Origin of the sequence: Wukongibacter baidiensis (assembly GCF_050888315.1) — a bacterium.
GTDB lineage: Bacteria > Bacillota > Clostridia > Peptostreptococcales > Caminicellaceae > Wukongibacter > Wukongibacter baidiensis.
In genome coordinates, this window is sequence record NZ_CP138202.1 from 288358 (window position 1) to 346028 (window position 57671).

General features: G+C 33.1%; 56 protein-coding genes and 1 riboswitch. Of the genes, 46 read left to right on the forward strand and 10 right to left on the reverse strand.

Annotated elements, in window-relative coordinates; translation table 11 throughout:
- Window positions 1-136 precede the first annotated feature (136 nt).
- The 3 genes from R9X47_RS01365 to R9X47_RS01375 all read right to left on the reverse strand — a co-directional run bounded on the left by R9X47_RS01365 (window position 137) and on the right by R9X47_RS01375 (window position 1420).
- Entirely contained in the window at window positions 137-484 is a 348-nt protein-coding gene (locus tag R9X47_RS01365) for a DUF805 domain-containing protein (RefSeq protein WP_432664893.1), read from the reverse strand.
- A gap of 119 nt (window positions 485-603) precedes the next feature.
- Window positions 604-963 (reverse strand): hypothetical protein, encoded by a 360-nt coding sequence (locus tag R9X47_RS01370; RefSeq protein ID WP_432664894.1) that lies wholly within the window; start codon window positions 961-963, stop codon window positions 604-606.
- Between the two features lie 142 nt (window positions 964-1105).
- The gene (locus R9X47_RS01375; RefSeq protein ID WP_432664895.1) at window positions 1106-1420 is read right to left on the reverse strand and encodes a hypothetical protein; all 315 of its coding nucleotides are present in this window, start codon (window positions 1418-1420) and stop codon (window positions 1106-1108) included.
- Between the two features lie 670 nt (window positions 1421-2090).
- Here R9X47_RS01375 and R9X47_RS01380 point away from each other — a divergent pair.
- From R9X47_RS01380 to R9X47_RS01450, 15 genes are all read left to right on the forward strand, one after another.
- A complete protein-coding gene (locus tag R9X47_RS01380; protein WP_432664896.1) occupies window positions 2091-3326 on the forward strand; it encodes an SPRY domain-containing protein in 1236 nt (411 codons plus the stop codon).
- A gap of 210 nt (window positions 3327-3536) precedes the next feature.
- Window positions 3537-4550, forward strand: coding sequence for a hypothetical protein (locus R9X47_RS01385; protein WP_432664897.1), 1014 nt, complete (start codon window positions 3537-3539; stop codon window positions 4548-4550).
- Window positions 4551-4786: 236 nt separating this feature from the next.
- On the forward strand, window positions 4787-6019 hold the full coding sequence (locus R9X47_RS01390) for an SPRY domain-containing protein (protein WP_432664898.1): 1233 nt from the start codon (window positions 4787-4789) through the stop codon (window positions 6017-6019).
- 200 nt (window positions 6020-6219) lie between these two features.
- Window positions 6220-6399, forward strand: coding sequence for a ribbon-helix-helix domain-containing protein (locus R9X47_RS01395; protein ID WP_432664899.1), 180 nt, complete (start codon window positions 6220-6222; stop codon window positions 6397-6399).
- 118 nt (window positions 6400-6517) lie between these two features.
- Window positions 6518-6808, forward strand: a complete 291-nt coding sequence (locus R9X47_RS01400) for a hypothetical protein (protein ID WP_432664900.1) — start codon at window positions 6518-6520, stop codon at window positions 6806-6808.
- A 657-nt stretch (window positions 6809-7465) separates the two neighbouring features.
- On the forward strand, window positions 7466-8479 hold the full coding sequence (locus R9X47_RS01405; RefSeq protein ID WP_432664901.1) for a fibronectin type III domain-containing protein: 1014 nt from the start codon (window positions 7466-7468) through the stop codon (window positions 8477-8479).
- A gap of 239 nt (window positions 8480-8718) precedes the next feature.
- The gene (locus R9X47_RS01410) at window positions 8719-9846 is read left to right on the forward strand and encodes a cohesin domain-containing protein (protein ID WP_432664902.1); all 1128 of its coding nucleotides are present in this window, start codon (window positions 8719-8721) and stop codon (window positions 9844-9846) included.
- Between the two features lie 227 nt (window positions 9847-10073).
- Entirely contained in the window at window positions 10074-11381 is a 1308-nt protein-coding gene (locus R9X47_RS01415) for a transglutaminase domain-containing protein (protein WP_432664903.1), read from the forward strand.
- Window positions 11382-11695: 314 nt separating this feature from the next.
- On the forward strand, window positions 11696-12982 hold the full coding sequence (gene miaB, locus R9X47_RS01420) for a tRNA (N6-isopentenyl adenosine(37)-C2)-methylthiotransferase MiaB (protein ID WP_432667568.1): 1287 nt from the start codon (window positions 11696-11698) through the stop codon (window positions 12980-12982).
- Window positions 12983-12991: 9 nt separating this feature from the next.
- On the forward strand, window positions 12992-13393 hold the full coding sequence (locus R9X47_RS01425) for a YlbF family regulator (RefSeq protein WP_432664904.1): 402 nt from the start codon (window positions 12992-12994) through the stop codon (window positions 13391-13393).
- 203 nt (window positions 13394-13596) lie between these two features.
- A complete protein-coding gene (gene mutS, locus R9X47_RS01430; RefSeq protein WP_432664905.1) occupies window positions 13597-16263 on the forward strand; it encodes a DNA mismatch repair protein MutS in 2667 nt (888 codons plus the stop codon).
- A 10-nt stretch (window positions 16264-16273) separates the two neighbouring features.
- Complete coding sequence (gene mutL / locus R9X47_RS01435) at window positions 16274-18226, forward strand: DNA mismatch repair endonuclease MutL (protein ID WP_432664906.1); 1953 nt, start codon at window positions 16274-16276, stop codon at window positions 18224-18226.
- 13 nt (window positions 18227-18239) lie between these two features.
- Window positions 18240-19175 (forward strand): tRNA (adenosine(37)-N6)-dimethylallyltransferase MiaA, encoded by a 936-nt coding sequence (miaA, locus tag R9X47_RS01440; protein ID WP_432664907.1) that lies wholly within the window; start codon window positions 18240-18242, stop codon window positions 19173-19175.
- Between the two features lie 56 nt (window positions 19176-19231).
- Window positions 19232-19483 (forward strand): RNA chaperone Hfq, encoded by a 252-nt coding sequence (hfq, locus tag R9X47_RS01445; RefSeq protein WP_432664908.1) that lies wholly within the window; start codon window positions 19232-19234, stop codon window positions 19481-19483.
- A 165-nt stretch (window positions 19484-19648) separates the two neighbouring features.
- Window positions 19649-20944: an aminotransferase class I/II-fold pyridoxal phosphate-dependent enzyme gene (locus tag R9X47_RS01450; protein ID WP_432664909.1), complete on the forward strand. Its 1296-nt coding sequence runs from the start codon at window positions 19649-19651 to the stop codon at window positions 20942-20944.
- A 95-nt stretch (window positions 20945-21039) separates the two neighbouring features.
- Here the strand turns inward: R9X47_RS01450 and lexA are convergent, their stop codons facing one another.
- On the reverse strand, window positions 21040-21660 hold the full coding sequence (gene lexA / locus R9X47_RS01455) for a transcriptional repressor LexA (protein WP_432664910.1): 621 nt from the start codon (window positions 21658-21660) through the stop codon (window positions 21040-21042).
- Between the two features lie 152 nt (window positions 21661-21812).
- Here lexA and R9X47_RS01460 point away from each other — a divergent pair, with 152 nt between their 5' ends.
- Window positions 21813-22112 (forward strand): LysM peptidoglycan-binding domain-containing protein, encoded by a 300-nt coding sequence (locus tag R9X47_RS01460; RefSeq protein WP_432664911.1) that lies wholly within the window; start codon window positions 21813-21815, stop codon window positions 22110-22112.
- Window positions 22113-22338: 226 nt separating this feature from the next.
- Here R9X47_RS01460 and R9X47_RS01465 read toward each other — a convergent pair whose 3' ends face one another.
- Window positions 22339-23466, reverse strand: a complete 1128-nt coding sequence (locus R9X47_RS01465) for a tyrosine-type recombinase/integrase (protein ID WP_432664912.1) — start codon at window positions 23464-23466, stop codon at window positions 22339-22341.
- A gap of 199 nt (window positions 23467-23665) precedes the next feature.
- On the opposite strand from R9X47_RS01465, the gene R9X47_RS01470 reads away from it, so the two are divergent.
- The 10 genes from R9X47_RS01470 (at window position 23666) to R9X47_RS01515 (ending at window position 32327) form a co-directional block, all read left to right on the forward strand.
- Window positions 23666-24205, forward strand: coding sequence for a hypothetical protein (locus R9X47_RS01470; RefSeq protein WP_432664913.1), 540 nt, complete (start codon window positions 23666-23668; stop codon window positions 24203-24205).
- Window positions 24206-24259: 54 nt separating this feature from the next.
- Window positions 24260-24964: an MBL fold metallo-hydrolase gene (locus R9X47_RS01475; protein WP_432664914.1), complete on the forward strand. Its 705-nt coding sequence runs from the start codon at window positions 24260-24262 to the stop codon at window positions 24962-24964.
- 26 nt (window positions 24965-24990) lie between these two features.
- Window positions 24991-25821 carry a PhzF family phenazine biosynthesis protein gene (locus tag R9X47_RS01480; RefSeq protein ID WP_432664915.1) on the forward strand — a complete coding sequence of 277 codons (831 nt, stop codon included), beginning with the start codon at window positions 24991-24993 and terminating at the stop codon, window positions 25819-25821.
- Between the two features lie 186 nt (window positions 25822-26007).
- Window positions 26008-26214: a hypothetical protein gene (locus R9X47_RS01485; RefSeq protein WP_432664916.1), complete on the forward strand. Its 207-nt coding sequence runs from the start codon at window positions 26008-26010 to the stop codon at window positions 26212-26214.
- 251 nt (window positions 26215-26465) lie between these two features.
- On the forward strand, window positions 26466-27503 hold the full coding sequence (locus R9X47_RS01490) for a LacI family DNA-binding transcriptional regulator (RefSeq protein WP_432664917.1): 1038 nt from the start codon (window positions 26466-26468) through the stop codon (window positions 27501-27503).
- A gap of 212 nt (window positions 27504-27715) precedes the next feature.
- Entirely contained in the window at window positions 27716-28696 is a 981-nt protein-coding gene (locus tag R9X47_RS01495) for a sugar ABC transporter substrate-binding protein (protein ID WP_432664918.1), read from the forward strand.
- A 231-nt stretch (window positions 28697-28927) separates the two neighbouring features.
- The gene (gene iolG, locus R9X47_RS01500) at window positions 28928-29953 is read left to right on the forward strand and encodes an inositol 2-dehydrogenase (protein WP_432664919.1); all 1026 of its coding nucleotides are present in this window, start codon (window positions 28928-28930) and stop codon (window positions 29951-29953) included.
- Between the two features lie 18 nt (window positions 29954-29971).
- Window positions 29972-30832: a sugar phosphate isomerase/epimerase family protein gene (locus R9X47_RS01505; protein ID WP_432664920.1), complete on the forward strand. Its 861-nt coding sequence runs from the start codon at window positions 29972-29974 to the stop codon at window positions 30830-30832.
- Window positions 30833-30951: 119 nt separating this feature from the next.
- Window positions 30952-31012, forward strand: a riboswitch (Fluoride riboswitch).
- A 221-nt stretch (window positions 31013-31233) separates the two neighbouring features.
- Window positions 31234-31449, forward strand: coding sequence for an ArsR/SmtB family transcription factor (locus R9X47_RS01510; protein WP_432664922.1), 216 nt, complete (start codon window positions 31234-31236; stop codon window positions 31447-31449).
- 146 nt (window positions 31450-31595) lie between these two features.
- Complete coding sequence (locus R9X47_RS01515) at window positions 31596-32327, forward strand: DUF5714 domain-containing protein (RefSeq protein WP_432667569.1); 732 nt, start codon at window positions 31596-31598, stop codon at window positions 32325-32327.
- A gap of 143 nt (window positions 32328-32470) precedes the next feature.
- On the opposite strand, the gene R9X47_RS01520 is transcribed toward R9X47_RS01515, so the two are convergent.
- Window positions 32471-33334, reverse strand: coding sequence for a damage-control phosphatase ARMT1 family protein (locus tag R9X47_RS01520; protein WP_432664924.1), 864 nt, complete (start codon window positions 33332-33334; stop codon window positions 32471-32473).
- Window positions 33335-33594: 260 nt separating this feature from the next.
- Here R9X47_RS01520 and R9X47_RS01525 point away from each other — a divergent pair, with 260 nt between their 5' ends.
- The 9 genes from R9X47_RS01525 (at window position 33595) to R9X47_RS01565 (ending at window position 40646) form a co-directional block, all read left to right on the forward strand.
- On the forward strand, window positions 33595-34467 hold the full coding sequence (locus tag R9X47_RS01525; protein ID WP_432664925.1) for a LysR family transcriptional regulator: 873 nt from the start codon (window positions 33595-33597) through the stop codon (window positions 34465-34467).
- 35 nt (window positions 34468-34502) lie between these two features.
- Entirely contained in the window at window positions 34503-35009 is a 507-nt protein-coding gene (locus tag R9X47_RS01530; protein ID WP_432664926.1) for a GNAT family N-acetyltransferase, read from the forward strand.
- A gap of 192 nt (window positions 35010-35201) precedes the next feature.
- Window positions 35202-35468, forward strand: coding sequence for a YciI family protein (locus R9X47_RS01535; RefSeq protein ID WP_432664927.1), 267 nt, complete (start codon window positions 35202-35204; stop codon window positions 35466-35468).
- A 220-nt stretch (window positions 35469-35688) separates the two neighbouring features.
- Window positions 35689-36096 (forward strand): GNAT family N-acetyltransferase, encoded by a 408-nt coding sequence (locus R9X47_RS01540; protein WP_432664928.1) that lies wholly within the window; start codon window positions 35689-35691, stop codon window positions 36094-36096.
- A gap of 165 nt (window positions 36097-36261) precedes the next feature.
- Entirely contained in the window at window positions 36262-37398 is a 1137-nt protein-coding gene (locus R9X47_RS01545; protein WP_432664929.1) for an iron-containing alcohol dehydrogenase, read from the forward strand.
- 48 nt (window positions 37399-37446) lie between these two features.
- The gene (locus R9X47_RS01550) at window positions 37447-37920 is read left to right on the forward strand and encodes an ASCH domain-containing protein (RefSeq protein WP_432664930.1); all 474 of its coding nucleotides are present in this window, start codon (window positions 37447-37449) and stop codon (window positions 37918-37920) included.
- Between the two features lie 144 nt (window positions 37921-38064).
- On the forward strand, window positions 38065-38400 hold the full coding sequence (locus R9X47_RS01555; protein ID WP_432664931.1) for a DUF3795 domain-containing protein: 336 nt from the start codon (window positions 38065-38067) through the stop codon (window positions 38398-38400).
- A 294-nt stretch (window positions 38401-38694) separates the two neighbouring features.
- Window positions 38695-39663, forward strand: a complete 969-nt coding sequence (locus R9X47_RS01560; protein ID WP_432664932.1) for a tyrosine-type recombinase/integrase — start codon at window positions 38695-38697, stop codon at window positions 39661-39663.
- Window positions 39664-39740: 77 nt separating this feature from the next.
- Complete coding sequence (locus tag R9X47_RS01565; protein ID WP_432664933.1) at window positions 39741-40646, forward strand: AraC family transcriptional regulator; 906 nt, start codon at window positions 39741-39743, stop codon at window positions 40644-40646.
- 150 nt (window positions 40647-40796) lie between these two features.
- Here the strand turns inward: R9X47_RS01565 and R9X47_RS01570 are convergent, their stop codons facing one another.
- On the reverse strand, window positions 40797-42368 hold the full coding sequence (locus tag R9X47_RS01570; RefSeq protein ID WP_432664934.1) for a GMC family oxidoreductase: 1572 nt from the start codon (window positions 42366-42368) through the stop codon (window positions 40797-40799).
- Between the two features lie 225 nt (window positions 42369-42593).
- On the opposite strand from R9X47_RS01570, the gene R9X47_RS01575 reads away from it, so the two are divergent.
- The 3 genes from R9X47_RS01575 to R9X47_RS01585 all read left to right on the forward strand — a co-directional run bounded on the left by R9X47_RS01575 (window position 42594) and on the right by R9X47_RS01585 (window position 44817).
- The gene (locus R9X47_RS01575) at window positions 42594-43220 is read left to right on the forward strand and encodes a histidine phosphatase family protein (RefSeq protein ID WP_432664935.1); all 627 of its coding nucleotides are present in this window, start codon (window positions 42594-42596) and stop codon (window positions 43218-43220) included.
- Between the two features lie 128 nt (window positions 43221-43348).
- Window positions 43349-43912: a TetR/AcrR family transcriptional regulator gene (locus R9X47_RS01580; RefSeq protein WP_432664936.1), complete on the forward strand. Its 564-nt coding sequence runs from the start codon at window positions 43349-43351 to the stop codon at window positions 43910-43912.
- 146 nt (window positions 43913-44058) lie between these two features.
- Window positions 44059-44817 (forward strand): EFR1 family ferrodoxin, encoded by a 759-nt coding sequence (locus R9X47_RS01585; protein ID WP_432664937.1) that lies wholly within the window; start codon window positions 44059-44061, stop codon window positions 44815-44817.
- Between the two features lie 166 nt (window positions 44818-44983).
- Here the strand turns inward: R9X47_RS01585 and R9X47_RS01590 are convergent, their stop codons facing one another.
- Together R9X47_RS01590 and R9X47_RS01595 are read right to left on the reverse strand one after the other, a co-directional pair.
- Window positions 44984-45226: a hypothetical protein gene (locus tag R9X47_RS01590; protein ID WP_432664938.1), complete on the reverse strand. Its 243-nt coding sequence runs from the start codon at window positions 45224-45226 to the stop codon at window positions 44984-44986.
- Window positions 45227-45240: 14 nt separating this feature from the next.
- Window positions 45241-45609 carry a hypothetical protein gene (locus R9X47_RS01595; protein ID WP_432664939.1) on the reverse strand — a complete coding sequence of 123 codons (369 nt, stop codon included), beginning with the start codon at window positions 45607-45609 and terminating at the stop codon, window positions 45241-45243.
- 383 nt (window positions 45610-45992) lie between these two features.
- Between R9X47_RS01595 and R9X47_RS01600 the strand changes: the two genes are divergently transcribed.
- From R9X47_RS01600 to R9X47_RS01620, 5 genes are all read left to right on the forward strand, one after another.
- On the forward strand, window positions 45993-47372 hold the full coding sequence (locus R9X47_RS01600) for a sensor histidine kinase (RefSeq protein ID WP_432664940.1): 1380 nt from the start codon (window positions 45993-45995) through the stop codon (window positions 47370-47372).
- Window positions 47347-48741: a sigma-54-dependent transcriptional regulator gene (locus R9X47_RS01605; RefSeq protein ID WP_432664941.1), complete on the forward strand. Its 1395-nt coding sequence runs from the start codon at window positions 47347-47349 to the stop codon at window positions 48739-48741. Before R9X47_RS01600 ends, R9X47_RS01605 begins: the two co-directional genes overlap by 26 nt.
- Window positions 48738-50252 (forward strand): sodium:solute symporter family transporter, encoded by a 1515-nt coding sequence (locus tag R9X47_RS01610; protein WP_432664942.1) that lies wholly within the window; start codon window positions 48738-48740, stop codon window positions 50250-50252. The genes R9X47_RS01605 and R9X47_RS01610 overlap by 4 nt, the downstream gene beginning before the upstream one ends.
- Window positions 50253-50573: 321 nt before the next feature.
- Entirely contained in the window at window positions 50574-51386 is an 813-nt protein-coding gene (locus tag R9X47_RS01615) for a nitrilase-related carbon-nitrogen hydrolase (protein WP_432664943.1), read from the forward strand.
- Window positions 51387-51468: 82 nt separating this feature from the next.
- Complete coding sequence (locus R9X47_RS01620; protein ID WP_432664944.1) at window positions 51469-52836, forward strand: alanine/glycine:cation symporter family protein; 1368 nt, start codon at window positions 51469-51471, stop codon at window positions 52834-52836.
- Between the two features lie 178 nt (window positions 52837-53014).
- On the opposite strand, the gene R9X47_RS01625 is transcribed toward R9X47_RS01620, so the two are convergent.
- A complete protein-coding gene (locus R9X47_RS01625) occupies window positions 53015-53968 on the reverse strand; it encodes a helix-turn-helix transcriptional regulator (protein ID WP_432664945.1) in 954 nt (317 codons plus the stop codon).
- A 101-nt stretch (window positions 53969-54069) separates the two neighbouring features.
- Here R9X47_RS01625 and R9X47_RS01630 point away from each other — a divergent pair, with 101 nt between their 5' ends.
- The 3 genes from R9X47_RS01630 (at window position 54070) to R9X47_RS01640 (ending at window position 57397) form a co-directional block, all read left to right on the forward strand.
- Window positions 54070-54594 carry a dihydrofolate reductase family protein gene (locus R9X47_RS01630; RefSeq protein ID WP_432664947.1) on the forward strand — a complete coding sequence of 175 codons (525 nt, stop codon included), beginning with the start codon at window positions 54070-54072 and terminating at the stop codon, window positions 54592-54594.
- Window positions 54595-54921: 327 nt separating this feature from the next.
- A complete protein-coding gene (locus R9X47_RS01635; protein ID WP_432664948.1) occupies window positions 54922-56457 on the forward strand; it encodes a DUF4489 domain-containing protein in 1536 nt (511 codons plus the stop codon).
- A 370-nt stretch (window positions 56458-56827) separates the two neighbouring features.
- On the forward strand, window positions 56828-57397 hold the full coding sequence (locus R9X47_RS01640) for a class I SAM-dependent methyltransferase (RefSeq protein WP_432664949.1): 570 nt from the start codon (window positions 56828-56830) through the stop codon (window positions 57395-57397).
- The last annotated feature ends 274 nt before the right edge of the window (window positions 57398-57671 follow it).

A 57671-nucleotide genomic window follows, 5' to 3' on the forward strand; every position in this document is an offset into this window, starting at 1 on the left:
AGTTTGCTCAATCATCATTGACTATACATCCTTTCAATAGAATTGCAATTCCATTATATTGGAAAAAGATTGAAAAGTATACATTAATCAAGACTTTAGCGGAGAAATAAAAAAGAAACTGCCTATAGACAATTTCTTACTCAACTTCTTCAGAATGGGTTTGTAGAGGATCATCACCATATTTATTTGGACCATTAGTCCCTTGTATGAATAATAATAATATACCAAGATAGATATTGTAAATTGGTATATAAAGTAAAAAATAATGGAAACCTGGGCGCTCAATATCATGAAGGCGTTGAACTATAATACATACTTTATTGTAACAAACCAAGGCAATAAGTAAAATGAGTAAAATATTACTTTCTATATATCCAGCCACAAGGGAAAAAAGGATGAGCAAGATTCCCAAAAATAAAAGAGTAAAAAAATATTTTGCACGGTTTATACGGCCTTCAAAAGTAAAATACTTGTTTAAATTCATAGCGATATCACACCTTTCTATCAATAAAATATTATACCATAATGTGGTTATTTGAGATATAGAAATTAAGGGAATGTTAAGATTCGCTAAAATAAGACTATTATAGGTGGGAGAAATATTTAATCCCTTGGTATTTTAAAGATTAATAGTACTAAGGCGATAGATATAGTGACAATAATTCTTCCAAGTGTATTCCTTATTATCCAAGATTCACTTTCAACGAATTTTTTTATAAGGGGAAGTCTCTCGATATATGTTCCTAAAAAGATGAGTAGCCAAATTAGAGAAGTTAATAGAACTCCCCATATTGGCTTTACCTTTCCATGGAAAAGCACGAAATAGAATATTGCTGTAATACACAACAGTAATAAGATTACTCCAAAGGTGAAAAAAGATGGAAAGAACCACATCAAAGCTAAAGATCCAAACATCATTGTGAATCCTATAATTGCTAGTAAAGTGTCATTATTCTTATACATGAAAACTCCAATTGTTAGACTTAAAGTATATTTTAACCTTTAATGCAGTTTTTTATAAGCCTATGTGCTAACTGAGGGGTTAATGAAGTTAATATGAGTCATAAAAGAATAAAAGGCCATAAAAGCGACCTTTTTCAAGAAACTATTTTGGTTGGCCAGCAGCCCATTCAAGAATTTTGCCCGTTTTATCCCATGTCATAAATAAGTAGGAAGACTGTAATAAAATGTTGGGTACTGCATCAATAAGTGGATCAGCAACAATATGATGTATCAAATACAATCTATCGTCGTGAGATTTCGCAGTAGCTAAGAAATATATGTCGCCTTGGGATATATCACCAATAAAATAACTTGATATTATAGTACCTGCTCCTGGTTTATTTGGAAATGAGGCATATGGATTAAGTCTTTTAGCTAAAACTAAAAGGTTTTGCGGAATTGATTGTGCTGTTTTCAAAATATTCTCCTCCTTGAATTAAATATAGATAGTTTATAATATGCACTAAAATTCACAATTATTAAAAAGTATATATTTAATCTAGACAAAATTGAGGGTTACCGCAAGTCAATAAAATAGAGAGCTATTTGCTCTCTATGAAAGTGTTACTAGATTCAAACTATGCTACAAAATTCAAATAAAAATCTTGCAAATTGATAACTAATCAGTTTGTGCTTTTTCAAGTTTTATATACTTAGTATATGGGTGTCACTGCCTCCGTCCCTTTTTATCATTCAAGAAGGGATGCTGAAAATGGAATTATATATTATTATGTTGTAAGCCCAAATTCAAACGAAGCATCGGCAACATCAGAAGGAAGTAGCAGTGGTAGTTGGGATAAAATTTTACAGTTTGAAGTAATGGAATATGAAGATTAAGATTAATAGGGTAAGGCTTCGGCCTTATCTTTTTTTGTTTTTTGACGATAAAGTATCACTTAGCATTGGCTAGGGAAGCCTAGTCTTTTTTTATTAGGCATATAATTAGAAAATGTGATGGCAAATACGTAGACATCATTATTTAAACTGAATAAGTCGAAAAATGTCGGAAATAAATTCTTCAAATGTAACATTTTGTAGATTATAATAGAATTTGTATATAAAATAATTGACAATAAGGAGGACGAAAAATGAATGTTAGAAAGCAAGGAGTATACTTTACTGTAGCGTTACTGATGATAGCACTTGTTTTTGCTAGTTCTGGGTCACAGATCTTTGCTGCGTCACTAGTAACTTGGGACGATAGTGACAAAGGATCTGATGTTACCCTAGAGAATAACAATCTTACTGTAACTATTCCAAATATGAGAAATGGTTCCAAAGCAAATGTTTCAAAAGAGTCAGGTAAATGGTATTGGGAGATAGAAATAAATCAAACTGGTTATTCAATGATTGGTATTGCGAATTCAGATCTTTCAATGAATAGTCCAACCTACAATACTCCTAATTCAAGATTATATTATAGTTCTGGGAGAACTTATCCCGGTGGAAATACCTATGGAGATGCATATAGTACAAATGATGTCATAGGTGTAGCTTTAGACCTTGATATTGGGGCAATTGAGTTTTATAAAAATGGTATATCACAAGGGGTTGCATTTTCGGATATCTCATCCTTAGGAGAAGTTTTCCCTTATGTAACATCTGGTAGCAGTTCTGGAGGAGCAAAGATGACAGCGAACTTTGGATCTACACCATTTCAATATGATATTCCAGAAGGGTTTAGTCCTTACAATGGTGAAGGTAGTGGGCAAAATAGCACAAGTGTATTAGATATAGAACCGGAAAAAGAAAAAATAAAAGTAAATGAAAAAGTATTTGCTGATCTAGTAATAGACAACATAAGTGAAATAGCAGCAGAAGACATAAAAATAGAATATGATGAAGAAAAACTAGAATTCTTAGGTTTCGAAGAAGTAGATGGGATGAAATTAGTAAAATCAATCGAAGAAACAGACAATGGAGAACTAAGGGTTATAATAGCAAGTGAAGGTGAAGACAATATTGTAGATAATAAAGAAATACTGCTGAAACTAGAATTTAAGGGTATTAAAACAGGAGAAGCACTTGTAGACGTAACAAAGGGTAGAGTAACAGATGGTATAGAAATGGAAAAGGATTTAACGGATGAAGAATGCGGAGAAGGTACGATAATAATAGAGGCTATGGCAGACGTTAACAATAGTGGAGAATTTACATTGCTTGATTTAGGTATTGACGCTAGACACTTCTCTAAAGATCCGGAATCTACAGAGCTAGAAGATTACAACACCGATGTAGTAGTAAATGGTGAAATAGATGAAGATGACTTGTTAGAGATAGCTAAATATATGTTAGAAAATCCAAATTATGATCCAAATAACTAAACTTTATTAAGTAAGATTTACTTTAGCCGGGGAAACCCGGTTTTTTTTATTAGGCAGAGAATTAGAAGATATGATGACAAATGCTTAGATATCATCATTTAAGATGAATGGGTCGAAAAATGTCGGAATAAATTACTTTAAATGTAATAAATTGTTGATTATAATAGAATTTGCACACAGAAAATGTGAATTATATAAGGAGGATGAAAGATGAGAGCTAAAAAATTAGGAATATTGTTATTGATGGTATGTTTCATTTTCTCAAGTACAGGAATTCAAGTATATGCAGCAGAAATAGGTGAAATATTATTAGAACCTGAAAGTGGATGGAAAAGATATGATGATACTGTTCCTCAAATATTTTATGGTGGAGGAGGATGGAGTGTTGGAAGTTATAGCGGTAACTACAAGTCAACTGTCCATTTAGTGCTTACTACTTCTAAGCCGTACTACGTATTCAAATTTTACGGGTCCAAATTTAGAATTATAACGGATTTTAATTACAATCATGCTGAAAATATACAAGTTACTATTGATGATAATCTACCAGTTTCTTATAGTGAATATGCTGAATCTGTATCTAGAAGTGTACTAGGTTTTGAAAAAGTTGATTTGGATTATGGATATCATACAGTAAAAGTAGAAAAACAAAATACAGATGGAAATGCTTATTTTACATTAGATGCAATAGACATAGATGAAGATGGTGAATTGCTGCATCCTTACACTCCAACAAATCTAAAAGCAGCAGCAGGAGACGAAGAAGTAGGCCTTTCATGGGATGAAGTTGAAGGTGCAGATTCTTACATTATAAAAAGATCAGAAACAGAAGGTGGATCATATGCAATTATAGAAGAAGATATTACAGGAACAAGCTATACAGATAGGACAGTTGACAATGGAACTACATATTATTATGTTGTGTCTGCTGTTATAGATGGTGATGAAAGTGATGATTCAAACGAAGCTTCAGCAACACCGGAAGGAAGTAGCAGTGGTAGTGGAGACAAGGCATTATTAAGAATAACAATGCAAAATGGAAAGATAAACGAGTACGATTTGTCAATGGATGAAGTAGAAGATTTTATCGATTGGTTTGAAGACGGAGATGATCCTTATTACATAATAGAAAAAGATTATAACATAGGGCCATTTGAAAGTAGAAAAGACTATATAGTAGCTGATAAGATTTTACAGTTTGAAGTAATGGAATATGAAGACTAAGATTATGGGGATAGGGCTTTGGCCTTATCCTTTTTTGACACTAAAGTATTACTTAGAATAGACTGGGGAAGCCCAGTCTTTTTTTATTAGGCTGAGATGTGATGACAAATGCTTAGATATCGTTATTTAGACTAAATAAGTCGAAAACTGTCGGAAACAAATTCTTTAAATGTAACATTTTGTAGATTATAATAGAATTTGTATAAAAAAATTTACTATCATAAGGAGGACGAAAGATGAGAATTAGAAAGTTAGGAATTTTGCTATTAATGGTTTGTGTTATTTTTTCTAGTGTAGGAATGCAGGTATATGCAGCAACTGAAGAAGTGACATGGGATTCAAATGATAAAGGAAAAGATGTTATATTGTCAGAGAATGATCTAACAGCCATTGTTCCATATAATCTCAATGGAGTAAAAGCAACAGTTCCAAGAAGTTCAGGGAAATGGTATTGGGAGATGGAAATAGGGTACATGATAAACATGTTGATTGGTATAGCCAATAATGATGCGTCAATGCAAAGCGCACAATATGATACAGATAATATAAGAGCATACTACAGTTATGACGGTAATATTTTTCCGGGGAGAACAAAATATGGAGAAAGATATACTTCAAATACTGTCATAGGTGTGGCCTTAGACCTTGATAATGGCACCATAGAGTTCTTTAAAAATGGTGTATCACAAGGAGTAGCGTTTACAGATATATCATCAATGGGTGAAGTCTATCCATATGTATCGTCCGGTAGTGGTTCATATAATGAAAATACAGTTACAGCTAATTTTGGTGCAAGTCCATTCAAATATGATATACCAGAAGGTTTTAGCCCATACAATGGTGGAAGTAATAATCAGAATAACTCTAAGATTCTATACATAGAACCAGAAAAAGAAAAAATAAAAGTAAATGAAAAAGTATTTGCTGACCTTGTTATAGACAACATAAGTGAAATAGCTGCAGAGGATATAAAGATTGAGTACGATGAAGAAAAACTAGAATTCTTAGGTTTTGAAGAAGTAGATGGAATGAAATTAGTAAAATCAATCGAAGAAACAGACAATGGAGAACTAAGGGTTATAATAGCAAGTGAAGGTGAAGACAATATTGTAGATAATAAAGAAATACTACTGAAACTAGAATTTAAGGGTATTGAAACTGGGGAAGCACTTGTAGACGTAACCAAGGGTAGAGTAACAGATGGTATAGAAATGGAAAAGGATTTAACAGATGAGGAATGTGGTGAAGGAACGATAATAATAGAAGCTATGGCAGACGTTAATAATAGTGGAGAATTTACATTGCTTGACTTAGGTATTGACGCTAGACACTTCTCTAAGGATCCGGAATCTACAGAGTTAGAAGATTACAATACAGATGTAGTAGTAAATGGTGAGATAGATGAAGATGACCTATTGGAGATAGCTAAATATATGTTAGAAAATCCAAACTATGAACCAAACAACTAAAATGAACTAAAGTATAGGAAATTAGATCAAATTTAAAGGTAGAGTAAAAATCTCTACCTTTAATATTTGGCAATAAAAAAAGCATTAGTCATTCTCTATTATTCTAGGCTTCACGAGTCTACACGTATCTTTTCATTATAATTGACTTTTGTATCTCCATAAGTTATAATTGTTTTGGAGATACAAAAGGAGGTGAATATTTGTCACAGAAAAAAATAGGTCGTCCTACGGATAATCCTAAGAATATTTCAGTGCGAATTAGGATGGATGAAACTACGGTAAAGAAACTTGATAGATGCTGTGAAGTTGAGAAATTAAACCGTTCGGAAATGATTCGTAAAAGTATTCACAAGTATCATGATGGCCTAAAGGATAAATAAAAAAGCGGTGGTCGCCGACAAGCTAACACACCACTTTTTATCCACCACTATCAAGAATAGCGGTAAATCTATTATATCCTGTTTGAGATAGTAATTCAAGAATGGGAGGTATGATTATATGACAGATGTAAAGGAACATTTTAGTAACTTTGCAGCGCAAATGCTAAAAACAGCATATAGGGATTTTAGAAATACTGATCTGGAATATCAGGAAATAGAGTGCTATTTAAGTAAACATAGCGAGAGACTCGATGAAATACTTAGTTCATTAAATGAAAAGGATAAAGAGTTTGTAGAGAAATATATAAGTAAGAAATTCTATGGAGGCACTTGTGCTAATGAAAATTTATATATTGCTGGATATAAGGATTGTGTAAAATTATTAAGAGAACTGGGAGTAGTAATATAAAATCAAATTTCAGAAGTCATTAAAATATGAGAAAAGGAGAATCTCAACACGATTCTCCTTTTTTCTATTTATTTGCCATGTTTTTTATGCTATGGTTGCCGGAAGGTGTGAGTAGGTATGATTTCTCCCAGTTGTTGATACGACTGAGTTTAAGCATGGTCAAAAAGCGATATTTTTGAGTAAAATAAAAGCCCTAGGAGGACTATTTTAATCTATATATATAAATTTATGGGTTAGTCTATTCTTAAAGCAAATAGCTGTAACTCTACCATTATCAGCAATAACCTTTTCTAGGGTGTCACCGCCTCCGTCCCTTTTTATCCTGGCAGAAAAGAAGTTTGCTAGTGGGGAAGAGAAGTTTGAATGGATAGCTGAGAAATTACACATAGCTATGCCTAATTCAGCAAAGGTCATCTTTAGTCAGGAAGATATTGAGGACCTAATACAAGAAATATACGAGAACTTAGGTAACTTCCTAGATGATTGCAAGTTAAATGATTCCTTTATATAAGCACTAATGGTTATACCTTCCTTTAGAGAAAAGTTTTGTAACCTTTTAGTATATTATGTCGAAAAAAGAAATAATAGACTGTTTTTTTCTAATATTTGCCTGTAGAATATATATAAATATTAGAACTTACTGAAGGAGGAAAAAAGATGAAGTTAAAAAAATTAGGAGCCTACTTTATAGTAGCTATGTTAATGGTATCGTTTGTGTTTACGAGTACAGGAATACAGGCTTATGCTGCTGAGGTTGGTGATAAATTATTAGAACCAGAAAGCGGATGGAAAAGATATGATAATACAAATACATCGTTCGTAAAAGAAGGAACTTGGCATGGTACTACAAAGAGTTCATCATATAGTGGTGGTCATATTTATACTACAGATTCAACTTCAAAAATAAAATTTAGATTTTATGGAACCAAATTAAGATATATTTCTTATGTATCAACAACTTCAGGTTCAGGAGATTTTAGGATATTAATTGATGATGTTGATGTTTCAGGAGTTTTAAGTAATAGAGCATCATTAGATTTTCAAATTTTATTATTTGAAATAACTGACTTGTCATTAGGTATACATAATGTTGTTATTGAAAGTTTAAATACAGGATGTGGTTTTGATGCTATAGATATAGATAAAGATGGATATTTGATAAATTCAGACACTCCAACTAATCTAAAAGCAGCAGCAGGAGACGAAGAAGTAGGCCTTTCATGGGATGAAGTAGAAGGTGCTGATAGCTATATTGTAAAAAGATCAGAAACAGAAGGTGGACCATATACAATTATAGAAGAAGATATTACAGGAACAAGTTATACAGACAGGGATGTTGAAAATGGGACAACATACTATTATGTTGTATCTGCTGTTATAGATGGCGATGAAAGTGATGATTCAAACGAAGCCTCAGCAACACCAGAAGGAAGTAGTAGTGGTGGTAGCGGAGACAAGGCAATATTAAGAATAACAATGCAAAATGGAAAGATAAACGAATACGATCTATCAATAGATGATGTAGAAGATTTTATCGATTGGTTTGAGGATAGAGATGACCCATACTATGTAATAGAAAAAGATTATAATATTGGGCCATTTGAGAGCAGAAAGGATTATATAGTAGCTGATAAGATTTTACAGTTTGAAGTAATGGAATATGAAGATTAAGATTATTAAGGGTAAGGCTTTGGCCTTATCCTTAATTGTTTTTTGACTTTAAAGCATTACTTAAAATAGATTGGGTAAGCCCAGTCTTTTTTATTAGGCTGAGAATTAGAAAATGCTTAGATATCATTATTTAAGCTGAACAGGTCGAAAAGTGTCGGAAATAATTTCTTTGAATGTAACATTTTGTAGATTATAATAGAATTTGCATATAAAATAATTTACTATAAGGAGGATGAAAAATGAAAATTAAAAAACTAGGAATATTGTTATTTTTGGTATGCTTTGCTTTTTCAAGTTTAGGAATTCAAGTTTATGCTGCTAGTGTGGGAGAGCAATTATTGCAACCCGAGAGTGGTTGGAAAAGGATAGATGATAAAGATTCAAGATTCAGTTATTCAGAAGGAATTATTAATTATTCAAGCAATAATTTTTACAATGGAGGATGCATATATTTTGATACAGAAGGTGAAGAAATCAAGTTTAATTTTACTGGTGATAAATTGAGAATCATTGCTAATAACTGGAATAGTTACTCTGATAATATTTCAGTAATTATTGATAACCAAAACTATATTATGGACCAATCAACTGCTGAATCTGGTGGAAATGTTGCTTGCTCTATCAATTTTGAAAAAACTGATTTAAGTGATAGTGAGCATAGTGTCATTATTAGAACAAATGATAAATTTTATTGTGCATTTGATGCAGTAGACATAGACGAAAATGGGGAACTGAAGCCATATAATGAAATTACTGTAGAATCCGTAGTGCTAGACATAGAACCAGAAAAAGAAAAAATAAAAGTAAATGAAAAAGTAACAGCTGACCTAGTTATAGACAATATAAGTGAAATAGCAGCAGAAGACATAAAAATAGAATATGATGAAGAAAAACTAGAATTCTCAGGTTTCGAAGAAGTAGATGGAATGAAATTAGTAAAATCAATCGAAGAAACAGACAATGGAGAACTAAGGGTTATAATAGCAAGTGAGGGTGAAGACAACATTGTAGATAATAAAGAAATACTGCTTAAACTAGAATTTAAGGGTATTGAAACAGGAGAAGCTCTTGTAGACGTAATCAAGGGTAGAGTAACAGATGGTATAGAAATGGAAAAGGATTTAACAGATGAAGAATGCGGTGAAGGAACGATAATAATAGAGGCAATGGCGGATGTTAATAACAGTGGAGAATTTACATTGCTTGATTTAGGTATCGATGCTAGACATTTCTCTAAGGATCCAGAGTCTTCAGAACTAGAAGATTACAATACTGATGTAGTAGCAAATGGAGAAATTGATGAAGATGACTTACTAGAGATAGCTAAATATATGTTAGAAAATCCAAATTATGAACCAAATAATTAAGGAGTTATAAATTAAATTGATTTTGTACCGAGTTAAAGAACGGTTTAACGGAGAATCCAAGAAGGATTTTCCGTTTCTTTTTTTACAAAATTTAAGCTACTGAAAGTAGAAGCAAAAAAGCTTTTTCAAGGAATAGAGAATATTTTGATGAATTACTACAAATTACTACAAATTGCGACATGGGGTATTATGTATAATTGAGAAAGTATTTAGAGGAGGGATTTTTCATGAAGAAACGTTATTCAATCATATTAACAGCTATATTAGTTATAATTACTACAATATCATCATATGCAGAAGTAGAATTTCCAGCTAAAACAGATGTACCAATAGATAAAGAGTGGGAAATAAAGTTTAATATGGAACTAGATTGGTCGAATATTGATAATAGCAATATATATATTACAAATGAAAATGGAGAAAGAATAGATAATACACTAGTGATTATGGGTGATAAACATAGCGTAAGATTAAAAGCACCAGTAGGTGGATATGATTCTGATAGTAAATACAAAATCCATGTTCTGCAAAGTGTAAGATCTGTTAGTCATAAAACGCTAAAAGAAAAAACTGAAATGGAGTTTCATACAACTACAGTAAATGATATTGATGTGGATGAAAGTAGTTTAATGAGTGAGTATACATATGGGCTATCTAATGTTAAAAATGAATATTTAGAAATCGGTACGGATTCAGAGAATGTGTTGGAAATAAGTGGGGCCATTGAGAAGTGCGAAGAGCTGTGGATTAGAATAGAAGATAAGGTCTCTGAAACTAGGATTTTTCAAGAGGTGTTTCAGATAGATGAAGATTCTTTTTCAAAATCCTTAACACTAGATATTAAGCCTAGTGTATATTATAATATAACTATTTATATAAGAACTGAAGAAAATGGTCGTTTTGATAATCATGATCTTCCTATTTTATTAATAAATCATAATGGAAGGTTATATCTAAAATTATCTGAAGATTATCTAGATATTTATCTAGATAATGTAGAGAAGTACAATTCTTATAGTGATTTACATAAAGATATCTATTTGAAAGCTAGTCAGAATGTTCAAAGTGACAGTGAAGAAATTATAGCTTTAGCTAATGAAATTATAGGTGATGAGAATGATGATTATGAAAAACTTAGAAAAATTCATGATTGGGTAGCTTCTAATATTGATTATGATAGAGATGGATATCATTCTGGAGACTATTTGCCTACCGATGCGTTAAGTGTATTAAAAAACAAAAAAGCTGTGTGTTCTGGATATTCGAGATTAACTGCAGCTTTATTGAGGGCAATAGGTATAGAAACTCGCATTATTCACGGTGCAGCCTTAGGCGTTGGAACATCAGGAGATTGGGATAGTACAGACAAAACTAATATTAATCATGCCTGGAATGAGGCGTTTATAAATGGAAGATGGGTTATTATTGACACTACATGGGATTCCAGTATTAATAGGATAAAGGACAAGTATTTCGATCCAACTTTAGAGAAATTTTCAAGTGATCATCTTATACTAGAAATTTGTGATTATTAGATGCAAATTGACGGTTTGGCGAAAATCTTATAAATGGTCTTACTTTTACAGTGTCATTTGCATGAAAACTACTGATATAGAATGAGCTAAAGAATGGTTTAGCGGAGAATTTCAACACGATTCTCCGTTTTTCTATTTATTTGCCTTGTTTTTTGTGATATCATTTTAACATCACTTTCTATAACGAGAGTTTCTGATATAATTAGTAAATATGAGAAATAATATTGTTAGAATATTTTAAGGAGGAAAAGTAGTTGAATACTGAAAATACATTGAAACAAAAAAGATACTTTATAGCTACCTATGGTTGTCAAATGAACGAGCACGATTCTGAAAAACTAGCAGGAATGCTATCAAATATGAGTTACTTAGAGTGCGATAATAAAGAAGAGGCTGATCTAATTATATTTAACACTTGTTGTGTTAGAGAAAATGCTGAGTTAAAGGTTTACGGAAATCTAGGTCAGCTAAAGGCATTGAAAAAGAAGAAGCCGGATATGATAATTGCGGTTTGTGGTTGCATGATGCAGCAACCTCATGTTGTTGAAGCAATTAAGAAAAAGTATCCTTTTGTGGACTTAATATTCGGAACCCATAATCTTCATAATTTCCCTGTACTATTATCTAACTGTAAGCAGTCAGAGAGTATGCTTGTTGAGGTATGGGATGAAGAAGGAGAGATCATAGAAGGTCTGCCTAGTATTAGAAAGTATGGATTAAAGGCATTTGTAACTATCATGTATGGCTGTAATAACTTTTGTACATATTGCATAGTTCCATATACCCGTGGTAGAGAAAGAAGTAGAGATGCAGAAGACATTTTAAAGGAAATTAAGGAATTAGTTGAAAATGGAACAAAGGAAGTTACTCTTCTTGGACAAAATGTTAATTCATACGGTAAATCCTTAGATGAAGATATTGATTTTGGAGGACTTCTTAGAAGAATAAATGAAATAGATGGTTTAGAGAGAATTAGATTTATGACATCACATCCTAAGGATGTTTCAGAAAGCCTTATTTTTGCTATAAGAGACTGCGAAAAGGTATGTGAGCATATGCATTTACCCGTTCAGGCTGGAAGCGATAACATCTTAAAGGCTATGAATAGGAAATATACAAGGGAGCAGTATCTAAAACTTGTAAATGATGCCAAGGCGGCTGTACCAGGTATAAGTGTTACTACTGATATCATTGTAGGCTTCCCAGGAGAAACCGAAGAGGACTTTGAAGATACTCTAGATTTAGTTAAGGAAGTTAAATACGATAATTCATTTACCTTTATATATTCTATAAGAAAGGGTACGCCAGCAGCTGAGATGGAAGAGCAGGTACCAGATGATGTTAAACATAAGAGATTTAATAGACTTCTTGAGGTATTGAATAAAGGTGTAGCCGATAGAAATTCTGAGTTACAAGATAAAGTTGTTGAAGTACTGGTTGAGGGTGTAAGTAAGAACGACGAAAGTGTATTGACCGGTAGAACTAGAACTAGTAAAGTGGTGAACTTCGTGGGATCTAAGGACTTAATAGGTAAGCTTTGCAATATAAAAATTACTCAGCCTAGAACATTCTCCTTATTTGGCGAATTAGCTGATAAGTAGGTGATTGAAATGAAGCTTATAGATATGGCAGAGGCTTTAGCCGAAGAAATGTCTAACTCAAAGGAGTATACTAGATACTTAAGTGCTCAAAGTAAGTATATGGCAGATGAAAATGCTAATGCCCTAGTAAGTACATTTAAGAGAAAGCAAAAAGTATTGGAATTTACTGAAAGTAATAATGATGCAGCTGATGCTGATAGGATTAAAAAAGAGATTAATGACCTTTTTTATGAGATAGAGAAGAATGAAGTTATACAGGAACTAAGTGCCTCGTTAGATGCGTTTTTAATACTAAAGCATAGTGTACACGAGAAGATTGACGCTACGACTCATATTGATGATGAAATTCTTACACTTAATAAGAAGTGTGGTGGATGTAAAAGTAAAGGAAATTGTGGCGGATGTAAATGATATATAAATAGCTTTTTCAACAATCTTAGACCCATGAGATTCTCATGGGTCTATTTATGGTATTTTATGTTATAATATTATAGATAAGCAAATGAAAAATATTATCAATTTTTATAATACATAGGAGATTATAATTTTTCAAAGCTAAATTTTAACATTTTATATGCAAACTTACAGATAACAATACTTTAGGAGGATGTCAAATGGCTAAACTGACTCCAATGATGAAACAATATATGGAGATAAAAGAGAATTACAAAGATTATATTCTTTTCTTTAGATTGGGAGATTTCTACGAAATGTTTTTCGACGATGCAATCATTGCATCTAGAGAACTTGAAATTGCCCTTACCGGAAAAAATTGCGGACTTGAAGAAAGAGCGCCTATGTGTGGGATACCCTTTCATTCTTCCGATACATATGTAGCAAAGCTTGTTGATAAGGGGATTAAGGTCGCTATTTGCGAACAAGTAGAGGATGCTTCTCAAGCTAAAGGCCTTGTAAAGAGAGAGGTAGTAAGGATAATTACACCAGGGACAATTATTGATCCATCAATGCTAAATGAAGAAGCAAATAACTATATAATGACCTTCTATGAAGATGAGGATGGAATCGGAATAGCCTATGCCGATATAACCACTGGAGTTCTTAAGACAACTGAGTTTAAGGATTTCAATAGACAAAAGAACATGTTAGACGAGATTTTGAAAGTAAACCCAAGGGAAATTGTAATCAGCCAGAGCTATGAATATAAAGAACGTGAGATAGAGAAATTAGAGAGTGTATACGATGTTATATTCACTCCCCATTATAGTAGAGCGTTTAAATTCAAAAATGCAGAGGATATGATTAAGAGGCATTTTAACATTTACTCTACCGATAGTTTCGGCCTACAGGACAAAAAATACAGCATACTTGCTGTAGGTGCACTTCTTGACTATATCTATGAGACCCAGAAGGTGCCTTTAATACACATCGATAAGATAGACGTGTACAACCATAATAATTTTATGATTCTAGATAAGTTTACTAGAAGAAATCTTGAGTTAACTGAAACCTTAAGAGGTAAGGAAAAGAAGGGTTCATTACTTTGGGTTATAGATAAAACATGCACTTCCATGGGGACGAGAACTTTAAAGCAATGGATTGAAGAGCCATTAATAGATATCCAGAAGATTAATGATAGGTTAGACTCTGTAGAATTGCTATATGATGATTTATTACTTAGAGATGAATTAAGGGAACTGCTAAAGAAGATGTACGATTTAGAGAGGTTATCTTCCAAAATCGTCTATGGAAATGTTAATGCAAGGGACATGATTGCATTAAAAAGCTCGATTCAAGTAATCCCTCTAATTAAGGACAAGCTAAGTAAGAAATTAAAGGGTGAGCTTGAAAACATCTACGATGAAATCGATGAACTTAAGGATATATTTACATTGATAGATGAAGCAATAGAAGAGGATCCTCCATTTTCAATAAAAGAAGGAGGCATTATAAAGACTACTTTTAATGATGAATTAGCTGAACTTCGTAGTGCCATGACCGACGGGAAGAAATGGTTAATGAATCTAGAAAGTAGAGAAAGAGAAAGTACCGGTATAAAGTCATTAAAGGTTGGCTTTAATAAGGTCTTTGGGTACTATATAGAAGTAACAAAATCCAATATAAAGAATGTACCAGATACCTATAATAGAAAACAGACTTTAGCTAATGCAGAAAGATATATTATGCCTGAGCTAAAGGAAATAGAGGACAAGATACTTGGAGCAGAAGAAAAAATCGTCAAATTGGAATATCATCTTTTTGGTGAGATAAGAAATAAAGTGCTAGAAGGTATAAGTAGAATACTAAATACTGCTAAGGCTATCGCAAGATTAGATGTATTAGTAGGCTTTGCAGAGGTTGCTTTTACTTATAGATTTAATAAGCCAGAGATAAACGATACTAAGAATGTTGAGCTTGTAAATGCAAGACATCCAGTAGTTGAAAGGGTAGCAGGTGATGAAAGCTTTGTACCGAATGATACTCTATTAGATTGTGATGAAAATAGATTCTACATTATTACTGGACCTAATATGGCCGGTAAGTCTACTTATTTAAGACAGGTAGCTTTAAATGTACTACTTGCTCAGATAGGTTGCTTTGTTCCAGCAGATAGGGCTGTTATAGGAGTAGTTGATAGAATATTTACCAGGGTAGGAGCCTCCGATGACCTATTCCAAGGACAAAGTACCTTCATGGTTGAAATGAGTGAGCTTTCAAATATCTTAAACAATGCTTCAGGAAACAGTTTAATAATATTAGACGAAATCGGTAGAGGAACTAGTACCTATGATGGTTTGAGTATAGCATGGTCTGTAGTTGAGTACATTAGCAATGCTTCGATTTTAGGAGCAAAAACACTATTTGCTACCCACTACCATGAGTTAACTGAACTTGAGGGTAAGCTTAGAGGAGTAAAGAATTACTGTATATCTGTCAAGGAAGTAGGCGACGATATTGTCTTTTTAAGAAAGATTATCCGTGGCGGTGCCGATCAGAGCTATGGTATACAGGTAGCTAAACTGGCAGGATTGCCGGCTGAAGTTATTGATAGAGCTAAGAAGATTCTACATGAATTAGAAGAGAGCGATATAAACCGTAACTATGACGATGTCATGCAAGAAATATCAATGACTGTTGAAAAGCCAGCTGTTGCTGAAAAACCATCTACTGAGGAAGTGAAAATGGAGAAGCAAATTAATTTCTTTGATTTAGAATCAAATGAGATTATTGATGAATTAAAGAAACTCAATATTATTAACATGACGCCAATGGATGCAATGACCAAATTGTATGAATTGGTAGAAAAGGTTAAACCTATGTAGGGTGATAATTATGATGAAAAGAATAAAAAAACTTGATAAATCAGTTTCAAATAAGATTGCTGCCGGTGAAGTTGTTGAGAGGCCTGCTTCAGTGGTAAAGGAGCTACTGGAAAACTCCATAGATGCAAACGCCACTTCGATAGTAATAGAGATTAAAGATGCTGGAAAATCATATATAAGGGTTTCCGATAATGGAAATGGTATTTATAGGGATGATATAAATCTAGCCTTTGAAAGGCATGCAACTAGTAAGATACATACCGATGAAGAAATATATGACATTAAAAGTCTAGGCTTCAGGGGTGAGGCCCTTGCAAGTATTGCATCGGTTTCTAATGTCGAAGTTATAACCAGGACTGTAGATGATGAGTATGGGATAAAGGTAGAGCTTATGGGTGGAGAAATTATAAATGAGAGTTCATTAGGGTGTCCTAATGGAACAACGATTGTCATTAAGGATCTCTTTTATAATACTCCTGCAAGGCATAAGTTTCTTAAATCAAACTCTACTGAGACAAACTATATAAGCTCCATCGTAAACAACATAGCTTTATCTCATCCCGAGATATCCTTTAGATATATTGTAAACAATAAAAATATATTTACCACCCAGGGGAAAAATGACCTATTTAGTACAATCTATACTATATACGGCAAGGATAATGCCCAGAACCTAATAGAAATTGGTGGAGAAGAAGATGCAATAAAGCTAAGGGGTTTCATATCAAATACAACTTATACAAGGGGTAATAGGCAGCTCCAAATATGCTTTGTCAATGGGAGATATGTGAAATCTAGGGTGATTTCTAAGTCTATAGACTCCGCATATAACACACTCATACCTCATAATAGATTTGCAATATGTTTCTTGTATATAGAGGTTCCATCAAGTAAGGTTGATGTGAATATTCATCCAGCTAAGACTGAGATAAGGTTTAGGGATGAAAAACAGGTATCTAATTTTATCTATAAGTGTCTTAGGGATAAGCTATTAAAGACAAACCTTATTCCTGATGTCAATATAGGTAAAGCTAATACTAAAAAAGTTGAAAATGAATTTAAGTATATAAACTTTGATAAGGAAAAAGAGCTTGAATCTTCTGAGCAATTAAGTCTTTCTGTTAAGGACAAGGGAACTACTTTTTTGAAAGACTATAAAAAAGTAGAAATTAAACCCATTGCAAGAGAGAAATATTCTCCTAAAGAGGAACATAATCGAAATCAAAATGAGAATAATATAGTAGATGATGTAAAAAAGATAGATTCTAATGTGGAAACCAAGGAAGAGGCTGAAATCGGTAAGATTTTTGAAGAAATATTTATCCCTGACAAGCCTAGAGAAATTGTTAAACCGAAAATTGAAGAACCAATAGAGCCAGAGGAACATCTATTAGATAACATAGATATTGTAGGGCAATTGTTTGCAACATACATAGTGTGTCAAAAGGATGATAAAATGTTTTTAATAGATCAGCACGCGGCACATGAGAGAGTGCTCTATGAAAAGTTTATGAATAATTATCTTAAAAGTGAGATAATATCTCAGATATTACTGGATCCTATAATTGTTGAACTAAATTATCTAGATAAAAATGTTATCATAGGAAACAAAAATATTTTTATGAGATTAGGGTACAAAATAGAAGAATTTGGTTATAATACAATTATATTGAGGGAAGTTCCTATTATGTTTGGTGGTCCTGTTGCCAAAAAATTCTTCCTAGAAATAGCTGAAAATTTGAATAATGATTCTAAAAACAGCTATGAGTATAAGATAGAAAGAATCATACAGATGTCATGTAAAAAGGCTATAAAGGCTGCAGATAACCTCTATGATATTGAGATAGAAAATCTTATTGAGGATCTTAAGGCTTTAGAGAATCCATTTACATGCCCCCATGGAAGACCAGTGATTGTTTCCATATCTAAATCTGAAATTGAAAGAAAATTCTTAAGGACTTAAGTAGGTGTGTAGTATGAAGAAACCAGTAGTTATTATTGCAGGACCGACGGCAGTTGGCAAGACCGATATATCCATTGAGATTGCTAAAAGGTTGGAAGGAGAAATAATCTCAGCAGATTCAATGCAGATATATAAGTATTTGAATATCGGTAGTGCTAAACCCACCGAAGAAGAAATGCAGAAAATACCTCATTATTTAATTGATGAAATCGACCCACGTACAGAGTTTTCTGTATCAGAGTATAAGAATCTAGCAAAGGAATACATTGATAAGGTTATATCTAGAAATAAGCTTCCCATAATTGCTGGAGGAACAGGCTTATATGTAAATTCTTTGCTTTATGATATGGACTTTTCAAATACTAGCTCTGACAAGGAAATCCGAGATAGGCTTACCAGTGAGTATGAGAAATATGGTGGCGAGTATCTACACAATAAGTTAAAAGAGGTGGATAGCGAAGCAGCCGAAAGAATACATACTAATAATGTAAAGAGAGTTATTAGAGCATTAGAGATATTTTACTCAACCGGTGAGACAACAAAGGATTTTAGTAAGGATCTCATAGAAAATCAAGATTACAATTATATACTAATAGGACTTAGGAGAGATAGACAGCTTTTATATGAAAGAATAAATATGCGTGTTGATATAATGTTTGATCAGGGACTGTTAGAGGAAGTACAAGATCTTGTGAATATGGGACTAAAGGTAGAAGATATTTCTATGAAGGGAATAGGATACAAGGAAGTAATAGGTTACATAGATGGTGAATATGACTTAAGCTATGCTAAGGAGCTTATTAAGAAAAACACCAGAAGATATGCTAAAAGGCAATTAACATGGTTTAAACGATATGATAAGATGAAATGGTTTGATCTAGATAATGATAAAGAAAAAATTATTTTTAATATTATTGAGTTTATAGAAGGGAATATTAAGTTTTTATAGAATAGTTAAACTTAAGATTAAGATATTATTTCTAATTAGGAGGGTAAATACAAAATATGAAATCTTCATTAAATTTACAGGACATTTTTTTAAATCAAGTTAGAAAAGAACGTGTACCGATTACTATATACTTAATAAATGGCTTTCAACTTAAAGGATTAGTAAAAGGATTTGATAGCTACATAATAGTAATTGAGACAGATGGCAAGCAGCAGATGATTTACAAGCATGCAATCTCTACTATATTGCCACTAAAGGCTGTAAACTTTTTATCAAATAATAATTTAAAGAAGAATGAAGATAACTAATTAGAAGACTAAAATTGTTTATTTAGTATGAGGTTAGTTATGGGGGATACAAAGTGCGGACAAGGTAAAGGTCGTACTTTCGTTAAGAATGTTAGCAGATAAAATACGGCTATTAGGCCGTATTTTTATGTGTTTATTTAATATTTGAGTGAAGGGTGCAATGAAATGAAAACAACGAAGGATTTACTATTAAATACATTTAATATTGAAGAAGGAATTGTTAAGCTTGTTGAATCGGTAGAAGATGAGATCATGAGTGAGTTTAAAAAGCTAGATGGAGTAAAGTCTTACAATCAATTTAAGGTTTTAAAGGCAATGCAGGATTGTAGACTAAGTGATACCCATTTTAATTGGAACACTGGTTATGGATATAATGATGCTGGAAGAGAGACATTAGAAGAGGTCTATAGCATGGTATTTAATGCTGAGGATGCAATAGTACGTCCTATAATTGTTAATGGAACCCATGCACTAACTCTTTGTCTTACAGGAGTACTTAGACCTGGAGATGAAATCATATCAGCCACTGGTAAGCCATATGATACTTTAGATGAAGTAATAGGAATTAGAAATGAAAATGGATCTTCACTTAAGGACTTTGGAGTTCAGTATAAGCAGATAGATTTTTTAGATAATGGACAGGTTGACTTAGAAGAGTTAGTAAATAGCATAAATGAGAAAACTAAGATGGTATATATCCAGCGTTCAACTGGCTATGGATGGAGAAAGGCGCTAACTATAAAAGGAATAAAGGAAATAATAGATAGCGTAAAATCAATTGATAGTAATATTGTTATAATGGTTGATAATTGCTATGGAGAGTTTTTAGAATCTGAAGAGCCAACGGATGTAGGTGCAGATATAATGGCAGGCTCCTTAATTAAAAACCCTGGTGGTGGACTTGCTCTAACTGGCGGATATATCGTTGGTAAAAGAGAACTGATTGATCTGATTTCCTATAGAATGACTTCACCTGGAATAGGTAAGGAGTGTGGACTGACCTTTGGACTTACTAGGAATATGTTCCAAGGGTTATTTATAGCGCCGCAAGTGGTGACAGAGGCATTAAAGGGGGCATTACTTTGTGCTAAGGTTTTTGAAAATCTGGGATATGAAGTATGTCCAAAATATGATGACGAGAGAAGTGACATAATACAGGCCATAAAGCTGAACTCTCCAGAAAAGGTTATTGCTTTTTGTGAAGGAATCCAGAGTGCAGCACCAGTGGACTCTTATGTTACACCGGTACCTTGGGACATGCCGGGGTATGATAGCCCAGTGATTATGGCCGCTGGAGCCTTTGTACAGGGGTCTTCAATAGAACTAAGTGCCGATGCGCCTATAAAAGAACCCTATATAGCATACTTTCAGGGAGGCCTAACCTATGAACATGCTAAGTTTGGTGTTTTAAAGGGCCTTCAAAGTATGTATGATAAAGGACTATTGGAGATTAATATGTAAATAATAAATTACTGCATAACAAAAGAAGAGTTAGGAGCTAACTCTTCTTTTGTGTGTTGAAAACCCTAAAGAGTGGAAAAATAACTTAGATCTTGTTAGTGTAATTTTCTAAATACACCCTTAACTATTCCAAGTACCTTTGCATCATCTACAATAATAGGTTCCATAAATTTATTCTCAGGTTGCAACCTTATATAGTCATCTTCTTTGAAAAATCTTTTTACAGTTGCTGAATCGTCTATTAGAGCAACTACGATCTCTCCATTGCTTGCAATAGGCTGCTGTTTTACTAGAACGAAATCGCTGTCTAATATACCAGCATCAATCATACTTTCTCCCTGGATCTTTAACATGAAATATGTACCGGATTCAAGGAAGTCTACAGACACGGGAAAAGTTTCTTCAACATTTTCAACTGCCAAAATAGGTTCGCCAGCAGTAACCTTTCCGATTACAGGTATATGAGCAATTTCCTTTTTATCTGGGAATATATCACTACTTGAATCCAAGACTTCAATTGCTCTTGGTTTAGTAGAGTCACGTCTAATATATCCTTTTTTCTCAAGTCTTCTTAAATGTCCATGAACAGTAGATGTAGATTTTAAGCCAACTGCTTCGCAGATTTCTCTAACTGAAGGGGGATAACCCTTTGAATTAACTTCACTTCTTATAAACTCTAATATCTTGCTTTGTTGTTTAGTCAAATCTAAACTCATATTAGCACCTCACAATATTGCTATTTGCTATATTATAACATATTAATAAAAACTATTCAAACATAAGTTCGATAAAACTCTTTACTTGGAACGTACGTTCGTGTATAATGAAATCAATAAGAAAAGCGAACGAGTGTTTGGAGGTATGGAAAATGAAGAAACTTAGAATTGTTAACCGAAAAAGATTTATGTTAAGTATGACTGTGATAATGATTACTTTATTTTTTCTAGTATCTAATGTTTTTGCGATTGTAAACAGGGCAGAAGGTTATGAAGAGCCAAAGTATAAGGAAGTTGTTGTTAAGAACGGAGATACTATATGGGAGCTAGCAAGGGAGCACGGACCAAAGAAAGTTGACGTTAGAAAAACAGTACATGAAATGGGTAGAATAAATAACTTACATAATTATGATGTTTTTCCTGGGCAGATAGTAAAAATCCCTGTTAAGTGAGCAAATTGCATAATTACCATCTAAAAAAACTTTTTACTATATATAATCTTAAAAAAACTAGAGCTATACCATATTTATTATGTAATTCTGCCAAGTTAGAATTATGCAGTTGTTTTAAATAAAAAGAATAATCCGAGTATAATTTGAATTTGTAATTAAAAAAGGGCTGACTCATAAATGTATATCATGAGTTCAGCCCTAGGTTGTTTCAGTATGTTGAGTTACTTTATTTATCCTCTTCTTCTAGCCACTCAAAATTCTTAACAATCTCTCTTTTGACATTTTTCTTATGGGCAGCATACAACTGAGTTGTTGTGACATTGTCGTGATCCAGTAGGTTTTGTACGTCATAAATTGAAAACCCATACTGAATGAGTGAAGATGCTGCTGTAGCTCTTAGTTTATGAGGGCTATAACCGTTTTCTCTTGTTGTATCTAGAGCTATTGAAGTGTATTTCTTAACAAGCTTTCTTACGGAGAGCTTTGTCATCCTCTTCTTTTGAAGAGATAAGAAAAGGGCATCTTTATATTCCTCAGATAAACTATCGGGAGAAGGTCTTTCCTCGTTAATATATTCCTTTAAAGCACTTTCAACGGACTTATTTAGGGGCATATTAACTTCCTTTCCTCTTTTTCTATAAATCTTGAATTCACCACGATTAAAATTGAAGGAAGAAATGTTTAGTTGCTGCAATTCATTTAATCGTAAACCATATGTAGTAAATAAAACGAGTATAGCTTTATCCCTTAGCTTTGTTTTAGACCAATACTGCTTTTCCTTTTCTGTCAGGCCAACTCCATTTTCAACGGCATCAAGCATTATGGCAACTTCATCAACTTCAAGTTTTTTAATTGCATCGGGCTGTGGCTTAGGTAATTTTATAGGGTTAAAACCGTCGGTTATGTTATTTGCTAAAATTTCATCCCTGTACAAGAACTTAAAAAGTGAAACAAGGGAAGATTTTTTACGAGCTAAAGCCCTGTTACGATTCTCCATAACAACAGTAGACTCATTATTTCTAATAAGATATCTAGCACAATAATCTCCAATATATCTATTAACATCACGAGCTCTAATTTTATTAAACTCTTCAGACTTAATGTCTTTTACTATGGTAGCCTGTGTAAGGTTAGTTTCCTTAACAAGGTACTTACAAAAGAAAAGAACATCATTTAAATAGGCATGTCTTGATGTTAGAGAGATACTATTTTTTAAAAATATAAAATAATCTATCATAAATATAGGAAGCTCGGCCTCAATAGCTAAACAGGCTTCAATAACTTCGTTTTCGGACTTAACAATATTATTGGGTTTTGATGACTTATTATGAACGATAAAATCTTTATGGGCCATTGTATTACCTCCTTAGGACTTATAATAATTATATAAAGCTAGTAATTTGATATTTTTATTTTATACAAAATAGAAAGAGATTTCAATTCATTAAAGAACAAAGAATAGCGTAATTATCCCTTCAATTGTAATATATGGTATAATATTTACTGGTTATATTTAAAAACGTTATAAAAAAATTACTCGGAGTTGAGGAAAATTGAGATATAAATTACATTCAAGTTTAGATATAGATACCTGTAAAGACAAATTAGATGATACACTAATCAGTGATTGGGTCTACAGATTAACGGGTTTAGGTTATGTTGGATGCTTAGATAGGATATTTAATAGCTTTTGGGTTTATAATAGGGCAAGCATCTTTATGACAAATAGAGGAGGATATAGGTTTTATTCTACTAGGAAATTCTGTGGAGAATTAGAAAGAAATAAAGATGAGACAATTATTACTGGTGAATTCAAAATAATAAACATATATAAGTTTGGATGGGGACTTTGGTTTACAGTATTATCTATATTCATTATTTTCGTTACTTTTCTTTCGATAAGGGATATGCTTATAACAAATAAGTTTGATATATCTTACCTAACGCCGATATTATTAATGATTTTATTTGGAGTAGTTGGTATTTTAATAGTAAGATATAACATCAATAGAGGAGAAGAGGCTGAAGAAGATACACTTGAGTTTATAAAAGGGGTACTGGATGTTTATAAAGTAGAATCGGAAGAGTGGTAGTGATAAACAAGTGAATTATAAAAATCAAAGAGATTTATTAGGGGGAATAGAAGAATGAATAAAGGGAATTCAAAGGTGATTCCAATAACCTTTGGGATGGTTTCAGCTTTTATTATCAAGGGTGAAAAGACCATATTGATTGACACAGGACAACGTGGTAGCGGGAAAAAAATCCTAACAAGGATGGAGGAAGAAGGAATCGATCCTAGCCAGCTTAGTTTAATAGTTATTACCCACGGTCATAACGACCACTTTGGAAGTGCAAGTTTTCTCAAGGAAAGAACCGGGGCACCCATTGCCATACATAAGAATGATGCTGATAATCTGAGAAAAGGAATTAATGGTAGGTTACAACCAACTAGAAGATCAGCTAAGTTTCTATCTATATTAATGGGAAGTGGAGAAAAGCCAAAGGTTAAAGGCCTTGAACCGGATATTCTTATTGAAGACAAATTTGACTTAAGGGACTATGGTGTAGATGGTGAAATAATATGGACTCCTGGACACACAAAGGGATCAGTGTCGGTAGTATTGGGAAGCGGTGAAGCCTTTATTGGTGATCTATTAATGACATTTCGGTCAAATAGAATTCCCAAATACCCACTTTGGGCATATGATCTATCACAGATTAAAAAGAGCATTAAGGAAATTATTAATATGTCACCTAGAATATTATATGCTGGCCATGGAGGACCTTTTACACCTGAGTCAGTAATCGATAGATTTAAAGCCGATATAGCTTTTAACAATAAGATATAGAATATGTAATGGGAGGGCTGATGATAATGCCTATACAGATATATCAAGTAGACGCCTTTACAAATATAGCTTTTAAAGGGAATCCGGCAGCGGTTTGTATACTAGAAAAAGAGCTTGAAGAAGAAATGATGCAAGCAATTGCCTATGAAATGAATTTATCGGAAACTGCCTTTGTAATACAAGAAAATAATGGTGAAGAAAAAACAAATGAATTTAAAATAAGATGGTTTACCCCAAACCGAGAAGTACCTTTATGTGGGCATGCAACTCTTGCAGCATCAGAAGTATTATTTAATCAACTAAATATCCCCTTTGATGAGATAATATATAGATCAAAGAGTGGGATACTAAAGGCTCAGAAGGATGTATATGGAATTAGCTTAGATTTCCCTATTGATGAAGCTATAGATGTACCATTAGAACAGTTTGACGATCTTTTAAAGGCTATAGGTATTTCAAAGTACAGGAATATATTTCTTGGGAAGAAAACAAAAAAGCTAGTGATACACCTAGAAAGTGTAGAAGAAATCCTACAGGTAAATCCTAACTATGAATTGATGACTCGACTTGATATAGATAATATAAAGGGTGTGGGAGTCACTACCTATAGTGGTGAAGAGAATGATATTATATCAAGATATTTTAATCCTTGGGCTGGAGTTAATGAGGACTCGGTGACAGGCTCGGTCCATACTTTACTTGCATCATACTGGTCTGAAATCCTTGGGAAAAATGAATTGAAAGCATATCAAGCGTCTAAAAGGGGCGGTTCGATGGTACTTAGAATCAAAGAGAATAAGAGGCTAGACATGATAGGAGAGGCAAAGACAATTCTTAGGGGTGTGTTAGATCTTTAAAATCTTGGATTTTTATTTTTAATCTTTAAAGACGCATTTGGTAATAATGCCACAGGTATTAGTATAAAATAAATAGAGAAGACTTATAATTATAAATGACCTATTGGAATAATATACGGTAAATATATTATGTTGACTTTCTAGTGGTACTTTATCTTTTTAGGAAGTATAGGAGAGATTTTAATTATGAAAAGTAATAGAATAAAATACTATATTCAAACGATAGGAATAATATTAATTGTAATAAATTCATCAATGAAGTTGATTTTTAATTACCAGATGCCAAGGGTATTATCCTATTCAATTGTGGTAATAGCCGGTATTTACTTCTATCTAACATTTAGGAATGGTTTCACAAGTTTTTATTATCAACTTAAGAATAGAAGTAGATAGTTTTTTATGAAGGTAAATCAAAATTTCTAAGTCCTCCATTTCTATAAGTGGAGGTATTGTTTTGTCATTAAATTGAGTAAAACTTTTAATTGAAACCCTTGAGTTTATAAGACTTCGATAAAGTATACTTTTAATGTGTAATTTTTAACGAAGTGTAATTTTCTGAAAATTTCATAAAAACACTTTACAAAACAAGCTGTAGATTGTATAATTACTTTAATAAAATACAAACGTTTGCAAGAGGTGACAACATGGCCATTACTATTAAGGATATTGCAAAAATTGCAGGAGTCAGTTATTCTACAGTATCTCGTAGTTTAAATGACAGTCCACTTGTTGCACAGTCAACTAAGGACCAGATAAAAAAAATAGCTGAGGATTTAGGATTTGAGTTTAATGCCAATGCCAGAAGCTTGACAACAAGCAAAACTGGGACAATAGGGATTATTTATCCTGAGAACTTTGATGAATTCGGCATACATCTATACTATGGATCACTTCACTATCAACTCAGAAAGAGTCTTGAGGCGGTAGACTTAGACCTTATTGTAGCCTTTCCTAAGAATAGAGCTACAAAGGAAAACAATATAAAGAAACTAATAACCAGGCAGAAGGTAGATGGACTTATTATTGCTCAATTTGACTTAGATCAAGATACAATGCGATTTATTGATAATGCTAAAATACCATTTGTATTCTTCCATCATCCAGTTGATCCAAAATTAGAGGATGTAGATGCAGTTTGCACAGACCATTTTAAAGGAGGATATTTAGCCACCCAGCACTTAATTAAGACTGGGCGTAGAAATATAATGTGTATACCTGCTGGAAGTGATAGGGAATTTAATCTGAGAACAGAGGGCTATAAAGCAGCATTGAAGGATAATGGAATAAAATTTGATAGTAACTTAATAATTGAAGGAAAGCCTGACTTTGAATTAGCAAAGGAGATAATAAAGAAAAACATTCAGCTTGTAAAATCAATAGATGGTATCTTTGCACAGACAGACTTAATGGCTTGGGGAGTTATAGAGGCACTAAAGGAAATGAACATAGCAGTACCCGATGATATTGCCGTAGTAGGGTACGATGATATTGAGCTTAGTACTTATATTACCCCTAAACTAACTACAATACATCAACCTAGGGAAGAGATAGCTATACTAACATGTGAGAGACTACATGAATTATTAAATAGTAAGAACACTAAAAGGAAAAGAAAAAAGAAAACTGAATTAGTACCTACATTAGTTATTAGAGAATCATGTGGTTATAAGGATCAAAAATAGAAATACAATTTTTTTTACAAATCACAACAAACGTTTGCAAAGGATATAAAATCATACCTTGTTGGAATATCATGGTTGTATTATTTTTAACAATTAATGCAAACGTTTGAAAAATGTCGAATAAAGTTTTATATTGCTATGACTATCGAAGTTTAGATTTAGCTATATGAAATTTTATAAATAATAACTATTTAATAAAGGGGAGATCTTTTGTGAAGAAAAGAAGTAAAAGGCTAGTGGCATTTATGTTGGTTATTTTAATGAGTGTAGTTGTTTTTGCGGGCTGCGCTTCCAAATCTACTGGGAATTCATCAGAGAACACGGAAAAGGAATCAAAGAAAGTAATAGGTGTTGCTATAGCTGACTTTAGTGACCAGTTCCAAGTGTATATGATGGATGGAATGAAGGAAGAGGCTGAAAAACACAGTGACGTAGAAGTAATGCTTATGGATGGAAAATATGATGCCAATACACAGCTAGCTCAAGTTGAGAACTTTGTAACGCAGGGCGTAGACGCTATAGTTGTTATGGCAGTTGATAGAGAAGCTGCAGGTCCAATGGTTAAGGCAGCAGTAGATGCTAAAATACCCGTTATTAGTGTTAACAGGAGACTTATCAACCAAGATATAGCTACTTCTTATGTAGGATCTGATGACCTTAATGCGGGTGAGCTTGAAATGAAAGCAGTAGCTGAAGCTATGGGCGGAAAGGGTAATGTAGCAGTTTTATCGGGAACCTATGGACATGAACCTCAAATAAGAAGAACCGAGGGATATAAAAATATACTAAAGGATTATCCCGATATAAAAATCGTTGTTGAAAATACAGGGGACTGGTTTAGAGATAAAGGGCTTGCTGTAACAGAAAACTGGCTTCAATCAGAAATGAAGATAGATGCAATTGTTGCAAATAACGATGAAATGGCTTTAGGAGCTATAAGAGCTGTTGAAGAGGCTGGTCTTTTAGATGAAATAATAGTTGCAGGAGTAGACGCTACACCAGATGCTTTAGTTTACTTACAGAAGGGCCAATTAGACTTTACTGTATTTCAAGATGCAAAGGGGCAGGGAAGAACATCAATAAAGGTTGCTGTTGATGTAATTAATGGGGAGCAAGTTGAAAAGGAATATGATATACCTTTTGAGCTAGTAGAAGAATCAAAGGTTGATTATTACCTTAAAAAATATGAGTAAAGCAGTATCAACTTAAAGTACTATTTAAAAATCATAAATTACAGAATCAGTTTCCAAAGTAAATATTAATAAATATTTTTCAATTATAAAATATATAAGTTACGAAAAATCTATTACATTCCGAAGATTTGTCATCCTTAGAAACATTGGATGTCAAATCTCTAGAATGTGAGATCTTTATCGTATTATATACAGACTAAAAAAAAGAAAGCATAAGGAAGGGATGTGAACATGAGCAAAATCAAAGTAGGAATAATAGGGGCTGGGCGTATAGGAAAGCTTCATGGTGAAAATATTGCTTACCATATTCCACAGGCTGAAATCATTGCAATAGCAGATCCATTCATAAATGAAGAAACAGTGACCTGGGCAGAAAATTTGGGAATAGAGAAAATAACAAAGGATTATAAGGTATTACTTAATGATAATGAGATAGAAGCCGTTCTAATATGTTCATCAACGGATACCCATGCTCAGATAACAATAGAGGCAGCTGAAGCTGGAAAACACATATTCTGCGAAAAACCTGTCGACTTAACAGTGGAGAAGGTTAAAAAGGCCTTAAAGGCAGTAGAAGAAGCAGGAGTAAAGCTCCAAGTAGGGTTTAATAGAAGGTTCGATCACAACTTCAAAAAGGTAAGGGATACAGTTCAGAAGGGAAAAATTGGAGATCCCCATATTATAAAAATAACATCGAGAGACCCTGCACCACCACCAGCTGAGTATGTAAAGGTATCGGGAGGTATATTCCTTGATATGACAATCCATGACTTTGATATGGCTAGGTATTTATCTGATAGTGAGGTAGAGGAAGTATATACAAGTGCAGCGGTCTTAGTAGATCCTAAAATTGGAGAAGCCGGTGATGTAGATACGGCCATAGTGACTTTGAAGTTTAAAAATGGAGCACTAGGTGTAATCGATAACAGTAGACAGGCGGTTTATGGCTATGATCAAAGAGTAGAAGTATTTGGATCAAAGGGAGCTGTATCTGCCGATAACGACCGTCCAACAACAACAGTTTTAAGCACAACCGAAGGAGTAGCAAGTGACAAACCATTATGGTTTTTCTTAGAAAGATATACTGGATCATTCGTTGATGAGATGAAAGAATTCTTTAACGCTATTATAAATAATACTGAGCCTCCTGTAAGAGGAATAGATGGACTAAAACCAATATATATAGGATTAGCAGCAAAAAAATCCTTAGTTGAAGGAAGACCTGTAAAAATAAATGAAATAGAAAATGAATTTTAATTTGGGAGGTTGTGTGAAATGAAAATTTGTTTTAATCAAGCTACTACAATGAAGTATTCTACATTAGAAAAGGATTTAGAGTTTTGTGAGAAGAATGGATACGATTTAATCGAGATTCGCTTAGATAAATTAAAGGATTATTTAAAGAGTCATACAGTTGACAATCTAGTTGAGTTTTTCAATAATAGTAAGCTAAAGCCCTTCGCATTCAATGCTTTAGAGTTCATAACCTTTAGAGATGAAGACGGCTACAATCAAATTAAAGAAGATTTAGCTTTTCTATGTGATATAGGTGAAAAAATTAACTGCAAAAAAATCGTTGTTGTTCCAACCTTTGATATAGGTGGATATACAAAGCAAGAGATTAAGGAAGAATCTATTAGAGTATTAAATGAATTGGCTGATATGGCTGAGCCATACGGTGTTAAGTTAGCATACGAATTTGTGGGGTATCCAAACTGTTCTGTCAACACTTTTGGTCAAACCTACGATATCGTTCAGGCAGTAGATAGGGAAAATGTAGGAATGGTATTAGACTGTTTCCATTTTCATGCCATGGGTTCAAGAATTGAAGATTTACAAAAAGCCGATCCTAGCAAGATATTTATTTTCCATATAGATGATTCAGAAGATTTGCCTGTAGGAGCCTTAAGAGACGATAAAAGATTATGGCCTGGAGATGGTGCAATAGATTTAGATGCGATTTTATCTACACTAAAGGAAATAGGATATGACCACATGGTTTCAGTTGAACTATTTAGACCTGAGTACTGGGAATGGGATATTGATAAGACAATAAGAGTTGGAAAAGAAAAGACCGAAGCTGTAGTAGGGAAGTATTTTGAAATAGGAGAAGTAAAGGCCCAAACAGCTATTTAAGAACATGCTCAAATAGGCAAGTGAAGTATTATAAAAGCTTATAAATTTTTTCATATAAACCCATATAAATCCCCCTAATGATAAAATAAACTTGATTATCATTAGGGGGATTCCTCTTTAGTACGGGATTAAATGGAGTTCATCGGTAACTGCAGAAATGCTAATGACTCCTACTAAGAAGTTACAAAGCAATATATCCTTAACTATATCCCTACCATCCAGTGTCTCTTACTTTTCTGTACTTTGATTTGATGAGTAAGCAGACTTAGTTGCAGACTAAAATATCTATATATAAATACTCATTGATATAAACAATGATTTATATTATAATAAATAGCAAATAGAATAGTTGGTTTAAGAAGTGCCTAGCTTCACCAAGATATAAAGATTGGAGGTATTGGATGGAGAGTTACAATGATATAAAAGAAATCTTTAAGGTGCTTGCCGATATAAACCGCATACGTATTATTGAAGTATTGACTAAGGAATGTCAAAGCGTCAATGAAATAGCTAAAAAAGCTGATATATCGCAACCATTAGCATCCCATCACTTAAAGGTACTAAAGGATGCAGGAATAACACGTGTAGAAAGACAGGGGACCTTTAACTATTACTGAATCACAGATGAGATAGTCTGGAAGATTATCCAAATGTGTAAGGAGTTTAATTCATCTAACGAAACAGTAAAGGAGTGTGAGTAATGAATAATAAGTCGATTGAGGAAAACATACATAAGAATACTTCTTCAAGTTGTTGAGGGCCAATTGATGAGGGTATTGGTCAATACCTTGATGAGAGTAAAGAGAACTGTCTAATTTGCAACGGAAAACTTGAGTATTTAGAAATAGGTAAGGAGTTCACATGCATTAGGTGTGGTGAGAAGGAAAATGGGTATGTACACTGCCCCAATGGTCATTATATCTGTAATGATTGTCATGGTAAATCAGCCTTCGATATCATCCTAAATCTAGCGAAATCCTCAAAGAAAACGAACCCATTAATTATTGCTGAAGAAATGCTTGAAATCTCTAGTATACCAATGCTAGGCTGTGAGCATGCATTAATTACTGTTGGAGCCCTGCTCGCTGCTACAAGGAATCATGGTAAGATAAATATTAGCGATGAGCAGATAGTAGATGCCTTTAACAGAACTAAAAAACAAGCAATAGCAGCCTATTGTGGCCTAACGGGTGTATGTGGTATAGCACCGGCTGTAGGTGCCTATTTTAGCGTTATCCTAGGAGCAGCCTGTCCAAAGGATAGAGAAACTGCGACAACGATGCATGCTGTATCCAAGGTGATCGAAGTGATTGCTAATGAGACGGGACCGTGTTGCTGTAAGAATTTTATGCGAAAGTCTCTAGACTTAAGTTGTAAGCTAGCTGAGGAGTATCTAGATATAGAATTACCCCATAGTTTAGAAATCGAATGCTCAGATAGCCACCGTCATCCACATGGCTGTCGAGAAGCTAAATGCTCTTATTTTGCTGAGTAATAAAATCTATATGAGTACAATAGATCTCAAAAAAGTTAAGAGAAGGGGCTGACTTATAAAGGTATCTTATGAGTTCAGCCCCCGAGTGTTTCAGAGTGAATGAATTTTAAATAACGCAGAAATTCGTCATTCTGAGACACCCCTTATGAAATCCTCTTTAAAACTAAATCCCCCTGTGAACATCCTAAATTATCAGCTATGGATTTACATTTAGCCTTTAATAAGAAAAATATCTCTTTATCCTTAACTTCACTTAAAGTTTCATAATTAGCTTGGCCCTTCGAAATAATTAGATCCGCATTTTCAAACTCTTCTTTAAATCTGTCTGAACATAGTTCAAGAATTGTCCCTTGGGCATCGGAGCCGTTATCTATAACCCTAACTAGTTCAACCATTCCAACCTTAACTGCATCATCCATTGTGGCATCATTAACAATAGGCTCCCCCTTTACTACATAAGTAATCTTTTCCTTTGGAAGTTCCTCGATTAATAATTTGTCAAAGACAATTTCACCAGAATTATCGGCTAGAAATAGTATTTTCTTTGACTTTGATACAGACTCAGAAAGTACCTTGGTCATACTATCCTTAATTTCTGCTTCGAGACAATGGTCAATAGTTTCTCTAATTTTCTTTTCATCAATAAATCTTGATGCACTAAAATCTATAATGTTACCGGCTATAGCTAATCTACATGCAGTATCTATCGGTGAATTACTAGACTTTATTAAATCTGTAAGAGCTAAATCCTTAGAGATTTGATCAGCAAGTTGATTAAATTCGATCTTTAGTTCCTTGTATGGGTCTGGATTATTTGAAACTTCTTTTACATGCTTATGTATTAGTCTACCTAAATAGGGTGCCGTTTCTGAAAAACTCATTTTACTTAAATCTTCCATACTTTTAGTAATAATTTTTTGTTGTAATGCAACATCATCTGTAACCATTTTTGCCGCCTCTGCTGACTGTCTTACTAGACAGGGAATGCATTCATAAACTATCTTCATATATCATTACCTCCATCAAAATATATTAAATAATACGGATTTAGGTATAAATTACTTCAGTGATTCCTTTGAAAACGTAAGCATACAATGATTAATTTTGTGATAAAATCAGTATATACTCTTAGTATCATGAGAGAACAACTCAATCTAAGTATAATAGAGATAGTGAGATTTTAAAAACAAATATTTTTAATGACTGCGATCAAAAATTTTTATTGAGACCTAGTTTCCATTATCTATACAATAAATGGGGGATATCTATGAATATTGATGCGCTAAAATCCTTTGTATTGCTTGCGGAGAATAAAAGCTTCACAAAAACTGCTGAGTTACAATATGTAGTTCAAGCCACCATTTCAAACAGAATTAATGAGCTTGAAAAGTTGGTAGGTAAGGAACTATTTATTAGAGACAATAAGAACGTCACGTTGACCAATGCCGGAAAAACCTTTTTGCCCTATGCTAAGAGAATACTAATGTTGAGAAAGGAAGGGATTGTTAAGGCACGGTCTACAGAACTTTATGATGATAGATTATCAATAGGAACAGTAGACTCTATATATGATGGAATAATATCACCAATGATAAAGGACTACTTCTCAAAGTTTCCGAATATTGCTGTAAAACTTAAGCTAAATCACTCTGAGGATATAGTAAGACATCTAGCCGATGAAATATTAGATGTAGGGTTTGTTGATTTTAAACCAAAATTGTTCAAAGTTAAGTCAAAATATATAGCTGATGATGAAATTGTTCTGGTGGCAAGTAACAAAAATAGATTCTATACAAAGGAAGAAATTCTAAGCAGAGATTTAGTTGAGCTTCCTCTTTTATATGCAAACCTTGGAGAAGAATTTTTTAGCTGGTTGTCGGAGCAGCTTGGTGACAGTCCTTTATTGAGACTATCGGTAGATCAAGTTTCCTGTGTTTTAGACTATGTTAGGGAAGGTTATGGCTGTGCCTTTGTACCTAAATCAAAGGTGTCTAAAGAGCTCGGAGAAAAGGAACTAATAAGAATTAAAATCAAGGATTCTACACCACCATCAAAGAAGATATATATGTTAATTAATAAAAATAGAAAGGATTCTCTTGCTGTACAACATTGGATGGATTTATTTAAGAAGAGAATATAGATTTTAGTTAATCAATGAAGTTGGAGGTTAAAAGAATGTCAAAAATATCAGAGACAGAGAGATTGATTCTAAGAACCTTAGAGCCTGATGACTTAGACTCAGTTATGAATTTCTGGGGAGACAATGAAGTCATGAAATATTGTGGTGGTTCTTTAGAGGATAAAGAGATAATAGCTAAAGCAATAAATAACTACATGAATAGTCAAAGAGAGAGAGGCTTTTCTGCATATGCAGTTATTTTAAAGAAAACTGACGAGGTAATAGGTGCATGTGGTTATAATTATACAAAAAATGATAGCGAGATAGAGCTGATATACCACTTTGCTAAAAAGCACTGGGGAAAGGGATACGCGACAGAAGCGGGGAGAGCCTGTATTGAATATGCAAGGAAAAACCTTCACATTGACAAAATAATAGCCTCAGTAGACCCAAACCATAACTCATCTAGAAGGATTCTCGAAAAGCTAGGGTTTAAATATATAGGGATGAAATGGTTTGAGGATACAAAGCAAGATGAACCATATTTTGAATTGGATATGTAACTTATAATTTTGTAGAAATTATCTAATAGAAATTGTCTGAAATTTATGTTAAAGTATTCCTTATAGATTTGTTCTAGCTTAAGCTATCTAGCATCGTCTATTTATTTTGCTGATTAATGACTGGATAGAAGGAAGATAAGAGCATAGAAAATACTCTACAACTAAAGGAAAAGATATGAGGGGGAAAATAGGGTGCCGTATTTTGTAGCATACTTAGATAAGGTTGATCCGGTAAAGGATAAAGAACTATTAGAAATTCATATTGCATATCTAAATAAACATATAGAGCTTGGAAACATCTTTGCAAAGGGTCCTTTCATGGATCACTCTGGAGGATTAATTATTTATAAGGCATCGGACTACGATACAGCCTATAAATTAGCATCGGAAGATCCTGCTGTAAAAGAGGGTTCAAGAAAAATGATTTTTAAAGAGTGGAAAAGTACTCTTACGGAATAATTTTCTTAATGAAGTATTACTGTAAGTAATTATGAATAGAATAGTCGTGTACATATAAGAGGAACGGTTCAAAACCCGATAAGGTATATTTGCTTTATCGGGTTTTTACTTTATAGCCTTAATAATTTATGATTTTATGTATTGTATCCAATCTTATGATGATATAATCTTCATAAAAGACTTTTAATAAGAATCCTTAAAGGTTCAAAGGAGTGTCGGAATGAATATAGTAAGAATAAATGCCGAGGATACATGGGAAATACGGCATAAGGTCATGTGGCCTAATGAGGATATTGACTTTGTTAAGATGGAAAATGATGATAGGGGAATTCACTACGGTATCATAGAAGATAAAACCATTGTTTCCGTTATTAGTTTATTTATTAATGAAGGTAAAGCTCAATTTAGAAAGTTCGCTACCCTTGAGAAGAGACAAGGGATGGGGTATGGCAGCAAATTGCTTAGTTATGTGCTAGAAGAAGCTGCTAAACTCGGAGTAAGATATATTTGGTGCAATGCAAGGAAAGAGAAGGCCGGTTTTTACAGAAAATTTGGTTTAGCTGAGACAGAAAAAACTTTTAAAAAGAAGGGTAATGAGTATGTTGTTATGGGAAAATATTTAGATTAGAAAACCTTACTTTACTCAAGACCCATATAAACAGTCTCCTGTTAGGTGAAACATTAGAGGCTGCTTTTTTATTTAATGATATAATATGAATGAAACCTTTCAAATCCAAAGAAGCATTACTTATAATGGGAAAGTTAATATAGAGAATAGAAGGGGTGGAATTAGATGAAAGTATTGAAACTGAATGGTGATAAACTAGTGACTGGTAAGGGGACTCTTGATTATATCAAGGAAATTAAGGGAACAAGAATCTTTATCGTCACCGGTGGAAAGTCTATGTTTGACAATGGAACTATTGATAGAATAAAGAACATGCTTGATGAGTGTGGAAAAGAATATACAATAATGTCAGGTATTAAAAAAAATCCAGATACTGATATAGTAAACAAAGGTGTACTTGAGATGAAGAAGTTTAAACCTGATACTGTTCTTGCACTAGGTGGCGGGTCTCCAATTGATGCAGCTAAGGTCATGGCTGTATTTTATGAATATCCAAACCTTAACTTTGAAAATGTACTTAAGGGATCTTTGCCGGAGGTAAGAAAAAACATTGAGTTTATTTCAATTCCAACTACTTCAGGGACTGGTACGGAAGTAACTAAGGCTGCAGTAATTACATATAGAGACAGAGATTTAAAGATAGGACTTAAATCAAATGCCTTTATACCAGATATAGCAATATTAGATCCTGAACTTACGATGTCAATGCCCGACAATGTTGTAGCTGAGACCGGAATGGATGCATTGACCCATGCCCTAGAGTGCTACATAAACCATAATTTAGATGATTTTACGGAATCCTTGGCAAAGGGTGCTATAGAAGGATTATTTAGATATCTTCCAATATCCTATAATGAAAAAACAATTGAAAGCCGAGAAAAAGTACACAACTATCAATGTATAGCAGGAATGGCCTTTCACAATGTAGGTTTGGGTATGGCCCACGGAATTTCTCACGCTTTCGGTGGAAAATACGATTTGGGACATGGTCTTTTAAATGGAATCGCCTTGCCGTATGTACTTCATTATAATTCTAAGGACCCAGTGGTTAAAGAAAAATTAGACTACTTAGCAAAGGCTATGAAAGTAGATAGCATGGTAGAAGCAGTTAGAAATCTAAACAGAATGCTAAATATACCTATGTCATTTAAGGATGCGGGTATAAATGAAAAAGATTTCTATAACGACTTTGAAGAATTGGTGAAGAACTCTTTGAAGGGCTCTACAAGATCTAATCCAATAGATATTTCAAAGGAAGAGATGGAAAAAATACTGAAAAGTATATTTGAAGGACATTTCTAATTATAAAACATAGTAGATAATTATTAGATAAAAAAGAGGGGATTAGACATGATAAAAGAACATGAATCGGTACATGAAATGCTTAACAACTATTTAGAAACACTAGCAGAATCAATTAAGAAAGAAGATATAGAATATACGTCTTGGCATTTTTCTAACAATGAAGAAATTGCAAATAGCTTAGCTGAATTAGTTAAAGATGGCGTTAAAAGAGGAACAACTAGTCTTTACTACTGGTATGGATTAGAAGGTGAGGAGTTGCCAAAAGAAGGCCAATTAAGTATAATCACAGACTGGAAAGGTATTGCTCAATGCATTATTGAAATTAAAAAAGTTAATATTATGCCATTCAAAGAAGTGACAGAAGAATTTGCAAAAATTGAAGGAGAAGGGGATAAGTCTCTAGAATATTGGAGAAGGGTCCATATAGATTTCTTTACTAAAGAGTTATCTGAAGTTGGTAAAGAATTTACTGAAGATATGGAAGTAGTATTCGAAGAGTTTGAAGTGGTATATAAGTAGAACTTATCATTAGATAGATATAAGTCTGCTTGATACTTAGAAATATAGCTATGAGAGCTTTAAACTACTCTATGCAAGTTAATTTAAAGCCTCATAGCTTAACTTTTGTCAAAGAATACTGAAAGTGAGAAATAGGGGGATATCATGGGAAATATCGCTTATTGTGGTTTGTTATGTAATGAATGTCCAGCTTATATTGCAACAAAAGAAGAGGATAATGCAAAAAAGGAAGTTTTAGCACAAGAATGGTCTAGCGATGATTACATACTAGATGCAAAGGATATAAATTGCAATGGATGTTCAAAAGACAGTTCAGGTCCTATATTTAAATTTTGCAAGGAATGTGAAATAAGAAGATGTGGCATTGAAAGGAATATAGATAATTGTGCCTATTGCGCTGACTATCCTTGTAGTAAACTTGATAAACCATTTGAGATGTCGCCAGATAATAAAGAGAGACTAGATAATATAAATAGATAATTAGTTAATTCATAGGATAACATAGTGAAAATCAAAGAAGAAAATGGCGCTGTAAGAGTAATATATTCCGCGTAGAACATATACTTTTGAACTAATTAACATATCTCACCTCAATTCTTAACTTATAAGTTAAAATAAAGCTTTCATTAACAATAATACTTAAAATTTTTCTACAATAAGACTACTATTTTTAACATCTATTTGTTCTACTCGGTAGATTTTGATACAATGTAAATATATAGAAAATATAACGTATTATACATATAAATTCCAGTTAAAGTGAGGTGGATACTTATGGAAAACTACTTATCTACTAATACCATAAGACTTCTTGAGGACTTTGTCTCGGGTTTTAAGTTGGACAGAACAAAAAAAGACTATGTACGAGAGATAGAGAAGTTTTGCTACTTTATCGAGAAGGATTTTCTTGAGATTACTTATGAGGATTGTAATGAATATATAGATTATTTGAATCGGAAAGTAAATGAGGGTGTAGATGATAAGTTACGACTAGGTAAGGTATTATTCAGTACTAAAAAGAATAAAATATCCGTTGCTACAGCCGAGAAAGTTTATTCTTATCTTTTTAGTTTTGCTAATCACGTTCAAGGTTTGAAATCTATATGTGACTTCATTCCTGATAACTTCTCAAACTTTTTTAAGAGAACAGACAAGCCTAAGGCTAAGAGAAATATAAGTCAAGAAAAGATTATATCCTGGGATGAATTAGACAAGCTAATTACAGCATTAAAGGAATATAATACTAGAGATTATCTAGCCCTTATGCTAATATTCACAAGTGGGCTTACTGTAAGGGAAACTATTAATTTAAGATGGAATCAAATATTTGATGACGCCAATGGTAACGTTGGAATAAGGTTTAAGCTACCTAATGGCCATGAAAGACTAGTTAAAGTAAACTCGGATATTGCAAAATTATTAGAAGAATATAGACTTAATCAAAGACCAGTAAGTCATGAGGAGTATGTTTTTCTAAACAAGTTTAATAAACCTATAAGTTCTAGGTGGATCAGATTAATTCTAGAAAGGGCCTGTAAGGATGCTAAGTTGAAGAATTCCTATTCTCCAAGAGATTTAAGACATACAGCTGCTTATATGTGTCTAAAGTATGGAGCCTCTAAAGAGCAAACCATGGAGCAGTTTGGTTGGACAGATATTAGATTTGCAGATAGATATCCTTATTCTGTTCCTGAGCTTCAAGATAATGCAATTGATTATATAAATTTCAAGTTAAAACCATAGTAGCAATCCAGGAACAGCCATATTCAAATGTTGTTGCTATAATGTAATTACCCTAGGGAGAAAGGAACGATGTTAGATTGAATTATAGCAAGGATATCGAGCGCAGTATCGACTTTATCGAAGAAAATATAAAGGAAAAATTGACACCACAAATTGTAGCCCAGAGCGTTGGATACTCACAGTATCACTTCGGTAGAGTATTTCAAATATGCATGAATCTATCGGTGATGGAGTATATCCGTCAAAGGAGATTGTCATTGGCTGCAGTAGATCTTTTTAGTGGAAAGAAGATTATAGATATTGCTTTCGATTATTGTTTCGAAACCCACAGTGGCTTTTCAAAGGCATTTCGTAGGGCTTATGGATACAGTCCTTCACAATATGCTGTAAGAATGGCTGGGATTAGTGAACTTGTATCAAAGAGAAATACAACATTTGAATTTGGAGGTTATATTATGAATCCAGTTATTATAAAGAAACCAGCATTTAAGGTTGCAGGTTATGGTATTAGGACCAATATTGAAGATGGAAGCTATACAAAGGATATAGCCGCATTTTGGCATGATTATGATACGGAGGGCTGGGAAAGTAAAATGTATGAGTTACTCAATCCTCCAAAGCATGGTGAAGTAGGAATATGTGTACCGGATTCAAAACATAAGGGAAGCCTAACTTATTTGCTTGGCGTCATCGTAGAGAACTTTGATAATGCTACTGATGACATGGTAACTATTGAAGTACCTGAGGCGGAATACGCAGTATTCACTACGCCTCCAATCGACACCACGAGTAAAATAGAAGATAATCAAGCTAATTTTTCAAAAATTATAAAGCAAACATGGAAGTATATCTTTGAAGAGTGGTTTAAAAATAGTGGATATGAGTACGATGAAGGAAAGCTAGATTTTGAATTCTATGATGAACGCTGCCACTTCCGTCCTGATACGGTTATGGATATCTATGTACCTATAAAAAAGAGATAGGGTGAAAAGATTTACTGATTTAGCAAATAAACTTATAGATACGTCATTATTCAGATTATTATTTATAGGTGATAATAACTATGTAGGTGCTTACTAGTAGGTAAGGTGAGAGTATTCATATCTCACCTTATTTTTTCAATCATCAATTTTCTATTCATTTAATAGCTGCTGTGCAATTGTCAAACCAATGAGATATGCTGTTGCACAAGTATTGCCATCGGAAGGCATTGGCATTATTGAATTATCAGCAACTATTAAGTCCTTTACTCCGTATACCTCTCCTTTAGAATTAACTACTCCACCATCCTTAAGTGGTGCCATTCGGATAGTTCCCTGTTGATGATAGGTTTCAAATATGTTCTCTTTAATATAGTTTTCAAGGTACTTGTCATTATTGAGGTCATCAGGTCTTGGCGTAATAAGTTGATACTTAGAATCAATAGATTTGAGGCTATTTGCTATATTCTTAAGATAAATTTTAAATGTATTCTTCATTAACTCTAAGTCGGATGGATTATGAAGAAATCTGTCATTTGCAAGAACCATTTTTAAAGGATCTCTAGATTGTACTTTTATTGTTCCACGGCTTCTAGGTTGTAGAAGAGCAAATGCCATGAATAGAGAGTCTCCAAATACCGATGGAATAACCTGTATTTCTCGCCGACATGGATTGGAATTTGGCATTGGATCTGGTAAGAAAGCTCCACTTACATAAATAGTGTTTGGATCATTAGGAGGTAAAGACATATCATCTTTGTTATAAGAGAAAACTGCAGTGTTAAATATATGATTACTTAGTTGCTTTCCAACGCTGGGATTATCTAATATAACTGGAATTCCAGCTTTTTTAAGAATGGCAGATGGACCAATTCCTGATAGCATTAGAAGCTTAGGACTATTAAAGCCTGCTGATAAGATGACTTTTTTGCGGGCATAGACACTGTAACATTCTCTTTCTTTTAGAAACTCTATACCAGTATTCTCTTTATTTGAAAAAATGATTCTAAGTGCTGTAGATTTAGTAAGAACTAATAACTTCCTACCATTTCTTCCATGGCCCTTATTGTTTACTATATCAGATGAGAGAAAGGCCATAGAAGCACTATCCCGATTACCATTTGCTTTCTGAGTTAGTTGCCAGCGAGTAAAGGGACCCATTGGAGTATTGGGATTATTATAATCAAGAATTTCTTTTAATCCTGTAGCCTCTTTGATGGCCGATACAATTTTTTCAGACATTAGAGTGGGGACTCTTGGGGTTTGCCGTATGCTAAGTCGTCCATTATATCCATGTGCTCCTGGATTATCAGTTATACCATTATATTTCTCTAATTCTTTAAATCTTTTAGTAGCAGCTTCGGGAGACCACTGACTACCGTTTAAGGTTTCCAATTTCTTTAATACATCTGGTGTTGGCCGAACATATTGCTCAATATTTACAGATGAACCTCCGCCTAATATTCTGCCGCCAGACCAAAGAAAAGCTCTATTGTTAACATTTTTTTGAGGTACCCCTTTTCCTTGCCAAAAATATTCTGGAAAATACTCAAATAAAAGTGAAGTAGCAAGATTAGAATTGCGAATAGCTTCATCTCTATCATTATTTTCACCCGCTTCCAAAAGCAACACAGAATTTCTTCTATCATCAGAAAGAGTCTTAGCTATAACCGCTCCAGCAGGGCCCGATCCTATTACTATATAGTCATATATATTCTTATTCACTTAATCCCCCCCTTTAAAATAAAGTAGCTCAAGTCGGGTTTAATATCATTATATTTCTTAGCAGTTAAAAGTATGTATATGAGATAATAAGGAGCGACCTTACATCCGGAAATATATCTATCTTGTAGATATGATACTATTAAAAGTAAGATAATACCAAAACATGTTATAATATTAAATGGATATATATCGTATATAAGTTAATTATATTTAAAGGGGGATATTATGACAAAGCTCTATATAACAAGACATGGTCAAACTGAATGGAATCTTGAAGGTAGGATGCAAGGTCAGATGGATTCAGCGCTCACAGCGTTAGGTAAACAGCAAGCCAAGTGGCTTGGTGAAAGATTAAATGATGTGGAGCTCGATATAATTATTTCTAGTTCAAGTGGAAGAGCATTTAGAACAGCAGAAGTTATTAGGGGAGATAGAGATATTGAAATAATACCTAATGATAATCTAAGAGAAATGCATTTTGGTAATTGGCAAGGTCAACTACATACAGAAATTGAAGAGTCTTGGCCAGAAGAATATAAAAATCTTTGGAGTTTTCCTCACTTATATAGTCCGATAGGCGGGGAGACGGTTTCGCAGGTTTTGAATAGAGCAGGTAATGAAATAGAAAAAATAATTACAAAGTATGAAGGAAAAAATGTTTTAATTGTCGCCCATGCCGTTGTTTTGAAGGCAATTTTTACATATCTTGAGGATAAGGAATTGAAGGACTTTTGGAAGGGTGCCTTTATGCATTCTACATGTTTAAATATTGTCGAAGTCAAAAATGATAGTAGAAATATTGTTTTGCAAGGGGACATATCCCATTATCCTGTTGAAGAGCAGGCAACATAGGATATATTCGTAATCTAAAGCAGTAAACTACTCTTTGAATCACTACTTTGCTTTCCATTCTATTGACAAACCTAAAAGGTGTGTGTAAAATAAGAGAGAGTAGTCGCTCTTGAGCAAGGAGGATATTTGTGGACGATAACGTAAGAGAAAAGATTCTATTAACATCACTGAAACTGTTTAATGAGTTCGGCTTCCATGGAACTTCTACATCTAAGATTGCTAAGGCTTCAGGAGTATCTAATGGGGCGTTATTCAATCGTTTTAAGACAAAGGAAGAATTAATAAATGAAATCTACAGGCATGTAAAGCTAGATTTTAAGCAATATCTTGACAGGAAGTTTGATAAAAATCTTGAAATCGGGGAATCAATGAAATCCCTTTGGAAAAGTGCTATACAGTGGGGAATCACGAATCCCGACTACTTGAAATTTCAAGAGCAATTTAATAACTCTCCTTATGCAAGCCGCCTGGATAAGGAAAATACCAAAAACGGGTTACAAGCTGTTTGCGAAAAGAAAGAACTTTTGAAAAACGAGACGGGGATAAGTGATGAAGAATTGAATCTTCTAGTTGTATGTATGGCAGGAGCAACAAACGCTTTATCATTCTATCTGATAAATAATGAAGTTGATGATTTAGATGGACATATCGATAAGGCATTTGATCTTTTATTTAAAGGCATATTAAAATAACATTTAAAATTATAATGAGGAATGTAAAGTTCCTCTAATTTTATAAAGTTCTAAGAGTGACTAGTCACTCTTGAGTATGTATTATATTTAAACCAAAAGTGCTAAAAATATTATAAAGAAATCAAAAAAAATGGAGGTATTAACACATGAAATTATTCTATTTTACGGCATCTGGTAATTGTCTTTCTGTAGCTAAAAAGCTTGGAGGTGAACTGTATTCCATACCAAAGGTGCTGAATGAAGGACCTTTTAGCTTCGAAGATGAGAAGATTGGTATTATCTTTCCATGTTATGTAGCAAGTACTCCAACAATAGTAAAGGAATTCTTAGAGAAGGTGGAACTGAAATCCGATTACTTCTTTGGAATTTTAACATATGGTAAAACCTCAGGGGGAGCACTAGACCATTTTAAGGAGATCGCGAAAAAGAATGGTATAGAAATGTCTTATCTCAATAGCTTATTAATGGTAGATAACTCCATTAAATACTATGATATGGACCAGCAAATTAGGGATCAGCATACAAAGAAAATAGATGAGAATATTGATATGATTATTTCGGATATTAAATCTAAGAGAAAGTACAAAAAAACATCGAACTTCTTAATGAGGCATATTAGTAGTTTTGGGCACAGAATGTATAATAAGGAGGTTGGAGATTATGATAAAAAATTTACTGTAGAAAGCCACTGCAATGGATGTGGTGTTTGTCAAAGGGTATGTCCAGTGAATAATATTCAGGTAAACGGTCACCCCGAGTTTAAGCACAAATGTATCAGGTGTTATGCTTGTACCCATAATTGTCCGCAAAATGCCATCAGATTGAAAGGTGAAAAGAGTAGATCAAGATTTAGAAATGAAAATGTACAGCTAAAAGAAATTATTGAGGCTAACAATCAAGCATAATTATTATACCTTAATAAAAACTCAAGAACATCGAAACACTTCGTTTTGGTCAGATTTTTCTTCGAAAAATGACCTCAAAAATTGTAGCCACCAATGAGGTTTTGGTGGCTAATTTTTCGCTTCGCATATACAAGATTTGTGTAAGAGAAATTATGATACATACAATCTATTTATCCTTTTTCATATTTCTATGGTTCCGATAAACAAAAGGTAAAAGTACTAATGGTGGTATCAGTGCAGGAGGAAAATGATCTCCAATAATTTTGTATACTAGAAAAACTAAAATTACGTAGATTGTCATTTCTTTAATTCTCTTCTTTGCTTTTTCTCTATTAGCTATAAAAAGCCCTATATAAAGAATAATAACAGCTGACCAAATTACTAATAAAATTATCTGAGTTTTATCCAAAATCAACACACCTTCTATATAAATAGTTTTATAATCAAGTAGAGTAGTAGATTTATAATGCAAACAACTAAGTATGCAAAGTCCTTTGAATGTATTTTGAACTTCCTAAAGAATTTATATCTCTCACGATTTGTACCAACCATTCTCTCAGCAGCTTCTCCAGCTAAATCTACAGCTGATCGACTACCTCTACCTAGCATACCTAGTGAAGAAAAAATACTCAAATCCGATAACTTCCTACCAAATAGTATGAAGCTTATTAAAGCCCATAAAAGAAAAAAGGAGGGAAGATGAGTGATGTTGAAATTACTAGGTATCATAAAGTAAAAAGCAATAGTTTCAACAAGAAGAAGTATTACAATCCTTAATAGTATGCCAATCATAGGAATTCTCCTTTTAGAATTTTTTTTAGTGATTTGATAAGAAAACTATATAGTATATTATGTATATTATACATTAAATTAGAAAAAACATAAATCATCTAAATATAATAACTATTTAGTTGTGTTTAACTACTAACAAGAAATTATCAAATGTAGTTCTTTTTTATTTCATATGAAAAGGCTTGCGTACTATACGCAAAAAAATGCGTAGTATGTAAAAAAAGATAATAGATATAGAAAAAAATAGCTCCAATACTGTTTTTATATTTGAGTTCTAATTTATTTTATTAGTTAATAAGTGGCATATTTATTGCATCAATATCCTAATAGAACTATGTTAAAATAGTTTATATGTAATATATCAAGAAAGGACTATTAATAGAATGGATATAAATAGAGATCATCAAGATATAAATAAAGAAATTTCTAAGCAAATACTATTAGGAATAGTTAGTATTTTGCTTATTCCGATATTACTTATTATCATTTTAATGACTGAGCAAATGTCTTACCAGAAAAAGATAGAAGGCTTTATGGGTAATCACACAAATGGGATTGCTCAGGTTTTAGCCAATAGTATTAATTATTTAGATACCAGTGGCCCAAATAATGAATTTTCTATAAAAGATCTTGAATGGAATAAAATCTTCCCCAGTGATACAGAGAGTTTTTATATTCTCATTGATACTAAAGGAGAACTTATATACAAGTCCAAGGGATACGGATTAGATGCAAATCATATTAAGAAAATAATAGACTCTGATGATTATATTCTTGAAGATAACTGGTATACTGAAGAGTTTATATCTGCTAAGTCTGAAATTACTAAGGATGGACAAGTTTTAGCTAATTTAGTTATACTATCTAAGAATGTAATCATGAGTTCAAAGCATAAGCAATTTCAGTTTTTTTCAATGATAGTCTTACTTATTGGAAGTATTATTTGGTTTAAATTACTATATAAGGTATATGACTCTATTATCTCCCGTTATATTTGGATTAGCGACAGCTATAAAAAAGTCAATTATGAGAAAAAAATATACCTTGAAAAATACCTACGCTCTGAAAAACTAGTTACTATGGGACGATTTGCGTCTGGTATTGCCCATGAAATTGGGAATCCTCTATCCTCAATTATTAGTTCTACACAAATACTAAAGAAGTATGAGTTAAACGAAAAGGAAAAGAATGATTACTATGACAAGATATTAAACGACTCTAAAAAAATTGATGTGCTAATTAAAGAGTTCTTAGATTTTAGAAAATACAAGGATGAAGCAAAAATAAAGGTAAATATTAACGATATTATATCTGAGTCTATTGACAACATTTCCGATAATAAGAAAAAAGATAATGTTGAATTGATCATGGACTTGTCAAAGAATCTTCCAGGTATAATTGCTGATAAGGATCGAATCTGCATGGCTTTTACTAATATAATTCAGAATGCCTATCAAGCTATTGACGGTAATGGTTTTATACATATTAGGACTTTAAAGCTTGAAAAAGGTATACGAATTAGAATTAGGGATTCTGGACATGGAGTTAAGGAAGAAGATATGGAAAAAATATTTGATCCATTCTTTACTACTAAGGATGTAGGAAATGGATTTGGTTTAGGCCTATTTATATGTATGCAAATTATTCATTCGCATAATGGTACCATTTCAGTTGATAGCAATTATGGTGAAGGGACAATTTTTACTATTGATTTAAGCCTAGAAAAGGAGGAATACGGTGGAGAAGAGAATGCTAATTATTGAAGATGAAATAAATTTGAGACAGAATCTTTCTTTCATCTTTAAAAAGGAAGGATTTGAAGTTAGCACTGCTGGTGATGGGGCTAGTGCTAAGAAACTGATTATCGATAACGTCTATGAAATTATTTTATGTGATATAAGGTTACCTAATGTTAATGGACTAGAACTAATTAAGCTAAAAAAAGAAATTAACTATGACTGCAAGTTCATAATTATGACTGCCTATGGAAGTATAGAATCTGCTGTTGAAGCAATCAAACTTGGTGCTGAAGAATATGTTACTAAGCCCTTTATCAACGATGATATTATTAGAATCGTTAACAGGTTACTCCATATAAAAAAGCTAGAAAATGAGAATGAGAAGTTTAAAACTCAAATAAAGAAGCGATATGAATTGAAGAAAAACATTATTGGATCTAGTTGTTCTATGCAGAAAGTGTTTGACAAAGTAGATAAAGTTTCAAAAGTGTTTACTTCTGTTTTAGTAACTGGTGAAAATGGTACAGGGAAAGAACTAATTGCAAGGGCTATTCATTCTTATAGCTCTAGAGCATCAGAAGCTTTTATTCCGGTCAATTGTGCAGCTATTCCTGAGAACTTATTTGAATCTGAGTTTTTTGGTCATGAAAAGGGAGCGTTTACTGGGGCGACCGGAGAAAAAAAGGGGATGTTTGAGGAGGCCGATGGTGGAACTATCTTCTTAGATGAAATCAGTGAAATACCTCTGCACATGCAAGTTAAGCTTCTGAGGGTTTTACAAGAAAAAGTTGTTAGACGTGTCGGCGGCTCAAATCTATATCCCTTTAACACTCGCATTATCTCATCATCAAATCGCGATTTGGAGCAAATGGTTGAGGAAGGTTTATTTAGGCAAGACTTGTATTACAGAATTAAGGTTGTCGAAATAAAATTACCTCCTCTTAGAAGACGTGAAAATGATATTTTGCTATTGATAGATTATTTTATCGAAAAATATGCAAGGTTGTTTAAACGCAATATTCATGCTATTACAGATGATGCCATTGAATTTTTACGAAAGTATATCTGGCCTGGAAATGTTCGAGAATTAGAGCATGTTATTCAGTCAGCTATTGTATTAGCGGATGATACAACCTTAAGAATACAAGACTTTGAAAATGTCTTTGGCGAGGCAAAAAGTAGGATTAAGATTTCCATTCCTGATGATACCTTTGATCTTAAGAATACACTTGGACAAGTGAAGATGCAAGTTGAAAAGGAAATGATTGAACGTGCATTGAATAAAGCGAATGGTAATCGAACTAAGGCAGCTCAGTTATTAGGTATTAGCCATAGAAATATTTTGTATAAGTTACAGGAATATAAGATTATAGATAAGGAAGATATCTTATGATTGATAAACTTATGGTTATGGGTTTTTCTCTTTTCTATTTTACTATTACGATGATTATTGGAGTTATTGCTTCAATTAGACCTCAGAATATTGAAATGTACTTTTTAGGTGGCAGAAGAACAAACGCTTTTATCCTTGCCCTTACTTTCACTTCAACCTCTATGAGTGGATTGTTATTCCTAGGATTTTCTGGAATGATATATGAGCAGGGTTTACAAAGTCTATGGTTGATAATACCTAGCTCTATAATTGGAATTATTTTGTGTTATAAAGTTGTTAGTAAGAAGGTGAGAGTTTATTCAGAATATACTGGAGCTCTTACTGTAATCGAGATTCTCAAGAAAAGATATGTGGATAAAAATAATGCTTTGACCTATATTACTGGGTCTATGATTCTTATAGCTACAGTGATGTATGTAAGTGGTCAGTTGATTGCTGCTGGAAAACTGATTAATGTAACTATTGGGCTATCATATGACTATTCGATTATTATTTTTGCTACAATAATGGTTACATATATTGTTATCGGTGGTTTTAACGCTGTGTGCTGGACAGATGTTTTCCAAGGGATTTCTATGATAATTGGAAGCCTTTTGGCTGGATTGGTTGTCCTGAAAATAAGTAAAGGATTTTCGTCTATTTGGTCTGATATGAAGTACGTCAATACAATACATCCTGAATTTTACCTATCTCCGATAAGCAACATTACTAATATCATTCTTGGTATTACTACCTTTATCGGTGATGGAATAATGAATTGGCTTGGGCAGCCTACTTTAATGACTAAATACATGTCTGTTAGAAATAAAGATAGGCTTAAGACTGCAGGGATAATGAGTGTATCTTTTCAAATTATTTTGTTTGGCGGAGTTCTTCTAACATCTTTATATATGAGGACACAATTTCAAAACCCTACATTACTTCCCCTAAACGGAGATATTGAAACTATTTTTATTCAATTTTTTATGAAGATGATGAGTCCGTTTTGGAGGGGAATCATCTTAGGTGGAATTATTGCAGCTATAATGTCTACTGCTGATTCGTTGATTATGCTAACAAGCTCAATTTTTGTTAATGATATTTACTATATAAAGAAACCCAAGTCTTCACCAAGGCATTTAATTGTAGTGAGTAAAATAATAACTGTTTTGTTAGGTAGTATAGTTGTTTTTATTTCTTTTAGCATTAAGTCTGTTTTGGCAACTGCCTGGATGGGATGGAGTATCCTTGGTCTTGCGGGCATACCTATATTAGTTGGATTGTACTCGGATAAAGCAACTTTAAGTGGTGCCATCTTTGCTCAACTCAGTGGCTTTCTAGTATTGACGATATGGGTTGCTTTTGATCTTACCTCAAGACTACATATCTTTTATGCTTTTGCAGCAGGTATGACATCATATATAACTTTGTTTGTTGTTAGCAAGTTTTCCCAAAAATCTCCCATGTATATTAGGAAGGAAATTATTGAATTAAATAATAACTTTGAGTACAAGGGGCATATAGAGATATAGTTACTAAGGTCCTTTGTCTACGCAAAGGGATTCGTACTTTAAGAAAAGCATTGCGCATTTAGATGTTATTTTATATTTTGAATATATACTGACCTATCATAAAGTGGCTTGTTTACTATGTTATATAGTAGACGGCCTCTTTTTATTTTTTGGCATGTTTTATGCAATATATCTTCTTAGTCAAAGGATAAAAGTGAGTTTAAGAAGGTTAATCACGATTTCATTAATAAGCCAAGAATTATTGAAAGGGGAGGGAAGGGGACTCTGAAAAAGGCGTGGCTTAACCAATTAGACTAATAAAATGTAGGAGAGTGTTTAATTATGGCAAGGGATAGAAAACTAAAAGTTGCAGTTATCCAAATGAAATCTGAACAAGGAGATACTAAGACTAATTTAGAAAGGGGTGTTGCCTTTATAGAAGAAGCAGCAAAAAATAATGCTGACATTGTATGTTTACCTGAATTGTTTTATTCAGGATACCACCTTGAGTCAAATGAACTTCAGAAGCTAGCAGAACCTATTGATGGTCCAATGGTTCAAACTTTACGTGAGGTCGCTAAAAGAACTGGACTATATATTATAGCTGGATATGCCGAATCTGTAGAGATTCTCGGAAGAATGTATAACTCAGCTGTATTTATTAGTGATAAAGGCGAAACTATCGGAAACATGAGAAAGGTAAATGCATGGGGACAGGAAAAGCTTAAGTTTAGAGAAGGTAAAGAATTTCCTGTTTATGATACGCCGCTTGGAAAAATTGGGATTATGATTTGCTATGATGTTGAATTCCCAGAACCTTCAAGAATAATGGCGTTAAAGGGCGCAGAAATAGTATTTGTACCTGCTGTGTGGAGTATTCCTGCTGAGGACAGATGGCATATTGATTTATCAGGTAATGCATTATTTAATCTGTTCTTTATGGTTGGTGCTAATCCAGTTGGGGATGGATCTTGCGGGTGCTCAAAAGTTGTACATCCTTCTGGTAGAGTATTGGCACAGGCAAGTAATGAAAATGAAGAAATTTTATACTGTGAAATTGACTTGGGTGATGTAGTGAAAGAAAGATCAAGGTTACCTTATCTGAATGATTTTAAAGAAGATACCTTTAGTATGGATGCTGTTAATAAGTACTAAATATATTAAATACCTAGAAATAGGACAGTGTATTTGTGTAGTTATATAAAATCTTAATAAAAATAAAAACATGAGGTGAATTATGGATAAGATTATAGAGATCGTAACGAGTATAAGTAGTTTTCTATGGGGACCACCTATGTTAATACTTCTAGTAGGTGGTGGCTTATGGATGACAATTGCCTTAGATTTTGTACAGTTTAGACATTTTAAATTTATTATGGCTGAAACAATGGGTAAACTCATAAAACCTGATAAAACGGGAGATGGTACTATCACGGCCTTTCAAGCCACAACATCTGCTCTGGCTAATACCGTAGGAGCATCTAATATAATAGGTGTGCCTGTAGCAATAGCCATGGGTGGACCAGGAGCTATTTTCTGGATGTGGCTAAGTGGTGTGCTTGGCTTAGGAATTAAATGGGCTGAAGTCGCATTAAGTGTTGAGTACCGTGAAAAAGATAAAGTTGATGGTACATTTGTAGGAGGACCAAGCCATTATTTATCTAAAGGTTTAAATGCTAAATGGTTAGGTACATTGTTCGCATTTGTTCTTATGTTAGAACTTATTCCTTCCGTAGGATCACAAGCAGTTGCTGTATCAGAAAATGCGGCTGCATTAGGTATACCTAAAATAGCATCTGGTATTTTAATAGCTATTTTTGCTGGACTAGTTGTATTTGGTGGAATAAAACGTATAGGAAAGGTTACTGAAAAGCTTATTCCTGGAATGGTTCTTATCTATCTTGCTGTGGCTTGGATTATAATTGCCTTAAATATTGCTAATCTTCCCGGCGCAATTGTATTAATATTTAAATCTGCCTTCACACCTGTGGCAGCGACAGGTGGATTCGCTGGTGCTGGTATCGCCGCTGCGGCACGTTGGGGTGTAGCTAGGGGTGTATATTCTAATGAAGCAGGAATGGGGCAAGCTGGTATTGCACATGCTGCTGCCATTACAGATCACCCAGGTCGTCAAGGTATGTGGGCGATGTTTGAAGTTATTGTAGATACATTCTTTGTTTGTAGTACAACAGCTTTCCTAACTTTGACAACAGGATTATGGACTACAATGGGACCTAAGGCGGCTGCTACGATTCCAAGTGTAGCTATTGGAGCTGTAATTGGAGAGACCTTTGCAATGTATTTTATGACTTTCTGTCTTATTTTCTTTGTACTTTCAACAGTAATAGGAAATTGCTTTTATGGCGAGCAAATGGCTAGATACTTATTCGGCAATAAATTTGCTAAGTTCATGTTAGTAGTTTATATTGTAGTTGTTGTTATTGCATCTACAAGTGACCTTGCAACTATCTACAACTTCCTTGATATTCTATTGGCGGCAGTTGTTATACCTAATGTAATAGGTGTTGTTATGATGACTAAAAAATGTAGGGAAATTAAGAAAGATTTCTTCGATAATGAAAGTTATGTTCCTGCGAAAAAGTAAGTTAATAGTATAAATAGGCAGTTCCGCTTTATGCTCCTGTATAAGACCAGTTAGAAGAAATTATCGATCTGTTTAATTAGAAACCGTCGACTTTTGCTAACTGGTCTTCAATACTAAATATATTAATAATTTTGAAACCAGTGTCTTTCTTTAATGAAGGTATTTTTCTACCTTGATTTTATGGTTTAGCACCATACTTATCTATAAGCTGTCTTGCAATTTCAATAACTTCAGTTTTTACTTCCTCAGGCTCAATTATTTGAATTTTATCTCCATATCCAAGGACAAATTCAACAGCTTCCCATTTTGCATTGAATTCGATAGTTAGTAAAGTAGTGTCTTCCTTAGAATGTTTATCAATTATAGATATAAATTTCCTGCTTTCTATATACCTAGATACTCCAGAAGCAGCTTCAATTCTAATTCTATATTTCGGTATTTTCTTCATAAAGTCAGAAGTCGACTTTTTCCAATATTCTTCAAGATTAAAGTTATGAGGCCTTTCAAATTGTAAATCGCTTATCAATACATTGGTAATCGAAGATACCTTATATATCTTAACAACATCATCAATAGCAGCTAAATACCAAATCCCTTTTTTATTAACAAGTCCAAGGGGTTTTAGGTTAACCTTTTTCTCTCCAGTAGCTTTAGCGTAATTAATTGCTATTTGACTAGCATTCCAAATGGCCTTCTGTAGTTTATATAAAATTTCTTTGTTAGTATAGTTAGTTTCATTCCAAGAATACATATCTATATAAATATAGTTTTGAATGTTTTCAATTAAATCTAATTGATGCTTAGATGCTGATCCTATTAGTTTTAACAGTGAGTGATAATTGAGATCTTTAATATCTAAATCGGTCAATACTTTTTGTGGAGGAGGTAGAAACAAATATTGAAGCTCCTCATCATTAAGCCCCGTTAAGTCAGTTTTATAATCTCCTAGAAGTTTAATCCCACCATCATGGCCACGATCGGTAATTACAGGGACACCCATGGTGGTTAATGCATCAATATCCCGATATATAGTTCTAATTGAAACTTCTAGTATATCGGCCAATTCTTTTGCAGTTATCTGTTTATGAAGTTGTAACAAGGAAATAATAGATAAAAGTCTATCTGCACGCATAAAAAAATCCTTTCTTAATATGACATAAGGTGTCAAGTTATATATATTATAATACATTTGAAGGATAATAAGACAATAAAAATCTAAGGAGGATAAGTGTTATGAGTAGAAAGGTTATTTTATATATTGCAATGAGTTTAGATGGGTATATTGCTCGAAAAAATGGTGATGTTGATTGGCTTGATGGAGATGGTTCTGATTCGAATGGTGATTCTGGCTATGAGGAATTTTATAGTTCTATCGATACAGTAATAATGGGAAGAAAAACATATGATCAAATACTTACCTTTGGTGAGTATCCCTATAAAGGGACTAAAGGATACGTGTACACATCAGAGCAACGAGATAATAATGAAAATGTTGTATTTACAGATGAGAAGGTTGAAGAACTTATTAAAAAGTTACGAGAAAAAGATGGTAAGGATATCTGGTTAATAGGTGGTGCTGGAGTTATTGATGACTTCATAAAGAAAGACCTGATTGATGAATACTTTATAACTATCATTCCATGTATTTTAGGTGAAGGGATTTCTCTCTTTAAAGAATACAATCCTGAGGTCAAGTTGAAATTGTTAAAGCATAAAGCGATAAATGGTATGGCTATGCTTCATTACTCTAAAAGGTAATCATGTGTTAATAAGGCAGTAATAAATTAGAAATTTAAAATAGGGGGATTATAATGAATTGCATTGCTATGAGTAATGCAATTTTTCTTTTTTTATGACACATAAGAGATTATAAATCTTTTATTCTTACTAGGAAATATGATACTACAGGAGAAAATCCATCACGAATTCAATAAAGTATCATATGATGTAGTGGAAAAAGAGTATATATGCTGTTTAAGTATTTTAAATATAAGTTATAGTTGTCGAAAATACAATCTGATCTTGATTATTCGTATAAGTTTAAGTTGAAAAACTATTTAATTATAAAAAAATGGAGGTATGTGAATGAATGGTAACCAGGGTTATGTAGAGCACAAAGCCTACAAATCAGACCAGGAATTTACTAAGTGCAAACTAAAGCATTCAAAACCTAAAAAGATACTACTAGAATGTGGTGAGGGAAGTGGAAGTAGAACCTTCTCATCACCTGATGATCAACCTTTCCAATTAGCCTTTGTTACTGTTGATACAACTTGTTTAAATAAGCCAGTAGTTTTAATAAAATTTTCTAGTCTTGTTAGTATAGATAGAGCCTCTAGTGATGGGATTATTACAGTTCGTTTACAGTATGAATTGTTTAAAACCTGTCATGGTGGACAGCCGACATCTTTGGGAACCTGGATGTTTGAACAAGTTAATATGAGTAGTAATAATTATGACAGCACTCTAGAGCAATCATTTAGCTTTATCTTTTGTGATATAAATACTTGTTCGGATTGCTGTGATTATTTCGTGATAGCTACACCTATCGAGATAACTCCAAGTCTTGCTACAGCAACAGTTTTTAATGGTAGAATGTCAGCAACTGTTCAATCATTTGGCGAATCTTTAAATAAGAGAAGTCATGAATTAGAATGTGATTGTACTGTAAAAAAAACTAAGTACTTGGAGTCAGAAGAAACGATATTAGCTTGTGGAGAAGGAACCGGAAATGTTATTTTTAGAAAGTTAGGAGAACCAGCAATACAGATAGCCAATGTTATGATTAATACATCATGTCCATATAAAACTAAAGTTTTAGTTGCGTTTTCAAGTATTGTGAAATATCTTGAAGTTGAATTTCCAGAGTCTTCTGTTTTACTTCAATTTGAATTATTTAGAGTATGTGATAATGAGAATCCAATATCAATAGGAATTTGGACATTTGAAGTTGGAGTTATGATAGCAAGTAATTCTATCTCAAATGCATTCGGTTTTAACTTCTGTGAACATGTGAGCTTTTTAAATAGCTGTGAATATTTTGTGGTATTAACGCCTGTTGAAGTAACTACTGGAAACGATCTGTTTGATAATACAATGATCAGCGATTCAAGAATGACTGCCATTGCTCAGACAACCAAATTTCTTGATAAATATTGTGAGAAGCAATGCCTAAAGCCTAAAAAGATATTACTTGAATGTGGTGAGGATACAGGAAGTAAAATCTTTACTTCATCAGACGACTCAGCCTCTCAGTTAGCACATGTTACTGTAGATACAACTTGCTTAAGTAAACCAATAGTAAACATTGATTTTACAAGCATTGTAAGCTATGATCGCTTAGATAATCCTTTAGATGCTTTTGATGGTCAACTTCAATTTGAATTATTTAGAGTATGCGATAAGAGAAGGGCAGAATTGCTTGGTATTTGGACGATAGAAAGAATAGACCAAGAAGATAGAAGTAAGGTCACAGAATCATTTGAGTTTACTTTCTGTGAAAGTCAAACATGTGAACTAGGTTGCTGTACGTATTTTGTTACAGTTACACCTAAAATTTTAGTGGGTGGCGAAATTATAGTAGATAATAGCAGAATAGCTGCGTTGGCTCAAGATGGATAGTAATCTATGAATCACTAATCTAATTAAAAGAAATATACTGAATGATGCAAAGACTTAAAAAACTATCAGAGGCTCTAAATAGTTAAAGTAGCAAAAGGAAAATCTTTGTAAGTATTCAGTTATACATACTTAAATCAGATAAGTCAAAAGCCTGCATTCATTGTGGATGTCCTATTGAAGAAATATATAAGCAGGATAACATGTAGATTGATTTTATATAACAAAAATGATAGAATATTCATGAAATTTCAGAGTGCTTAAAAGGACGAAATGAAAGTTTCATAGGTAAAGAAGGATATGTTAGTTGATATGCTCTAGTAATCAAAAGAGCGTTTATCATAATTTTATTTTACCTAAGGGGGGAGTAACTATGGGTCATGAAGAAAGAATGCATTTTATTATGGATCAAAAAGTGACTTTGGATGGAGATTTAAAAGGAAATATGATACTGGATATTGGCGGTGGAGGAGAGGGGATCATAGGTTTGTGCTATGGTAATAGAGTATTATCTATAGATCCTAATAGAGGAGAACTGGAAGAGGCGGCCGAAGGTCCTGTGAAAATTGTCATGGATTCTAGAGAACTACTTTTTTTAGATGACTCTTTTGATGCTGTCACATCATTTTTTACACTAATGTATATTGATAGTAACGATCATGCAACGGTATTTAAAGAGATTTATAGGGTTTTGAAAGACGATGGTCAGTTCATTATGTGGGATACTACTATACCTAAGTACAACAATGGTGACAAAGACATATTTGTAGTAAAACTTAGAGTTGAAACACCAATGAAATCAATCGAAACCGGCTATGGTGTGCTCTGGGAAAATAACGAACAAAGTATAGACTATTATGATGATCTTGGTAGGAAAGCTGGCTTCAAAGTTGTTAAAAGAGAAGTTAATGATCAAACATTTAAAATAGTATTTTCAAAGTAGCCAATAATTTGTTAAATCAACTGAGAGAGAAAAAAGTTAGATACAAAAATCAAAATAATCAATAGAAGAGTAAACATAATATAATTATGGTAATTAAATTATTCATGCAGAATAGAAATAATGATACATAAATTAATTAAACTAATAACATAAAATATAATCTTTAAAAGCATAAACATCAGCTTTTAAAGATTATATTTCATGATAAAAATTGGCTATATTTTTATTAGTATTTTATATTCATTAGGAATTATGTTCATGATAACTAGTAATT

Coding starts and splice junctions, on each gene's coding strand:
- R9X47_RS01365 (WP_432664893.1), bottom strand. CDS start 484: ATGAATTTAAACAAGTATTTTACTTTTGAAGGCCGTATAAACCGTGCA.
- R9X47_RS01370 (WP_432664894.1), bottom strand. CDS start 963: ATGTATAAGAATAATGACACTTTACTAGCAATTATAGGATTCACAATG.
- R9X47_RS01380 (WP_432664896.1), top strand. CDS start 2,091: ATGAATGTTAGAAAGCAAGGAGTATACTTTACTGTAGCGTTACTGATG.
- R9X47_RS01385 (WP_432664897.1), top strand. CDS start 3,537: ATGAGAGCTAAAAAATTAGGAATATTGTTATTGATGGTATGTTTCATT.
- R9X47_RS01390 (WP_432664898.1), top strand. CDS start 4,787: ATGAGAATTAGAAAGTTAGGAATTTTGCTATTAATGGTTTGTGTTATT.
- R9X47_RS01400 (WP_432664900.1), top strand. CDS start 6,518: ATGACAGATGTAAAGGAACATTTTAGTAACTTTGCAGCGCAAATGCTA.
- R9X47_RS01405 (WP_432664901.1), top strand. CDS start 7,466: ATGAAGTTAAAAAAATTAGGAGCCTACTTTATAGTAGCTATGTTAATG.
- R9X47_RS01410 (WP_432664902.1), top strand. CDS start 8,719: ATGAAAATTAAAAAACTAGGAATATTGTTATTTTTGGTATGCTTTGCT.
- R9X47_RS01415 (WP_432664903.1), top strand. CDS start 10,074: ATGAAGAAACGTTATTCAATCATATTAACAGCTATATTAGTTATAATT.
- miaB (WP_432667568.1), top strand. CDS start 11,696: ATGAACGAGCACGATTCTGAAAAACTAGCAGGAATGCTATCAAATATG.
- R9X47_RS01425 (WP_432664904.1), top strand. CDS start 12,992: ATGAAGCTTATAGATATGGCAGAGGCTTTAGCCGAAGAAATGTCTAAC.
- mutS (WP_432664905.1), top strand. CDS start 13,597: ATGGCTAAACTGACTCCAATGATGAAACAATATATGGAGATAAAAGAG.
- mutL (WP_432664906.1), top strand. CDS start 16,274: ATGATGAAAAGAATAAAAAAACTTGATAAATCAGTTTCAAATAAGATT.
- miaA (WP_432664907.1), top strand. CDS start 18,240: ATGAAGAAACCAGTAGTTATTATTGCAGGACCGACGGCAGTTGGCAAG.
- hfq (WP_432664908.1), top strand. CDS start 19,232: ATGAAATCTTCATTAAATTTACAGGACATTTTTTTAAATCAAGTTAGA.
- R9X47_RS01450 (WP_432664909.1), top strand. CDS start 19,649: ATGAAAACAACGAAGGATTTACTATTAAATACATTTAATATTGAAGAA.
- lexA (WP_432664910.1), bottom strand. CDS start 21,660: ATGAGTTTAGATTTGACTAAACAACAAAGCAAGATATTAGAGTTTATA.
- R9X47_RS01460 (WP_432664911.1), top strand. CDS start 21,813: ATGAAGAAACTTAGAATTGTTAACCGAAAAAGATTTATGTTAAGTATG.
- R9X47_RS01465 (WP_432664912.1), bottom strand. CDS start 23,466: ATGGCCCATAAAGATTTTATCGTTCATAATAAGTCATCAAAACCCAAT.
- R9X47_RS01475 (WP_432664914.1), top strand. CDS start 24,260: ATGAATAAAGGGAATTCAAAGGTGATTCCAATAACCTTTGGGATGGTT.
- R9X47_RS01480 (WP_432664915.1), top strand. CDS start 24,991: ATGCCTATACAGATATATCAAGTAGACGCCTTTACAAATATAGCTTTT.
- R9X47_RS01485 (WP_432664916.1), top strand. CDS start 26,008: ATGAAAAGTAATAGAATAAAATACTATATTCAAACGATAGGAATAATA.
- R9X47_RS01490 (WP_432664917.1), top strand. CDS start 26,466: ATGGCCATTACTATTAAGGATATTGCAAAAATTGCAGGAGTCAGTTAT.
- iolG (WP_432664919.1), top strand. CDS start 28,928: ATGAGCAAAATCAAAGTAGGAATAATAGGGGCTGGGCGTATAGGAAAG.
- R9X47_RS01505 (WP_432664920.1), top strand. CDS start 29,972: ATGAAAATTTGTTTTAATCAAGCTACTACAATGAAGTATTCTACATTA.
- R9X47_RS01510 (WP_432664922.1), top strand. CDS start 31,234: ATGGAGAGTTACAATGATATAAAAGAAATCTTTAAGGTGCTTGCCGAT.
- R9X47_RS01520 (WP_432664924.1), bottom strand. CDS start 33,334: ATGAAGATAGTTTATGAATGCATTCCCTGTCTAGTAAGACAGTCAGCA.
- R9X47_RS01525 (WP_432664925.1), top strand. CDS start 33,595: ATGAATATTGATGCGCTAAAATCCTTTGTATTGCTTGCGGAGAATAAA.
- R9X47_RS01530 (WP_432664926.1), top strand. CDS start 34,503: ATGTCAAAAATATCAGAGACAGAGAGATTGATTCTAAGAACCTTAGAG.
- R9X47_RS01540 (WP_432664928.1), top strand. CDS start 35,689: ATGAATATAGTAAGAATAAATGCCGAGGATACATGGGAAATACGGCAT.
- R9X47_RS01545 (WP_432664929.1), top strand. CDS start 36,262: ATGAAAGTATTGAAACTGAATGGTGATAAACTAGTGACTGGTAAGGGG.
- R9X47_RS01550 (WP_432664930.1), top strand. CDS start 37,447: ATGATAAAAGAACATGAATCGGTACATGAAATGCTTAACAACTATTTA.
- R9X47_RS01555 (WP_432664931.1), top strand. CDS start 38,065: ATGGGAAATATCGCTTATTGTGGTTTGTTATGTAATGAATGTCCAGCT.
- R9X47_RS01560 (WP_432664932.1), top strand. CDS start 38,695: ATGGAAAACTACTTATCTACTAATACCATAAGACTTCTTGAGGACTTT.
- R9X47_RS01575 (WP_432664935.1), top strand. CDS start 42,594: ATGACAAAGCTCTATATAACAAGACATGGTCAAACTGAATGGAATCTT.
- R9X47_RS01585 (WP_432664937.1), top strand. CDS start 44,059: ATGAAATTATTCTATTTTACGGCATCTGGTAATTGTCTTTCTGTAGCT.
- R9X47_RS01595 (WP_432664939.1), bottom strand. CDS start 45,609: ATGATTGGCATACTATTAAGGATTGTAATACTTCTTCTTGTTGAAACT.
- R9X47_RS01600 (WP_432664940.1), top strand. CDS start 45,993: ATGGATATAAATAGAGATCATCAAGATATAAATAAAGAAATTTCTAAG.
- R9X47_RS01610 (WP_432664942.1), top strand. CDS start 48,738: ATGATTGATAAACTTATGGTTATGGGTTTTTCTCTTTTCTATTTTACT.
- R9X47_RS01615 (WP_432664943.1), top strand. CDS start 50,574: ATGGCAAGGGATAGAAAACTAAAAGTTGCAGTTATCCAAATGAAATCT.
- R9X47_RS01620 (WP_432664944.1), top strand. CDS start 51,469: ATGGATAAGATTATAGAGATCGTAACGAGTATAAGTAGTTTTCTATGG.
- R9X47_RS01625 (WP_432664945.1), bottom strand. CDS start 53,968: ATGCGTGCAGATAGACTTTTATCTATTATTTCCTTGTTACAACTTCAT.
- R9X47_RS01630 (WP_432664947.1), top strand. CDS start 54,070: ATGAGTAGAAAGGTTATTTTATATATTGCAATGAGTTTAGATGGGTAT.
- R9X47_RS01635 (WP_432664948.1), top strand. CDS start 54,922: ATGAATGGTAACCAGGGTTATGTAGAGCACAAAGCCTACAAATCAGAC.
- R9X47_RS01640 (WP_432664949.1), top strand. CDS start 56,828: ATGGGTCATGAAGAAAGAATGCATTTTATTATGGATCAAAAAGTGACT.